The sequence below is a fragment of the Nissabacter archeti genome, assembly GCF_018257325.1.
GTDB lineage: Bacteria > Pseudomonadota > Gammaproteobacteria > Enterobacterales > Enterobacteriaceae > Chimaeribacter > Chimaeribacter arupi.
In genome coordinates this window covers 1-56,460 of sequence record NZ_JAERKB010000019.1, presented here as the reverse complement: position 1 = coordinate 56,460, position 56,460 = coordinate 1, and the positions used below count along the sequence as shown (strand labels likewise).

At 61.6% G+C, this 56,460-nt stretch carries 49 protein-coding genes (1 of these 49 only partly in view); 18 read left to right on the top strand and 31 right to left on the bottom strand.

The window, feature by feature from the left end; translation table 11 throughout:
- The 3 genes in view from JK232_RS21180 to JK232_RS21170 are tightly spaced (at most 9 nt apart) and all read right to left on the bottom strand, a layout consistent with a single transcriptional unit that may run on beyond the window.
- Positions 1-1,265, bottom strand: the 5' portion of a protein-coding gene (locus JK232_RS21180) for an efflux transporter outer membrane subunit (protein WP_101829233.1). Its footprint begins 142 nt before the window's first position; 1,265 of the gene's 1,407 nt are visible here — the first part of the coding sequence; the start codon lies at positions 1,263-1,265; its stop codon lies beyond the left edge, outside the window.
- On the bottom strand, positions 1,258-4,416 hold the full coding sequence (locus JK232_RS21175; RefSeq protein ID WP_101854844.1) for an efflux RND transporter permease subunit: 3,159 nt from the start codon (positions 4,414-4,416) through the stop codon (positions 1,258-1,260). Before JK232_RS21175 ends, JK232_RS21180 begins: the two co-directional genes overlap by 8 nt.
- Before the next feature lie 9 nt (positions 4,417-4,425).
- Positions 4,426-5,571 carry an efflux RND transporter periplasmic adaptor subunit gene (locus JK232_RS21170; protein WP_072929671.1) on the bottom strand — a complete coding sequence of 382 codons (1,146 nt, stop codon included), beginning with the start codon at positions 5,569-5,571 and terminating at the stop codon, positions 4,426-4,428.
- A gap of 832 nt (positions 5,572-6,403) precedes the next feature.
- Between JK232_RS21170 and JK232_RS21165 the strand changes: the two genes are divergently transcribed.
- Positions 6,404-6,835 (top strand): Hcp family type VI secretion system effector, encoded by a 432-nt coding sequence (locus tag JK232_RS21165; RefSeq protein ID WP_101828961.1) that lies wholly within the window; start codon positions 6,404-6,406, stop codon positions 6,833-6,835.
- Between the two features lie 302 nt (positions 6,836-7,137).
- On the opposite strand, the gene JK232_RS21160 is transcribed toward JK232_RS21165, so the two are convergent.
- The 8 genes from JK232_RS21160 to JK232_RS21125 all read right to left on the bottom strand — a co-directional run bounded on the left by JK232_RS21160 (position 7,138) and on the right by JK232_RS21125 (position 14,441).
- Positions 7,138-7,428 carry a hypothetical protein gene (locus JK232_RS21160; protein WP_212589659.1) on the bottom strand — a complete coding sequence of 97 codons (291 nt, stop codon included), beginning with the start codon at positions 7,426-7,428 and terminating at the stop codon, positions 7,138-7,140.
- A complete protein-coding gene (locus JK232_RS21155) occupies positions 7,409-7,924 on the bottom strand; it encodes a DUF2778 domain-containing protein (RefSeq protein WP_212589666.1) in 516 nt (171 codons plus the stop codon). Before JK232_RS21155 ends, JK232_RS21160 begins: the two co-directional genes overlap by 20 nt.
- Before the next feature lie 146 nt (positions 7,925-8,070).
- Complete coding sequence (locus JK232_RS21150; protein ID WP_101833663.1) at positions 8,071-8,526, bottom strand: hypothetical protein; 456 nt, start codon at positions 8,524-8,526, stop codon at positions 8,071-8,073.
- Positions 8,527-9,181: 655 nt separating this feature from the next.
- On the bottom strand, positions 9,182-10,573 hold the full coding sequence (locus JK232_RS21145) for an efflux transporter outer membrane subunit (protein ID WP_101854841.1): 1,392 nt from the start codon (positions 10,571-10,573) through the stop codon (positions 9,182-9,184).
- Positions 10,570-11,676, bottom strand: coding sequence for an HlyD family secretion protein (locus JK232_RS21140; RefSeq protein WP_072933282.1), 1,107 nt, complete (start codon positions 11,674-11,676; stop codon positions 10,570-10,572). Before JK232_RS21140 ends, JK232_RS21145 begins: the two co-directional genes overlap by 4 nt.
- A complete protein-coding gene (locus tag JK232_RS21135) occupies positions 11,673-13,367 on the bottom strand; it encodes an MFS transporter (protein WP_072933280.1) in 1,695 nt (564 codons plus the stop codon). The genes JK232_RS21140 and JK232_RS21135 overlap by 4 nt, the downstream gene beginning before the upstream one ends.
- Entirely contained in the window at positions 13,364-13,816 is a 453-nt protein-coding gene (locus JK232_RS21130) for a MarR family winged helix-turn-helix transcriptional regulator (protein ID WP_072933286.1), read from the bottom strand. Before JK232_RS21130 ends, JK232_RS21135 begins: the two co-directional genes overlap by 4 nt.
- Positions 13,817-13,967: 151 nt before the next feature.
- Entirely contained in the window at positions 13,968-14,441 is a 474-nt protein-coding gene (locus tag JK232_RS21125; RefSeq protein ID WP_072933278.1) for a nuclear transport factor 2 family protein, read from the bottom strand.
- 383 nt (positions 14,442-14,824) lie between these two features.
- Between JK232_RS21125 and JK232_RS21120 the strand changes: the two genes are divergently transcribed.
- Positions 14,825-15,040: a hypothetical protein gene (locus JK232_RS21120; protein ID WP_072933275.1), complete on the top strand. Its 216-nt coding sequence runs from the start codon at positions 14,825-14,827 to the stop codon at positions 15,038-15,040.
- 45 nt (positions 15,041-15,085) lie between these two features.
- Here JK232_RS21120 and JK232_RS21115 read toward each other — a convergent pair whose 3' ends face one another.
- Positions 15,086-15,736 (bottom strand): SDR family oxidoreductase, encoded by a 651-nt coding sequence (locus JK232_RS21115; protein ID WP_072933273.1) that lies wholly within the window; start codon positions 15,734-15,736, stop codon positions 15,086-15,088.
- 145 nt (positions 15,737-15,881) lie between these two features.
- Entirely contained in the window at positions 15,882-16,574 is a 693-nt protein-coding gene (locus JK232_RS21110) for a GntR family transcriptional regulator (RefSeq protein WP_072933271.1), read from the bottom strand.
- A 271-nt stretch (positions 16,575-16,845) separates the two neighbouring features.
- On the opposite strand from JK232_RS21110, the gene JK232_RS21105 reads away from it, so the two are divergent.
- Positions 16,846-17,724 (top strand): helix-turn-helix domain-containing protein, encoded by an 879-nt coding sequence (locus JK232_RS21105; RefSeq protein WP_072933269.1) that lies wholly within the window; start codon positions 16,846-16,848, stop codon positions 17,722-17,724.
- A gap of 62 nt (positions 17,725-17,786) precedes the next feature.
- On the opposite strand, the gene JK232_RS21100 is transcribed toward JK232_RS21105, so the two are convergent.
- Positions 17,787-18,434, bottom strand: a complete 648-nt coding sequence (locus JK232_RS21100; protein WP_072933267.1) for a phosphohydrolase — start codon at positions 18,432-18,434, stop codon at positions 17,787-17,789.
- Between the two features lie 255 nt (positions 18,435-18,689).
- Between JK232_RS21100 and JK232_RS21095 the strand changes: the two genes are divergently transcribed.
- The gene (locus JK232_RS21095) at positions 18,690-19,505 is read left to right on the top strand and encodes a sugar phosphate isomerase/epimerase family protein (RefSeq protein ID WP_072933265.1); all 816 of its coding nucleotides are present in this window, start codon (positions 18,690-18,692) and stop codon (positions 19,503-19,505) included.
- On the opposite strand, the gene JK232_RS21090 is transcribed toward JK232_RS21095, so the two are convergent.
- The 3 genes from JK232_RS21090 to JK232_RS21080 form a co-directional block, all read right to left on the bottom strand.
- Positions 19,502-19,684: a YodC family protein gene (locus tag JK232_RS21090; RefSeq protein WP_072933262.1), complete on the bottom strand. Its 183-nt coding sequence runs from the start codon at positions 19,682-19,684 to the stop codon at positions 19,502-19,504. The genes JK232_RS21095 and JK232_RS21090 overlap by 4 nt on opposite strands.
- A gap of 98 nt (positions 19,685-19,782) precedes the next feature.
- Positions 19,783-20,466: an esterase gene (ypfH, locus tag JK232_RS21085; RefSeq protein WP_072933260.1), complete on the bottom strand. Its 684-nt coding sequence runs from the start codon at positions 20,464-20,466 to the stop codon at positions 19,783-19,785.
- Between the two features lie 80 nt (positions 20,467-20,546).
- Positions 20,547-21,182 carry a helix-turn-helix transcriptional regulator gene (locus tag JK232_RS21080; RefSeq protein ID WP_101828954.1) on the bottom strand — a complete coding sequence of 212 codons (636 nt, stop codon included), beginning with the start codon at positions 21,180-21,182 and terminating at the stop codon, positions 20,547-20,549.
- A 158-nt stretch (positions 21,183-21,340) separates the two neighbouring features.
- Here JK232_RS21080 and JK232_RS21075 point away from each other — a divergent pair, with 158 nt between their 5' ends.
- Positions 21,341-22,774 (top strand): MFS transporter, encoded by a 1,434-nt coding sequence (locus tag JK232_RS21075; RefSeq protein WP_212589658.1) that lies wholly within the window; start codon positions 21,341-21,343, stop codon positions 22,772-22,774.
- Between the two features lie 166 nt (positions 22,775-22,940).
- On the opposite strand, the gene dcp is transcribed toward JK232_RS21075, so the two are convergent.
- From dcp to guaD, 6 genes are all read right to left on the bottom strand, one after another.
- Complete coding sequence (gene dcp / locus JK232_RS21070) at positions 22,941-25,091, bottom strand: peptidyl-dipeptidase Dcp (RefSeq protein ID WP_241521484.1); 2,151 nt, start codon at positions 25,089-25,091, stop codon at positions 22,941-22,943.
- 303 nt (positions 25,092-25,394) lie between these two features.
- The gene (gene xdhC, locus JK232_RS21065) at positions 25,395-26,183 is read right to left on the bottom strand and encodes a xanthine dehydrogenase accessory protein XdhC (RefSeq protein ID WP_101828952.1); all 789 of its coding nucleotides are present in this window, start codon (positions 26,181-26,183) and stop codon (positions 25,395-25,397) included.
- Positions 26,170-28,584, bottom strand: a complete 2,415-nt coding sequence (xdhB, locus tag JK232_RS21060) for a xanthine dehydrogenase molybdopterin binding subunit (protein ID WP_175578967.1) — start codon at positions 28,582-28,584, stop codon at positions 26,170-26,172. Before xdhB ends, xdhC begins: the two co-directional genes overlap by 14 nt.
- On the bottom strand, positions 28,577-30,004 hold the full coding sequence (xdhA, locus tag JK232_RS21055; protein WP_212589657.1) for a xanthine dehydrogenase small subunit: 1,428 nt from the start codon (positions 30,002-30,004) through the stop codon (positions 28,577-28,579). Before xdhA ends, xdhB begins: the two co-directional genes overlap by 8 nt.
- A 190-nt stretch (positions 30,005-30,194) precedes the next feature.
- A complete protein-coding gene (locus JK232_RS21050; RefSeq protein ID WP_072933248.1) occupies positions 30,195-30,830 on the bottom strand; it encodes a TetR/AcrR family transcriptional regulator in 636 nt (211 codons plus the stop codon).
- Positions 30,831-30,935: 105 nt separating this feature from the next.
- Positions 30,936-32,249 (bottom strand): guanine deaminase, encoded by a 1,314-nt coding sequence (gene guaD / locus JK232_RS21045; RefSeq protein ID WP_212589656.1) that lies wholly within the window; start codon positions 32,247-32,249, stop codon positions 30,936-30,938.
- Between the two features lie 567 nt (positions 32,250-32,816).
- Between guaD and JK232_RS21040 the strand changes: the two genes are divergently transcribed.
- Positions 32,817-34,268 carry an MFS transporter gene (locus tag JK232_RS21040; RefSeq protein ID WP_072933242.1) on the top strand — a complete coding sequence of 484 codons (1,452 nt, stop codon included), beginning with the start codon at positions 32,817-32,819 and terminating at the stop codon, positions 34,266-34,268.
- A 105-nt stretch (positions 34,269-34,373) separates the two neighbouring features.
- A complete protein-coding gene (ydfG, locus tag JK232_RS21035; protein ID WP_101854835.1) occupies positions 34,374-35,123 on the top strand; it encodes a bifunctional NADP-dependent 3-hydroxy acid dehydrogenase/3-hydroxypropionate dehydrogenase YdfG in 750 nt (249 codons plus the stop codon).
- Positions 35,124-35,167: 44 nt separating this feature from the next.
- On the opposite strand, the gene JK232_RS21030 is transcribed toward ydfG, so the two are convergent.
- Positions 35,168-35,494 carry a YnfA family protein gene (locus tag JK232_RS21030; protein ID WP_101854834.1) on the bottom strand — a complete coding sequence of 109 codons (327 nt, stop codon included), beginning with the start codon at positions 35,492-35,494 and terminating at the stop codon, positions 35,168-35,170.
- A 152-nt stretch (positions 35,495-35,646) separates the two neighbouring features.
- On the opposite strand from JK232_RS21030, the gene JK232_RS21025 reads away from it, so the two are divergent.
- Together JK232_RS21025 and JK232_RS21020 are read left to right on the top strand one after the other, a co-directional pair.
- Complete coding sequence (locus tag JK232_RS21025) at positions 35,647-36,012, top strand: DUF1283 family protein (protein ID WP_072933225.1); 366 nt, start codon at positions 35,647-35,649, stop codon at positions 36,010-36,012.
- Positions 36,013-36,102: 90 nt separating this feature from the next.
- Entirely contained in the window at positions 36,103-36,411 is a 309-nt protein-coding gene (locus JK232_RS21020; protein ID WP_072933223.1) for a DUF1161 domain-containing protein, read from the top strand.
- A 59-nt stretch (positions 36,412-36,470) separates the two neighbouring features.
- Here the strand turns inward: JK232_RS21020 and JK232_RS21015 are convergent, their stop codons facing one another.
- The 4 genes from JK232_RS21015 to JK232_RS21000 form a co-directional block, all read right to left on the bottom strand.
- The gene (locus JK232_RS21015; protein ID WP_072933221.1) at positions 36,471-37,961 is read right to left on the bottom strand and encodes an MDR family MFS transporter; all 1,491 of its coding nucleotides are present in this window, start codon (positions 37,959-37,961) and stop codon (positions 36,471-36,473) included.
- 117 nt (positions 37,962-38,078) lie between these two features.
- Positions 38,079-38,747 (bottom strand): dethiobiotin synthase, encoded by a 669-nt coding sequence (gene bioD / locus JK232_RS21010; RefSeq protein WP_072933219.1) that lies wholly within the window; start codon positions 38,745-38,747, stop codon positions 38,079-38,081.
- A 171-nt stretch (positions 38,748-38,918) separates the two neighbouring features.
- Positions 38,919-40,136, bottom strand: coding sequence for a sugar metabolism global transcriptional regulator Mlc (mlc, locus tag JK232_RS21005; protein WP_072933217.1), 1,218 nt, complete (start codon positions 40,134-40,136; stop codon positions 38,919-38,921).
- 136 nt (positions 40,137-40,272) lie between these two features.
- Positions 40,273-41,178: a LysR substrate-binding domain-containing protein gene (locus JK232_RS21000; protein WP_072933284.1), complete on the bottom strand. Its 906-nt coding sequence runs from the start codon at positions 41,176-41,178 to the stop codon at positions 40,273-40,275.
- A 130-nt stretch (positions 41,179-41,308) separates the two neighbouring features.
- Between JK232_RS21000 and JK232_RS20995 the strand changes: the two genes are divergently transcribed.
- Together JK232_RS20995 and tus are read left to right on the top strand one after the other, a co-directional pair.
- Positions 41,309-42,640, top strand: coding sequence for an MFS transporter (locus tag JK232_RS20995; RefSeq protein ID WP_072933215.1), 1,332 nt, complete (start codon positions 41,309-41,311; stop codon positions 42,638-42,640).
- A gap of 161 nt (positions 42,641-42,801) precedes the next feature.
- Positions 42,802-43,743: a DNA replication terminus site-binding protein gene (gene tus / locus JK232_RS20990; protein ID WP_072933213.1), complete on the top strand. Its 942-nt coding sequence runs from the start codon at positions 42,802-42,804 to the stop codon at positions 43,741-43,743.
- A gap of 51 nt (positions 43,744-43,794) precedes the next feature.
- Here the strand turns inward: tus and fumC are convergent, their stop codons facing one another.
- Complete coding sequence (gene fumC / locus JK232_RS20985) at positions 43,795-45,192, bottom strand: class II fumarate hydratase (RefSeq protein ID WP_072933210.1); 1,398 nt, start codon at positions 45,190-45,192, stop codon at positions 43,795-43,797.
- A 215-nt stretch (positions 45,193-45,407) separates the two neighbouring features.
- Between fumC and manA the strand changes: the two genes are divergently transcribed.
- Both manA and JK232_RS20975 read left to right on the top strand, forming a co-directional pair.
- Positions 45,408-46,586: a mannose-6-phosphate isomerase gene (gene manA / locus JK232_RS20980; protein WP_072933208.1), complete on the top strand. Its 1,179-nt coding sequence runs from the start codon at positions 45,408-45,410 to the stop codon at positions 46,584-46,586.
- A gap of 142 nt (positions 46,587-46,728) precedes the next feature.
- Entirely contained in the window at positions 46,729-48,309 is a 1,581-nt protein-coding gene (locus tag JK232_RS20975) for a YdgA family protein (protein WP_212589655.1), read from the top strand.
- 66 nt (positions 48,310-48,375) lie between these two features.
- Here JK232_RS20975 and malI read toward each other — a convergent pair whose 3' ends face one another.
- Positions 48,376-49,407: a Mal regulon transcriptional regulator MalI gene (gene malI, locus JK232_RS20970; RefSeq protein ID WP_072933204.1), complete on the bottom strand. Its 1,032-nt coding sequence runs from the start codon at positions 49,405-49,407 to the stop codon at positions 48,376-48,378.
- 215 nt (positions 49,408-49,622) lie between these two features.
- Here malI and malX point away from each other — a divergent pair, with 215 nt between their 5' ends.
- On the top strand, positions 49,623-51,233 hold the full coding sequence (gene malX, locus JK232_RS20965; protein ID WP_101828944.1) for a maltose/glucose-specific PTS transporter subunit IIBC: 1,611 nt from the start codon (positions 49,623-49,625) through the stop codon (positions 51,231-51,233).
- Between the two features lie 53 nt (positions 51,234-51,286).
- Positions 51,287-52,483 (top strand): MalY/PatB family protein, encoded by a 1,197-nt coding sequence (locus tag JK232_RS20960; RefSeq protein ID WP_212589654.1) that lies wholly within the window; start codon positions 51,287-51,289, stop codon positions 52,481-52,483.
- A 46-nt stretch (positions 52,484-52,529) separates the two neighbouring features.
- Here JK232_RS20960 and JK232_RS20955 read toward each other — a convergent pair whose 3' ends face one another.
- On the bottom strand, positions 52,530-53,261 hold the full coding sequence (locus tag JK232_RS20955; protein WP_079205337.1) for a YoaK family protein: 732 nt from the start codon (positions 53,259-53,261) through the stop codon (positions 52,530-52,532).
- Between the two features lie 342 nt (positions 53,262-53,603).
- Between JK232_RS20955 and JK232_RS20950 the strand changes: the two genes are divergently transcribed.
- The 3 genes from JK232_RS20950 to add all read left to right on the top strand — a co-directional run.
- The gene (locus tag JK232_RS20950; protein ID WP_072933195.1) at positions 53,604-54,149 is read left to right on the top strand and encodes a YfaZ family outer membrane protein; all 546 of its coding nucleotides are present in this window, start codon (positions 53,604-53,606) and stop codon (positions 54,147-54,149) included.
- Positions 54,150-54,350: 201 nt separating this feature from the next.
- On the top strand, positions 54,351-55,448 hold the full coding sequence (locus tag JK232_RS20945) for a diguanylate cyclase (RefSeq protein WP_212589653.1): 1,098 nt from the start codon (positions 54,351-54,353) through the stop codon (positions 55,446-55,448).
- Between the two features lie 154 nt (positions 55,449-55,602).
- Positions 55,603-56,460 (top strand): adenosine deaminase (gene add, locus JK232_RS20940; RefSeq protein ID WP_212589652.1); only part of this gene is annotated, 858 nt, incomplete at its 3' end.

Sequence of the window (56,460 nt, the reverse complement as noted above, 5' to 3'; positions counted from 1 at the left end):
TGCTTGTAACGCAACTCTGAGGTGTCGTAGTTGCGCTGGTTGGCGGCGGTGTCCAGCTCGCGCGCTTTCAGCTCATCCTGGTAGGTCGCCTGACCGGCCAGGCCGTCAGAGACTTCCTGGAACCCCTGCTGGATCGCCTTCTCATAGCGGGCGACTTCAATCTTCTTCGACACTTCCGCAATGGTCAGGTTGGCGCGGTTCACGCCGCCGTCAAAGATCGGCAGGTTGATCGACGGCATAAACGACCAGGAGCCGGTGCCGCCGGAGAACAGGTCACCGAGTTTGGCGCTGGTGGTGCCGCCCTGCCCGGTCAGCGTGATGCTCGGGAAGAAGGCCGCGCGCGCCGCGCCGATGTTGGCATTGGCCGCTTTCAGCGCATGTTCCGCTGCAACGATGTCCGGGCGGCGGGTCAGCAGGTCAGACGGCAGCCCGGCCGGGATCGCCGGGAAGTGCCAGTCACGCTTGAGCGTCGCGCCGTCAATCAGCGCCTGCGGTACGGTGGTGCCGGCCAGCAGGTTCAGGGCGTTGATGTCCTGACGCACCTGGCGGCTGTAGCTCGCCACGTCCGCCTGCGCGCTGCGCACGGTGGTTTCGGCCTGCGCCAGATCCTGGGTGGTGGCCACGCCCTGATCGTAACTGGCTTTGGTCAGGTTGTAGGAGTCGGTCTGGCTCGCCACCGTCTGTTGCGCCAGCGCCAGCAGGTCACGGTCCGCACACAGCGACAGGTAACCGGATACCGTCTGCGCCACCAGGCTTATCTGGGTGGCGCGCTGGGTGGCGTCGGTCTGGAGGTAGGTTTCCAGCCCTTCGTCACGCAGGCTGCGCACCCGACCGAACAGGTCCAGCTCGTAGGAAGTCACGCCGAGGTTGGCCTGGTACTGGTGGTAAGTCACCGGGCCGGTGGTGCGGGTGTTGTACAGCCCGCCCGGCAGGTGCGCCCCGGTGCCGCCGGCCCCGAGGGCCACGGTCGGCAGCAGCGCGGCGCGGTCTACATCAAACTGCGCCTGCGCGCTCTCGACGTTCAGTGCCGCCACCCGCAGGTCACGGTTGTTGGTCAGCGTCAGGCTGACCAATTGTTGCAGCGCCGGATCGTTGAAGAAGGTTTTCCAGCCGATGTCCGCGCCGTTGGCCACGCCCTGGGTGGGCAGGTTCCAGTTGGCGGGCACCGGCATCGCCGGCTGTTTATAGTCCGGTGCAAGCGTACACCCGCTCAGGGTGGCGAGGGTCACCAGCGCCATCAGGGAGAGGCGGAGTGGCTTATTCATGGTCTGTTTTCTCAATCGCGTGGCCATTGGCGGTCACAGGTTTAGTCTGGTCTGCGCGGCGGCGGGTAAACAGGCGTACCACCACCACATAGAACATCGGTACAAAGAAGATCGCCAGGAAGGTCGCGGTGATCATCCCGCCCACCACGGCGGTGCCGATGGAGTGCTGGCTGCCTGCCCCCGCGCCGTGCGAGAGAGTCAGCGGCACTACACCGAGGATGAACGCCATCGAGGTCATGATGATCGGGCGGATACGCAGCTTGGCGGCTTCCACCGCGGCCTCGACAATCCCTTTGCCCTCACGCTCATGCAGCTCTTTGGCAAACTCCACAATCAGGATGGCGTTTTTCGCCGCCAGCCCCACCGTGGTCAGCAGCCCCACCTGGAAGAAGACATCATTCTGCAGGCCGCGCATCAGCACTGCCCCAATGGTGCCCAGCACGCCGAGCGGGACCACCAGCAGCACCGAGAACGGGATGCTCCAGCTCTCATACAGCGCCGCCAGGCAGAGGAACACCACCAGCACGGAAATGGCATACAGCGCCGGGGCCTGCGAGCCGGAGATCTGCTCTTCATAGGAGATGCCGTGCCACTGCACGCGGAACCCTTTCGGCAGCTTGGCAGCAATCTCCATCACCGCCTTGGTGGCGTCGCCGGAGCTGTAGCCGCTGGCCGGGGAGCCCATCAGTTCCACGGACGACACGCCGTTGAAACGCTCAAAGCGCGGCGAGCCGAAGCCCCATTTGCCGCTGCCGAAGGCGGAGTACGGCACCATCTGGCCGCTGCTGTTGCGGAAATACCACTTGTTGAGGTCTTCCGGCGTCACGCGCGAGGCGGCACGGCCCTGGATGTACACCTTCTTCACGCGGTCCTGGTACATGAACTGGTTGACGTAGCTGGAGCCCCAGGCAGCGGAGAGCGTGTCGTTGATGTCTTCCAGGCTCAGGCCAAGGGCGCGGGCGCGTTCGTCATCAATCATCAGCTCATACTGCGGCTCGTCATCCATGCCGTTCGGGCGCACTGCCGTCAGGCGTTTGTCTTTCGCGGCCATACCGAGGAACTGGTTACGCGCGGCGATCAGCGCCTCGTGCCCGGCATTGTTGGTGTCCTGCAGGAAGAAGTCGAAGCCGGTGGCGTTACCCAGCTCCATCACCGCCGGCGGCACCAGCGCGTAGATTTTGGCCTCTTTCTGCTGCGAGAAGTGCGCCATGGAACGGCCGGCCAGCGCCTGTACCGTCTGGTCTGCACCGCGTTCGCTCCAGTCTTTCAGCAACACGAAGGCGATACCGACGTTGGTGCCGCGGCCGGAGAAGCTGAAGCCGTTGGCGGTGAACACCGATTTCACCGACGCGCCCTCTTTGTCCAGCAGGTAGCTGCGCATGTTGTCGAGCACCGCCTGGGTACGCTCCGAGGAGGCGTTCGGCGGCAGGGTGACCTGCACCAGCATCACGCCCTGGTCTTCGTCCGGCAGGAAGGAGGTCGGCACGCGGGTGAACAGGAACCCGGTCAGCAGCACGATGCCGAGGTAAATCACCAGGAACAGGTTACGGCGCGAGATCACGCCCTGCACGCTGCGGGTGTAATGCAGGGTGCCCGCGTCAAACATGCGGTTGAACCAGCCGGCAAAACCGGTGTGCGCTTTCTCCTCGTCATACTGCTTGAGGATCGTGGCACAGAGTGCCGGGGTGAAGATCAGCGCCATCAGCACCGAGAGTGCCATCGCAGAAACGATGGTGATCGAGAACTGGCGGTAGATGATGCCGGTTGAGCCGCCGAAGAACGCCATCGGGATCAGCACGGCAGAGAGCACCAGCGCGATGCCGAACAGCGCACCCTGGATCTGCTCCATCGATTTGATGGTGGCGGCTTTCGGGTCGAGTTTCTCCTCGTGCATCACACGTTCGACGTTCTCCACCACCACGATGGCGTCATCCACCAACAGGCCTATCGCCAGCACCATCCCGAACATCGTCAGGGTGTTGATCGAGTAGCCAAAGGCCGCCAGGATGCCGAAGGTGCCGAGCAGCACCACCGGCACCACCAGCGTGGTCACCAGGGTGGCGCGCAGGTTTTGCAGGAACAGCAACATCACGCAGAACACCAGCACGATCGCTTCCAGCAGGGTTTTCACCACTTCCTCGATAGAGGCGCTGACCACCGGCGAGGTGTCATACGGGAACTCGATGCGCACGCCTTCCGGCAGCGAGGATTTCAGGCCATCCAGCGTTTCGCGCACCGCTTTGGCGGTGTCGAGGATGTTGGCGCCGCTCGCCAGACGCAGGGCGATACCGGTAGAGGGCTTGCCGTTCAGGGTCGAGGCGATGCTGTAGTTTTCCGGCCCCAGATCGATGTTGGCCACATCGCTCAGGCGCACCTGTGAACCGTCCGGGTTGACTTTCAGCAACACATCCTTGAACTGCTGGGTGGAGGTGAAGCGGGTCTTGCCGATGATGGTGGCGCTGAGTTTGGTCTGTTTCACCGTCGGCAGGCCGCCGAGCTTACCGGACGACACCTGCACGTTCTGCTGGTTGATCGCGGCGGTCACATCACTCGGGATCAGCTGGTATTTATAGAGCTTGGCCGGGTCGAGCCAGATGCGCATCGCGTATTCGGAGCCCATCATCAGGAAGTCGCCGACGCCCTTGGTACGGGTGATCGGGTCTTCCAGTTTGGTCACCAGCAGGTTGCTGAGGTCGGAGTTGCTCATCGACCCGCTGTCGGCGATCAAGCTGACCACCATCATAAAGTTCGACTGGTACTTCGCGACGCGCATCCCCTGGTTCACCACCTCAGTCGGCAGCTGGGATTCCGCCAGTGACACCTTGTTCTGCACCTGAACCTGGGCGATGTCCGGGTCGGTGCCCTGATCGAAGGTGGCGATAATGGTGGCGCTGCCGTCACTGTTACTTTGTGACTCGATGTAGCGCAGGTTATCCAGCCCGTTGAGCTGCTGTTCAATCACCTGGACCACGGTGTTCTGTACCGTCTGGGCTGATGCGCCCGGATAGGTCACGGTGACCGAGATCGCCGGCGGGGCGATGTTCGGGTACTGGTTGATCGGCAGGTGCATAATAGAGAGCGCACCGGCCAGCATCACGATGATTGCCACAACCCAGGCAAAGATCGGACGCTCGACGAAAAATTTAGACATGCGTTAACCTTACTGTGCGGACGGATCGGTCAGGGAAAGATTCCTGGTGGAATCAGCATCAGCCTGTTTCGCCTGCTCGGTCGCCGTGACTTTGACGCCGCTGCGCACGCTTTGCAGGCCATTGGTGACCACCCGCTCGCCCTCTTTCAGGCCGCTGTTGACCAGCCAAAAGCCGTTGATCATCTCGCCGGTTTCGATGGTGCGTTGCTCGGCGGTGCTGTCTGCTTTCACCACGTAGACATACGGCTTGCCTTTCACGTCATGGCCAATCGCTTCCTGCGGCACCAGGATGCCCTGCTTCTGCACGCCCTGTTGCAGGGTGGCATGCACGAACATCCCCGGCAGCAGCTCGCCGTCCGGGTTCGGGAAGGAGGCGCGCATGGTCACGGAGCCGGTGCCCTGGTCAACCGTGACTTCCGAGAACTCCAGGCGGCCCGGCAGGGAATATTGCGTGCCGTCTTCCAGCGTCAGGGTCGCTTTGGCGGCGTTGGCACCGTCTGAGGCGAGCTGGCCGGTTGCCAGGGCGCGGCGCTGGCGCAGCAGATCCTGCGAGGATTCGCTGACGTCGACATAGATCGGGTCGAGCTGCTGGATGGTGGTCAGGTAAGACGTCTGCCCGTTGGTGACCAGTGCACCTTCGGTGTAGAGCGTGCGCCCGATGTGGCCGCTGATCGGCGCAGTGATGCGGGTGTAGTTCAGGTTAACGCGGGCGGCTTCCAGATCCGCTTCGGCTTCTTTCTGTGCCGCAACGGCATCTTCATACTGCTGGCTGCTCACGGCATGCGCCTCGGCCAGCGGCTTATAGCGCTTCGCCAGGGCCGCGGCATTGCGCAGCGTGGCCTGGGCTTTGTCGTAGGCCGCCTGGTAGGTGGCCGGGTCGATCTGGTAAAGCGGCTGGCCGGCTTTGACCTCACTGCCCTGGGTGAAGTAACGTTTCTGGATAATGCCGCTGACCTGCGGGCGTACTTCTGCGGTACGCACAGCGCTGGTGCGACCCGGCAGGTCACTGGTCAGGCTGACGGGCTGGGCATGCAGCGTCACGACATCAACGGCCGGGGCCTGTGCCTGCGCAGACGCGCCGGCAGAGGAGGAAGCCGATTGGTCGCACGCAGAAAGAAGCATCACAATGCTCATGGAGAGAAGTTTGCGGCGCATAGTATTCACTCTGGTTGAAAAGCGAGAACAGTCGTTCTCAAATAAGAGGGACACTATACGAGAAGCGTTTTCTTAACTCATGTGAGAGTATTGTAAGGAAAAATAGCAAAATAATTCAAAGGACTACATCTTAGCGCAGGCACCGCGCCGCGGGCACCAGCATTTCTCGCACAAATCCGTATTGATCTGCGTCACATTTCGCATAACTCAGAAGAGTCTTTTAAACTTATTCCTATTTCCAGGGAAATATTCTTACCCATAGGTGATTATTGCCTTGGTAAACTCTGACACATTTTGGCGTATCCATTTTGTGCTCTCACAACTCTTCACAATTACTTTTCAATTGGGGTTATCTCAGCGCGGGGGGAACCGGGTATGCTTGTCGGCGAGGAAGAGCAGTTCCTCCTTTGTTGCCGGTTGCAACCAAACCCACTGTCCGATGTGGGTTTTTTTTCGTCTGGGGATCGCCAGACGGGCGATTTTTAACGTTATTGGGATCGAGGTATGTTGCGTTGGCTGTTTTTCTTAGATCGGCGAAGGTTGCGTTGGCATACGCCCGGCGTCTTTCTCCGGCCCCGCTGCCGCCACCGCGCAAGGGGCGCGTAAGCGCCCGCCCCTTGCATCCCCGCGCTTTTAGGTGTCCCGGCAGAATTATTGGCCGCTACCGCGCCTCCCCTCCAGCGTCCTCCGGGCTTTTCGGGCCGCCGCTAATGACAGTCCCTGTCATGGGCGTCTTTCGCGGGCGTCCTGCCCGCTCACCCGGCCCTGCGTCCTCGTCGGCAATAATTTTAATGCCCCCACCACCTCTGCAAAACCGCCAGTATGTAAGGAAATAGGTGATGTTGACGTGCATGGGCGGGAAGGCAGCATTGAGGTGCTTGGGTTCAGCCATGGGCTCAGCATCCCTGCTGACAGCAGCACCGGCAGGATTACCGGAACCCGTAACCACTCCCCCATGAGTCTTGAAAAAGAGTTCGATGCCTCAAGCCCGTACCTGTACAAAGCGGTAGCCACCGGGCAGACGTTGAAATCAGCTGAAATCCGTTGGTACCGGATTAACGACGCCGGGCAGGAAGAGGTCTATTTCATTATGTTCCTGGAGGGAGTCAAAGTGGTTTCAATCCACCCAGGGATGCCAAGCGTTAAGCTTGCGGGAGCGTCGGCTATTAATCATCAGGAATCCATTTCTCTGATGTACGAGCGTATTACCTGGAAATATGTAGACGGTAACGTTCAATATACGGACGATTGGAACCAACGGTAAATAAGAAGCCGGGGATATTCCCCGGCATTTTAAGGAAAACCTTCCTATTCGACATTATATTATTTTTATGATTCTTAACACAACTTGATAAGTGACCGTAGTAATAATAGTCAACTTATCAACAACGTAATTCCTACAAACCCCTCTACATCACTATCCCCAAACATACTGGCAAGATTTACCCAAAAAGTATATTCCTCTTTTATTACTGGGGCAGAAGGCCGAAGAATAAGAAATGTTAATGCGAATATCCCAGCGCTTAGCAATATTCTAAATCCTATTGAAACACGACTTATCGGCATTTAAAGCCGCCTCATAAAGCGCGCCTTATTGGCGCACTTTTCAACCAGCAGCATAATAACCTTGTAACTTAAAGTTGCAGACAATAATGAAAATCCAAAATCAGAGAAAAACCATAAATCATCAAAATTATCCTGACTTGAAAAACCATAAAGCCACTTTGAAAATGCTGATGATGTTTCGTCACTTATAAAAGCGGATGAGTCAATCTGACTTGCAAAACAATAAAAGAGAAGAAATAAGAGTACAGCCTTCCCTGATATTATTAGAATCTTACCGACAAGTGCCGCCATTCGCTATCACCTCTATCCAGCCACGTGCCAGAAGACCTTTCATACCCGGAACCGGCATCGGTGCTGTTTGTAACAATGCATTCCTGATAAGTCTATAATCTGAGTTGTGGACTATCGTTATGCAGCCTTGAGAATTTGTACCTGGGTGTAGCCGGAAATTCCTCCGATTTACATTCTCTACCCACGTATTATCGTCAATAGTCCCATCATCACGATAGAGAGCGAACCATTCAGTATGTTTAAATTCAGCTCCTTTGAATTTCTCATTGTAGAAATCTTTCGCAGCAGTGATCTTTTTAGACAAAAAACCGCCCTCTCCACGGTTCACTATCCAGTATTTACCTACAGGAATAGGCCCATTATCAGGTATCCCTGCACACCCACCGCGATTACGGTATGCTCCATTGCCAGAAAACGCCATAAACGTCCCCACCCCGTAGAGAGTGAGGGGTGAGAAGTCAGCATCATTAATAATAAATTTCCCTTGTAGCGCCATTGAAATTACCTTATCTGAAGCAAAGTAAAACAATGCTATTCCTGATAATTTCAAGGCGCCATTTCATTATACCAGTGTGTTGATCATGATCAATTGCGCATTAACTTTTCGGAAAAGTGAAATAACCGTGGCGTTGTGCTCTTTTATCACCCCTTAAACATATTTGAGAGTTTATTGACGGCATAGGGTGAAAACAGTGTCATGCCCATCACGAAGAACTGGTTAATTTCATCAATGCGTTTTACGTCTTCCGGTAAGTAGAATACGGCGAACAGCATGTAATACCCGGTGCCGAGGTACATGGCTGCCAGAATAATACCGCCGATCAGGGCAATTAACCGGCTGGAGCTGGCGACCATCACCGGTTTACCCGGCGCCGCCGTGACCATCGCCTGGCCTTCCCCCGCCGGCTCACCGGGCGCGGCAGGTGCCGCCGGGGTGCCTTCCAGCTCACTGATCGCTTCACTCATCTTCCAGTTACTGTCTGCCAGGCTCCGCCGGATAACCTTCAGCGTCACCACCAAAAACAGGGTCACAAAGCCAATAATCAGCCAGAAAACCACATCTTTAATCACCAGAAAATCGGTTACATCTTTTTCCATAATGCCTCCCCACTGCCTCCCCGCCCGCAGGAGAAACAGCCCTTACCCCAATACCCGGCACACCGCCGGAGACTCACCGCTTCGCTTCTCACGCACGGTTAAGCAAAAACTAGCAGCCGACAAACGGGATACAAGCCAGACTCCCCTCATTTTTTTAGCCGCGCTAATATAAAAATCCTCAACGAGGACCGTGAGAAAAAATGGGGAAATGTAAGAGATCACTGATTAATGATCCGCCTGCTGGAAACATAAATAGCATTACCGAATAGAGATGCCGACCGATTCAAATTCACCATGCGAACAAAAATCCCCCATCGACCATTTCCTTACATACCCAAGGATTTGCAAGCTGGTGGGGGCGTAAAAATCATTGCCGAGTGGAGGCGGAGGGCCGGGCGAGCACACACGACGTGTGCGAGAGCCGCAGCCACGCCGGGAGCGTGTCTGCGGCGGCCCGAAAAGCCCGGAGGTGGAATGAGGGGACACGCGAGAGCGTGCAATGATTCAGCCAGGGCACCGAAAGTGCGCGGGTGCAGGGCGAGCGCACCGGCGCGCCCTGCTCGGTTGAGGCAAAGTGGCTCAGGAAGGTTGCGATGCGAAACAACCGAAACGTTCCACCACGCGAAACGTTCCATTACATGAGAGCCTGATCCCCTCAGGCATCATTGCCTGCCCCCCTCTCCCATCCACCCCCCATCCCCTGCCACAAATCAATCTGTGCCAGCAGCAGGTTGGTTTTAAGCTGGAGAACCGTCAGCTGGGTGCTGTAGAGCGCCCGCTGCGCGTCCAGCTCCTCCAGATAGGAAGCGTACCCGTTGGTATAGCGGTTGTGCGCAATCCGCAGCGCCTCGCCCAGCGCCTGTTGCTGCTGTTCAGCTTCGGTGAGTTGCTCACCCAGCCGGGTGATGGCGTCGATGCTGTTGTTCACCTGCACGAAGGCGTTACGCACCACGTACTCATACTGGTACAACGCCTGGTTGCGCGCCGCCATTGAGATATCCACCTGCGCATTCAGCGCCTCGCGGTTAATCAGCGGGGCCAGTACGCTGCCGCCCAGTGACCAGAGGCGGAACGGGCTGGAGAGCACCTCCTCCAGCGTGCGCTCCTGCAACGTGCCGCTTGCGGTGAGGTTAAGCGACGGCAACAGGTTGGCGCGTGAGGCGGCAAGCGTGGCATCCGCGGCCACCAGCAACCGCTCGGCCTGCACGATGTCCGGCCGGCGGTTAAGCAGTGTGGACGGCAACCGCGCCGGCAACGGCGGCGCGGTGAGCTGGTCAAGCGACGGGCCGCGCACCACCGGGCCGGGGTTGGCACCCAGCAGCAGCGCCAGCGCGTTCTCCTGCTCGGTTATCTGGTGCTGCAACTGCGGGATCTGCGCACGCGTCGCCCGGTACTCCGACTCCGCCTGCACCCACTCCAGCCGCGAGCTGTAGCCGGTTTCATACTGCCGTTTCGCCAGCGTCAGGGAGTTCTCACGCGAGGTGAGCGTCGCCTCCGTCAGCGCCAGTTGCGCATCCAGCCCGCGCAGGGTCAGGTAGCCGGAGGCCACTGACGCGGCCACCTGCAACATCGCTGCATCCGCCGCCGCCCGCTGCGCCGCCAGGCCGGCGCGCGCGGCCTCGGTGGCACTGCGCTGCCCGCCCCATAAGTCCACGTCATAATTGAATTGCAGCGTGCCTTGATACACCGTGCTGCGCGCCTGCTGGCCGGTCACTGAGGAGAGCGTGCGCTGGCGCACCGCGTTTGCGCCGATGTCCACCGTCGGCAACTGGTCACCGATCGCTGCCCGCACCCGCGCCTGATACTCATCCACACGGGAACGCGCCTGCAAAATATCGGTGTTGTTGCGCAACGCCTGATCCACCAGCCGGTTAAGTTGCGGGTCGCCAAATCCCTGCCACCAGTCATGCCCGCTGGCCGACGACGGCGCCAGCGGCGCGCGCCACTGCGGCGGGATCACAAGCGATGGCGTGGCCGGGTCGACATGGCTGCCGCCACAGGCCGCCAGCAACAGCGCCAGCGGCAACAGCGTCAGTGGTTTCCTCATGGCGCACGCTCCTGCGGCGGCACCGGCTGGGCCGGCTGGTCAGTATGGATGTTCACCACCACCGACATCCCCGGCCGCAGCCGGGCGCGCGCTGCCGCGTCCGCATTGATGTGGATACGCACCGGCAACCGCTGGGCGATCTTCACAAAGTTCCCGGTGGCGTTGTCCGCCACGATGGTGCTGAACTCAGAGCCGGTCGCCGGGGAAATTTTCTCCACCACGCCGTGGTAGACCGCGCCATCCAGTGCGTCCACGCTGAAGGTCACCGGCAGGCCGACGCGCACCTGCGCCATCTGCGTCTCTTTCATGTTCGCCACCACCCAGAGCTGCTGCGGCACCAGCGCCGTCAGGTGCGTCCCGGCGGCCACATAGGCCCCCTGCCGCACGCTCACCTGCCCGAGCTGGCCGTCACGCGGGGCCAGAATGCGGGTGTTGGCCAGGTCGATCTCTGCCAGCTCCACCGCCGCCTTCGCGTTCTCCACATCCGCTTCCAGCGAGGCACGGTTGACAACCACGGTGCGGACATCCTGCTTCGCCATCTCCAGCGCGGCTTTGGTCTGCGCCACATCCGCCTGCGCCTGGGCAGCGGCGGCCCGGCTCGCATCACGTTCACGTACTGACAGCGACCCGTCAGACACCAGATCCTCGACCCGTTTCAGGTCAAGCCGGGCTTTCAGCGCCTGCGCCCCGGCGTTCTGCACCGCCGCCTCACTGCGGGCAATCGCTGCCTCAGCACTGGCGCGCTGCTGGCGGTTGTTCGCCAGCGCCGCCTGTTTCATCGCGTACTGCGCCTGCGCCTGATGCAGCCGCTGCTTATAGATGCGGTCATCAATCGTCATCAGCAGGTCGCCCTTGCGTACCTGATCGTAATCATTCACCCGCACCGAAGTGATGTAGCCGTTAACCTGCGGGCTGATGACCGTGACCTGGCCGCGCACATAGGCATTCTCCGTGGACTGCCGGGTCGGTGAAAACGGCGGCAACTGCCACGCATAGAGCACCACCAGCACGCCGGCCAAGGCAATCAGCAGCGGCACCGCGATGGTGGCAACACGTTTGGCCCGGCTTTTTTTCGGTGCCGGGGCAATAACATCCTGACTCATGAACCCTCCGTTGAACCGGCGGGTTTTGCCGCCGGCGTTGATGCAGACAATGTTGCTTCAGACAAGGCCGCTTGCCGCCGCGCCTGACGGGCGCGCCACTGCTTGCGGGCAAAACGGCTTAACAGCCAGATCAGCGTGCCCGCCGCAATCGAGGCGGTGAGCAGGTAAACGTCGTTATAGGCCAGGGTGTTGGCTTCACGGGTCGCGGCGGCCTGCAACATCACCACCCCTTGTGCGCCGCGCAGGGTGGCGTCGCCCAGGGTGGCGCTCAGCCCGGCGCTGTAAGCGTTGATGCGCTCCATCACCAGCGGGTCAAGGTTGCTGAGGTTATCGGCGATGATGCTGGAGTGGTATTTTTCGCGCCAGATCTGGAAGGTGCCGAGCAGTGCCGAGCCTATCAGCCCGCCCAGGTTCTGGCTCATGCCGAACACCGCCACAAAGCTCACCAGGTTGCGCGGCTCCGCCACCACGCTGCCGATAATCGACAACATCGCCGGGGCAACGAACAGCGCCCCGGCAAAGCCCATCATGAACTGGCTGACCACCATCTGCGGCGCGCGCGTCAGGGTATTGGACTGGGAATCGAGCAGCGCGGAGATGATCATCAGCACCAGCGCCACCACCAGCGGCCACTCCAGTTGCGTGGGTTTGATGGTCAGCGCGCTCACCGTGATCCCGGCGATGACGCCCAGCAGCACCGCCAGTGACAGCGCCGTCATCTGGTCGTTTTGCAGGCCGAGGTATTGCAAAAACCCGATCGGCCCGACGTTCTGCTCCGACAGCACGATGCGCATCAGCACCATGGTCAGCCCCAGGCGCAGCACACTGCCGCTGCTGAGCCAGCGCACATTCAGCAACGGGTTTTTACGCCGGTGCTCCACCAGCACCGCCGCGACAATCAGCGCAATGGCCCCTGCCAGCGCCCAGCCCAGCCAGGGGGTGCTGGTCCACCAGTCATAGCGGCCGAGCGAGATCACCGCGCACAGCAGCCCCATGCCCGGCGCCATCAGGAAAAACGTCACGAAGTCCATCTTTTCAAAGGCGTTATAGCGATCGCCCGGCGGCAGTTTCAGCATCAGCACGCAGCCAAAGCAGAGCAGCGCCAGCCCCAGCTCAAACAGGTAGAGGCCGCGCCACTCGTTCAGCTCCAGCAGCCCGGCGGAGAAGAGCCGCGCCAGCGGGATCGCCAGTTGCGACGCGCTGATGCCGATCGCCAGCGCTTTCAGCCGGTGTTTGGCCGGGAAGGCCTGGATCATGTAGTAGATGCCGAGCGAACTCAGTGCCGCCGCCACCGCACCGTGTGCCGCCCGGACCGCGATGGCGGAACCGAGATCGTTGACGAACAGGTGGAAAAAGGTCACCAGCGCGTAGAGCAGCAGAAACGCCTCGGTGAACAGCCGCAGGCCGAACTGCATACGGAACTTCACCAGCAGCAGGTTGATGGAGATGTTGGTCATCACATACACCGCCGGCAGCCAGGCGACCTCGTTGCTGAACGCGCCGAACACCCCCTGGAGGTTGGTGAGGTTGGCGGTGACCAGTGCGTTGCCGAGGCTGCCGGTTATCGCCACCAGGATCCCGACAAACCCGAACGCCAGCCGTTTCGGCCAGGGGTGCAACGGGGTGGACGGCGAGCCGGGCATCATCGGGCGCTCATGCGGCGCCCACTCACGCACAATGTAGGGTTTCATCGGCTCTGTTCGGCCGCCTGCCGCAGGGTTTCCAGCACCCGCATCGTGACCGCCAGGTCTTCCCCTTCAAGCGAAGCCAGCAGGGTTTCACGCAGCGCATCCGCCTCGCCTTTCACCTGGCGGTACATCGCCTGCCCGGCGTCAGTGACCACCAGCAGCCGTTTGCGGCGGTCTTCCGGCGTCATGACCCGTTCCACCAGCCCCTGGCGCACCAGCTTATCAATCATGCTGACCACGGTGGCACCTTCCAGCCCCAGTGCGGCGGCCAGCTCACTCTGGGTCAGCGGGGCGTCGGCCCCGGCAATGGTCGAGACCGTGACCCAACTGGCCTGGTTCAGCCCCTGCGCCTTTAACCGGCGATCGATCGCCAGCCGCCAGGCACGGGCCGTGAAGTGCAGCAAACGGGAAAACTGGGTGGGGTCAGGCAGGAATGTTAACGCATCAGACATAAAGATAGGCATCACATAGTTAGATATCTAACTAAAAATATCATGAGAAATTCATAACGCAACTATCGATAAGTTAATTTTTATATTTACGGAGTGAATAGATTAATGCGGGACAGGAAACGGGCGCCCCGGCCGGGACGCCCGCAGAACGTTACTCGTCGAGCGCCGGCTTAAACGCCTCGCTCACCTTGTGGCTGCGGCTGTAGTTGGCCAGCCGGCGGGTATCTTCATGGCTGTAATCCGGGTCGATATAGATGTGCATCCGGCTTATCAGGTCACCGTCAAACTCGAACACGGTACAGAACAGGTTGAACTCCTCGTCCCCCACCGGGAAACGGTCACCGTTCTGCATCACGCCTTTGACACCGCCCTCGATCACCATCACATCGCCCTGACAGATATAGCGGAAGTTGTCGATGTCATGTTTAAAGCGCTCGACCTGCCTGACCAGGCGTTTGCCCAGGTTGCCCAGCTCGGTTTTGCCGCGGCTGCTGCCATATTTCGGAAAGAACAACGCGACGTCATCGCTGAACAGATCCAGTAATGTGGCGTCCTGCGCATCAAGTTTCGAGTAGTAGGTCTTGATTACTTCGAACCGCGCATGTTGGCGCTCAGTTTCTGTCATAAATCCCCCTCTGCTGAACAGTGTTGCCACCCGTCCTGCGCTGAATCGTTATGGTATAGACCGCTAAGTGTTACCGGCCGCGGCCCAGGCTCATTAAGATTACTCTTAAAACTCAGAAAACATCCCGTGATCGCGCGCCTTTTCACCGGCGGGGTAAGGCGCAATTCAGGCGCTTTTCCGGCCCTGAAAATATAGACCCTGGGACGATAAAATGATTCAGCTTATCTATTGATTTAAATCAAATTATAAATATTGAAAATAACTGCCGGAAGTTTATGCTGACAATATGCTGCTTTTTCAAGCAACCCCGCGTGCCAATGCGGCAACGGAACGCCGCCACCGCCACGCACATCATCGTACTGAACCCAAAATGGAGGTATGGCATGAGCAGAACCTGCCCGGCGTTACAACAAACCCTTGAAAACCTGTACCACGGCAAAAACCCTGACGCGGAATTGCCGCTGCTGGTGATGGCCTCTGAGGAGGGCGGCAAACTCTATTTTGCCGAAGGCACCAGTAAAATGGAGAAACTGCACTCGATTGATCAGGCGATCAGCAACATGCTGACGTATCGTGAAGCCCTGGAAAAATGTGATTAACCTGTTCCCGGCTGCGGAGGCACGGCCCCCGCAGCCGGTGGCCGGTCAGCCCAGAATGGCCGCCGGCAGCGGCGTGTCACCGCTGCGCACTTCCCACTGTTTGCCGGCCGTGGCGGGTTCCGCCAGCACGGCCGTCACCAGGGCGGCCACATCCGCCCGCGGGATCTCCCCACGCCCGACCTTCTCACCCAGCGTCACCCGGCCGGTGGCCGGATCGTCCGTGAGCGGGCCGGGGCGCAGGATCGTCCACTGTAGCCCACTGCCCCGCAACTCGCGGTCCGCATCCCGTTTCGCTTCCACATACGCGCGCCAGACGGCATCGGTGTCCGGCGGCAGCGGGTCGTCTGCGCCCACCGCTGACACCATCACATAGCGGTTGACCCCGGCCAGTTTCGCTGCGGTGATCAGTTTCACTGCGCCGCCGTAATCCACGGTGCGCTTGCGTTCCGCCGTGGAACCGCCCCCGGCCCCGGCGCTGAATACCACGGCGTCCACGCCTTCCAGCGCGGTGGCCAGCTGTTCCGGCGTCGCCTGCTCCACATCCAGCAGTACCGGTTCCGCCCCCAGCCCGCGCAATACCGGCACCTGCTCAGTCTTGCGCACGATGCCCACGGCCCGGCGGCCCTGCGCCACCAGATTCTGCACAATCAATTGGCCAATTTTGCCGTGTGCGCCCACGATTGCCACACTGTTCATTTGCGCTCCTTGTTTTTGCATGTGCCACTAACCTTAGCATATCGCAGGCAGCCCGCAGGAAAGCCGCAGGATAGCGGCGGCAGATGACAGCGATGTGACAGTCAAAACCCAGGGAGGAATGCCCGGCTTTCGCCGGGATCAAGGCTCAGGTGTCGAGCAGCGCCTGGCGCAGGGTGAGGCCGGGGGTGGCGGTGTCGCTGAGATCCAACTGGCTCTCCAGCACGTTGAGGTGCTGAAGCATCAGGCGGGTGGCGGCCGGCACGTCGCCCTGCGACAGCGCGTCCAGGATCGCCTGATGCTCGCCGGAGGAACAGGCGGGCACATCGTTGCGCTGGTAGAGCGCCACAATCAGCGAGCTGCGCATCATCAGGTTAGCGAGGATCTCCCGCAGCACCTGGTTGCCGCCCACCTCCGCCAGCACCTGGTGGAAGCGGCTCAGCGCCTCCACAATCGCCCGGCGGTCGCCGCTCGCGACGGCAGTGCGCTCGCTCTGCATCTGCGCCGCCAGTCGCGGCTGGTACGGGGCCATCTTCTCCGGGGTGATCGCCTCGATAATCGCCCGCTCAATTGCGCGGCGGGCGATGAAAATCTCCCGCGCTTCCCCGGCGGAGGGCTGCGACACCATCGCGCCGCGGTTGGGGGCAATGGTCACGATACGCTGGAGCGCCAGACGCTGGAGCGCCGCCTGGACATGGTTGCGGTTGGCGTTTAACGCCTCCACGATGTGGGCCTCAATCAGCCGGGTGCCGGGCCGGAGGCGATGCTGTGCAATGGCTTGCGCCAAAATATCCACAATGCGCGTGACTTCGCGCTGTTTGGTGGTGGCAGTTCTGTTCATCTCTTTTTTTATCCTGTCGAGGTCTGCCTGTCTGCAAATGCGCCGCAGAAACTCCGGCATTATCCTTGCGGCTTGTTAGCGGGTCAAACGCCGTACGGTGCAGTGACCCGTCTGCCATCAAGGCGTTGCGCAACCCGGATTATTTATTTAACGGTCATTAAAGTAATAATTGACAGCGTCCGGCAGAATCAATAAATTGGCAGCCGACACCGATCGTTGGTTAATGAACCCTCGCGGATCCTGTACCAATAATGAAGAGTATCCTCCCCTTATGACGGAATATAATAAAGATCGCGCCTTGATTGACGAGCTGATCCAGTGGATTGAAGAGCACCTCGACACTGCGCCCCGCATCGAGACGGTGTCCCAGAAGTCCGGTTACTCAAAATGGCACCTGCAACGTAAATTCACCGCGCTGACCGGCATGAACATCGCCACCTATATGCGCAACCGCCGTCTCTCCAAAGCGGCGATTGCGCTGAAAACCAGTGACGATTCGATAATAGACATCGCCACCCATTACAGTTTTGATTCGCAGCAGACCTTTACCCGTACCTTCAAAAAACGGTTTGGGATCACGCCGCACCAGTACCGCATCTCGGATGACTGGCACGTTGACCTGCTGACGCCGCATTTCCGCTTTGAGGAGCCGTTCAAGCTCAATATTGAGTGCATCAATGTGCCTTCGCTGCAACTGAAACGCCTGCGTGATGACGTCACACTGTTTGACCGCCGCAGCGCGCCGGAGAGCAAATCCCACTTCCTGGCGATGCGCGACCAGCTGATGTGTGACGCCTTCCGCCGCGCCCCGGTGCGCAGCAGCCCGATTTTCAGCATCATGAGCGGTAAAAATGAGGCGCAGGAAGGCAAGTCGGTGCGCTATACCCTGGCGGAGAGCGCCAGCGGCAGCACCCATGACACCCAGCGGGTGATTGTCGACGGCGGTTGTTTTATGTCGATCAAGTTCTCCGGCACCATGATGGAAACCCATCAGCTCACCAGTTTCCTGTTCGACAATGTGTTACCGGAGTTGCGCAAGAAGGTGGGTGCCAGCCATGAGATTGAACAGATCCAGCTTGACCCGGCGGCACACAACGGCAAATGGGGGCAATCCCAGGTGGATTACCACTATATGCTGTCGTTGAACTGACATGCTGCCGTTGAACTGATCAGGCCCGGCCCGCTGCCTTGCAGGCCGGGGTCAGGGCTGCGTCATGCCGCCCCGCGCAACTCCGCGCACAAGGTTTCCATATATCCCTGTAAAAACCGCGTCCGTTTCTCGGCAATCACCCTGCCCGCCTGCGTCTGCATGGTGGCCGGCAGCCGCAACAGCTTCTGCTGGAAATGGTCGAGGGTAAAACGGCGGTCATCCAGCTCGCGGCGCTCCGCCAGCGGGTCGTCCGGGTCCACCAGGTCACGCCCCAGCGCGCCGGAGACATAAAACACCCGCGCCAGCCCAATCGCCCCCAGCGTATCCAGCCGGTCGGCATCCTGCACAATTTTCGCTTCCAGCGTCTGCGGCGGGATGTTGGCGCTGAAACTGTGGGTGCGCACCGCGTGGGCCACGGCGTCATACAATTCATGTGGGAAATCGGGGAAGTCGTTTTGCAGCAGGCTCAATGTCTCTTGCGCCGCCATGGTTGAGGCGAGGTGGCGCTGTGGGTGGTTCTTCGGCAAGTTAACAAAATCGTGGAAATAACAGGCTGCGAGCACCACCAGGCGGTTCGCCTCCAGCCCCTGCATGAGTAATTGCGCGTTCTGCCATACGCGATGTAAGTGATTGATGTCGTGTGCTTTATCTGCCTCAGGTCGGGAGGCCATATAGTTCTGGAACCGGATTTCCCATTCACTTATCACCATCGTTTACTCCTTGCGGCCCGGAAAGCGGCCAATGTTGCAGAATAATTCATTGTGAAATCAAGGGTTAGCGGAGGCCTTATTCGCTGGCATCATACCCTGTACTGCGTTACAACAGTTTTACACGTTGCAGAGAAAGCGTGTTTTTTATGACACCTCTTGTTTACATAAAGATTTCATATTTCCCGGGCAGATCACAGCAAAATAGATTTTGCCCGTATTCAACAGTGTAGCTGCAAAATACCAGGGAGTGAGAAGATGCAACTTGCCACCGTGAGTTGGCCGCTGGGCGTCAACAATGTGGATACGATGATGGCGCAGGCCGCCGCCCTCCGGCTGACGGGCGTGCAGTATTGCGGCGACCCGCGCCAGTGCCCGGCCGACCGGGTAAAACGGGCCGCCGCCGCGCATAACATTCGGATAATCGCCATCGACCCGCTGGACTGCGCCCCGCCACACCCTGCACAGGCCACGGCGGAGCGGGCTGTCGCCTTTTACCGCACGCTGGTGGACTATGCGCGCGACACCGGCTGCGGCGTGCTGACCTTGCAAGGGCTGTCGCAGTGGACCAAGCAGGCGAATACGAAACAAGAGGCGTACGCGCAACTGGTGGCGTGCGTGCGGGATGTGGCCGCGTATGCCCATGAACAGGGCGTCAGCCTGCTGTATGAAGTCTGCAACCATTATGAGGTGCCGCTGATTCACACCGCGCGCGAGGGGTTGGATCTGCTGGACGAGGTAGGCAGCGAGGCGATTCGCCTGATCCTCGACAGTTTCCATATGAACATCAATGAACCCTCACCGGTGCAGGCGATTCTGGCGGCCGGTGACCGGCTGGGCATCTACCATATTTCTGATTCGAACCGTGCCGGGATCGGCAGCGGCAACATCGATTTCCTGGCCCAGTACCGGGCGCTGAAACAGATCGGTTTTTCCGGTGATGTGGCGATTGAACTGGTGCTGCCGCACCTGACGCCGATGACGCCGCCGCAGACCGAAGCTGACCGGCGGCGGCTGGATGCGGAGATCCGCCGCAGCGCCGCCGTGTGGCAGGCGCTGGCTATTGAGGCTTAACAGACGCCGAAATCACCGTCCTCATGGTAGGGGGAGAGCTCCTGCGCACTGAAAGCGCGGGTTTTCTCCTCACCGACGGTGCCCCAGGTGCACTCTACGCTGTCGCCGTCCACGCTTTTGACCGTCATTTTCTGGCCGCCGCTTTTGGGTTGGACGATGTCCCCGGTTTTAAACTCCATGTTGTTCTCCTTATGTTGCATTGCACATGATCAGGCTGCCTGGCCGGCAGCCGTGGTGTTCGTTTTCATTCGCCTGCCGGCATCCCCGCCGCCGGCGCTTAAAATTTGGTGCTCAGCGCCTCACGCCATAACCGCTGCGGCACATAGCTCTGCAACAGATCAATGGCGCACGCCAGCAGCTCGGCGTCCAGTTCATGCCCGGCTTCCCAGGCGATATCCAGCGTGGCATCGGCGTCGATCTCTTTAAGCCGCGCAAACGCCGCCTGCGCATGGCGCACGTCAATCACCGGGTCAGTGCCGCCATGCAGCAGGTGCAGCGTTGTCGCCGGGGCGGCATGTTGTGGCAAAGTGGCAAACCGGCCGGAGAACGCCACGACCCGCCCGGCGAGCGCGTGGTCACGGGCGCTGGCCTCCAGCGCCATAATCGCCCCCTGGTCCAGGCCGATCAGCGCCGTCTGTGCGCCGGTGACCCCCAGCCGTTGCTGGGCCTGCCGGACGGCAGTCATCAGCGGCGGCAAGGCCTCGGCGACCCGCGCCGCCAGATCCTCCTCGCGCATCCCGCGGCCGGAAAACCACTGGCGGCTTTCCGGGTCGGCGTCATCGGCATCAAACGGTTGCGGCGCTTCCGGCACCACAATGGCTGCCGCCGGCCAGTACTGGCGCAGGGTAATCACCAGCGCGCCCAGATCGTCCGGCTGGCCGCCGGCCCCGTGCAACAGCACCATCAGCTGTTGCGGCGCGCCGCTGTGTGCCTCGTCCGGCAGGAATTCCTGTAGATGCATACCCGCTCCTCTGTGTGGCCCCGCCCGCCGCCGGAACGCGACAGGCAGGCTCTTTCCAAAGGATAGACCATCATACCGGGTTAAACGGCGGCGGCCCCCGGCGTAATACGGTAGGCACAGCGGCGCGCCCCGTCGAGAATGTGCTCACTGCGTTCTACCCCGGCCTGCAACACCTCACGGAACACGGCCAGCTCGCTGCGGCAGAAGCCCTGGCAACTGGCCGCCGCGGCGCAAATCGGGCAGTGGTTCTCCACCAGCAGGTAGCTGCCATCTTCCTGGGGGTGGTATTCGGCCATGTACCCTTCCCGGCTGCGCAAGGCCGTCAGCCGTGCCAGCCGGGCGTCCAGCGTCTCTGCCCCCGCCATCGCCTGCCGGTAGTTTTCACGGGTTTCCGCCTCCCGCACGGTCATCAGCGTCTCCAGGGCCGCTTCGCCCAGCGAACCGCGCACCATGCGCAGCAGATGCACCGTCAGTTCGGCATGGGTGTCAGGAAAGCGCGCATGGCCGGCCGCCGTAAGTTGCCAGCGCTGGACAGGACGCCCCACCCCGCTCGCGGTGGCCTGTGCCGCCAGCAGCCCCTCTTTTGCCAGTTTGACGCACTGCTGGCGCGCCGCCTCGCCGCTGGTGCCCAGCAGGTGGCCGAGATCAGAAGCCTGCAACGGCCCACGGGTTTTCAGCAGCATCATCAGCCGGTCAGCCACCGGCTGGCGCGGCATGGCATCGGCTGCCCGGCTATTTTCCACCTTTTCGCTTGACTTATTCCCCACCGCCGCTCACCTTTATTCCAAGAAATTTCTTGTTTAATTTAGCGCAGTGCCGGCCGCGCTTCAATCTGTTGTTCTCTGACAGGCTAAAAACAACTCAGGAGTGATCGATGGAACGTCATGGACATTCTGGCTGGGGTGCGCTGTTCGCCCCCGGCCAGCGCGGCAGTGCACTGGTGCTTTCCGGCGGGGTGGCGCTTCACGCCACCAATAATCTGCTGACCACCACCATTTTGCCTTCAGTGGTGCAGGAGATCGGCGGGCTGGCGCTGTATGCCTGGAGCACCACCCTGTTTGTGGTCACCGCACTGCTCGGCGCGGCGCTCTCTACCCGGCTGCTGCGCTGGGCAGGCCCACGCCCGGCCTATGCGGTGGCGGCGCTGTTTTTCAGCCTCGGCAGCCTGGCCTGCGCGCTGGCCCCGACCATGCCGCTGCTGCTGGTGGGGCGCACGGTGCAGGGGCTGGGCGGCGGGTTCCTGTTTGCGCTCTCCTACGCCATGGTGCACCTGATGTTTCCCCCGGCGCTGTGGACGCGGGCAATGGCGTTGATCTCAGCCATGTGGGGCATTGCCACCCTGGTTGGCCCGGCGATTGGCGGGATATTCGCCAACTGGCACGCCTGGCGCTGGGCATTCGGCCTGATGTTGCCGTTAACGCTGCTGTTTATCCTCGGCGCGCAGTGGGTGCTGCCGCGCGGCAATGCGCACCGCCAGCCGCCGGAGCCGCTGGCTTGGCGGCAACTCGCGCTGCTGGTACTTTCGGTGCTGGTGGTGGCGGTGACCGGCCTCTCCTCCGATGGGCGCGTCCATCTCGCCGGGGTGGCGCTGGTGGCGGTGATGCTGTGGGTGCTAAGCCGGATCGAGGCCCGCTCGGCGGTGCGGTTGTTGCCGGTGGGGGCGCTGCAACTCTCCTCCCCGCTGGGCGGGCTTTACCTGGCCGTGGCGCTGCTGATGGTCGGCATGGGGTTTGATATCTACCTGCCCTACCTGTTGCAGGTGCTGCATGGGCAGTCGCCGCTGCTGGCCGGTTACTTATTTGCGGTGATGTCGGTGGGCTGGACGCTGGGCGAACTGTGCAGCGCCGGGCTGGGCACCCGTGGGGCGCGGCGGGCGATGCTGGCCGGGCCGTTGCTGATGACGTTCGGGATTGTGTTGCTGCTGATCTGGTTACCGGCACCTTCTGCCGGGGGCATGGCGGTGCTGCTGTGGCTGTCAGCCGGGCTGCTGGCGACAGGCTATGGCGTGGGCGTCGGCTGGCCGCACCTGCTGGCAGGCATTTTGCTGCATGCCCAGGCCGGGGACAAAGACCGCGCCGGGTCATCCATTACGCTGGTGCAGTCCTTTACCGCCGCGATGGGGGCGGCATTAGCCGGTATGGTCGCCAATGCCGCCGGGATTAACGCGCCGGGCGGCGAAACCGGGGCATCAGAGGCCGCGTTCTGGCTCTGCCTGGTGTTTATCCCGGTGCCGCTGCTGGCGCTGATTGGCATCCGGCAGGCCACCGCCGTAAACGCCGCGGAGCCGGTGGTACGGGATACGGCGTAAGGCGCCCGTGCCACTATGTGACACCTTCGCCTTAAACCATGGCCTTAAACCACACCTTCAAACCACGTTCTCAAAACCACGACCTCAACACTACGACCTCAACACTACGACCTCAAAACCCGGCCCCGCGTCCTGCGGGGCCGGGGTACCGGCTACTGCGGTTTTGCTATTTACTGATCGGCTTGGCTGCCGGGGCTGGGGCCGCTGCCGGGGCGGGTGCCTCCTCTTCCGGTGTCAGGCCGCGCTCTTTCAGCATCGGGCCAATTTCCGGGTCCTGGCCGCGCCAGTCGCGGTAGAGCTGCTCCAGATCCTCACTGTTGCCGCGTGACAGGATCATGTCGCGGAAGCGCTGGCCGTTTTTCGCCGTCAGCCCGCCCTGCGCTTTGATGCCCTCGAAGGCGTCATCCGCCAGCATCTGCGTCCAGAGGTAGGCGTAATACCCGGCGGCATAGCCGTTCCCCCAGATGTGCTGGAAGTAGCTGGAGCGATAGCGCGGCGGCACATAGCTGATGTCCAGCCCGTCCTGTTTCAGTGCGGCGGCCTCAAAGGCGTCGGCATCCTGCACCGGCTGATCAGCGGTCAGCGCGTGCCAGTGCATGTCCAGCAACGCCGCGGCCAGCAGCTCGGTCATCTCATAGCCTTTGTTGAATTTCGAGGCTTTTTCGATCTTGTCGCGCAGCTCCTGCGGCATCGGCTTTTTGGTCTGGTAATGGCGGGCAAAACGGGCAAAGACTTTTGGGTCATCCGCCCAGTGCTCATTGAACTGGGAAGGGAACTCCACAAAGTCACGCGCGGTGTTGGTGCCGGAGAGCGACGGGTATTGCTGGTCAGCAAACATGCCGTGCAGTGCATGGCCGAACTCATGGAACAGGGTGATCACCTCATCCCAGGTGAGCAGTGCCGGTTGCCCTTCGGCCGGTTTGGCAAAGTTGGCGACGTTGTAAATCACCGGCCGGGTGCCGAGCAGTTTCGACTGGTCAACGAAGTTGCTCATCCACGCGCCGCCGCTTTTGTTGTCACGCTTAAAGTAGTCGGTGTAGAACAGCGCCAGCGATTTGCCCTTTTTATCAAACACCTCGTACACCTTCACATCCGGGTGGTACACCGGCAGATCCGGGCGCGCTTTGAATGTCAGGCCGTAGAGCAATTGGGCGGCGTAGAACACACCGTTTTGCAGCACATTGTTCAGCTCAAAGTAGGGTTTGATCTGCGTGTCATCCAGGTCATAGCGGGCTTTGCGCACCTGCTCGGCGTAGTGCTGCCAGTCCCACGCCTCCAGTTTGAAATTGCCGTTCTGGCTGTCGATCAGCGCCTGAATATCCTGCGCCTCGCGCTTCACCCGCTCGGTGGCGGCCGGAACGATGTCATGCATAAATTTCAGCGCCGCCTCCGGGGTTTTCGCCATCTGGTCCTGGAGTTTCCAGGCGGCATAGGTCGGGAAGCCCAGCAATTTGGCCTGCTGGCTGCGCACCTGCGCCAGCCGGGCAATCATCAGCCGGGTATCGTTGGCGTCGCCCTTTTCCGCCCGGTTCCAGGACGCCTCAAACAGCGCCTGCCGGGTGGCCCGGTTTTCCAGGCTTTGCAGGGCCGGTTGCTGGGTGGTGTTCTGCAACACGATAACCCACTGGTTTTCCAGGTTGCGCTCTTTGGCCGCCGCGGCCGCGGCCGCCATCTCCGCCTCGCTCAGCCCGGCCAGCTGTGCCTGATCCGTCACTGTCAGCGCCCCGGCTTTGGTGGCCGCCAGTAACCGCTGGGTAAAGCGGGTGCTGAGGGTGGCCGCCTCCTGGTTAAGCTGTTTCAGCGCGGTTTTGTCGGCGTCAGAGAGTCTGGCCCCGGCCAGCACGAAATCCTGCCAGGTGACCTCCAGCAGGCGGCGATCCTCCGGGTTCAGCGCCAGGCTGTCGCGCTGCTGGTAGAGGGTGTCGATGCGCTTAAACAGCGCGCTGTTGAGCTGGATGGCATCCCCCAGCGCCGCCAGTTTCGGGGCGATCTCCTCATCGAGTTTTTGCAGGTTATCGCTGGTATTGGCGGAGGTCATGGCCCCAAACACGTTATTGACCCGCGTCAGCAGGCTGCCGGTGCGCTCCAGCGCCACCAGCGTGTTCTCAAAGGTCGGGGCGTCCGGGTTGGCGGCGATCTTCTCCACTTCCTCCTGCTTCTGGCGGATGCCCTCCAGCAGCGCCGGGCGGTAATCGCTCTCTTTGATTTTATCAAAGGCCGGGGCCTGCATACTCAGCGGGCTGACGGAGAAAAACGGGTTCTCCAGGCGTTGCAGTACCGCCGTGGGTGACGATGGGCTTTGCTGTTCACTCGGCATGGCCGTCTCCTGTGCTGTGGTGGGGGCCGCCCCGGCCGGCAGGACACTGCCTCCCCAGGCCACGGTCAGCGCCAGCAACAGCGGCGACAGGCGTAAGGCGGGAAACGGGGAACGGCTGGAATAGAACGATAGCGTGTGACGGCGTGCGCCGTTGCGTGCAATAGAAGTGACCATAAGCGGAAAGACGCCTCCCTGTGAGCCGGTTGCGCCCTCGCCGCCGGCTAAGCTGCTGATAAATGACCTCATGAGCATAGGTGGCATTGCCTGCTTCAGCAAAATGCTGTCATGCTTTTTTGCGAAATGTTACGCAAGATTTTTCCGGTCAGCCTGATAACAGGCGATTATTTCACCGGCAATCGCCACGGCAATCTCTGCCGGTAACTTGCCGGTGACATCCGGCAGCCCGATCGGGCAGCGCATCCGTTGCAAACCGGCGTCGCTGATGCCTTTGCCGCTGAGGCGGTAATCGAAGCGTTTGCGTTTGGTGGCCGACCCAATCAGCCCGAAGTAGCGGAAATCGTCCCGGCGCAGGATCTGTTCACTGAGCGCCAGATCGAGCGGGTGATCGTGCGTCAGCACCACGAAATAGCTGCCCGGCGGCAGTGTGGCCACCACCTCTTCCGGCTCCTCCGCCACCTGCTGCACCACCCCCGGCGGCAGCACGGCCGGGAACTCCGCCGCGCGGCTGTCGACCCAATGGATGCGGCACGGCAGGGTCGCCAGCAGGGTCACCAGCGCCCGGCCGACATGCCCGGCCCCGAACACCGCAATCAGCGGCTGCCGCTGCACCAGCGGCTCAAACAGCAGCGTGGCGCTGCCGCCGCAGCACTGCCCAAGCCTGGCTGCCAGCGGGAAACGCTCAAGCCGGGTGGCCGGCGCGGCGCTGTGCAACAGCGTCCGGGCCTGCGCCAGCGCCTGAAACTCCAGGTTGCCGCCGCCGATGGTGTGGTAACAGCGGTCAGCCGTGACCACCATTTTGCTGCCGCTGTCACGCGGGGTGGAGCCGTGGTGCTCCACTACCGTCACCAGCACGCAGGATTCGCCGCGCTGTTGCAGGTCATTCAGGGTCGTCAGCCACTCATCGTGTCGCATAGGCCTGCTCCTGCCCGGTTTCCGGCACGGGGGTCACAACCTCACGGTCAGCCTGCCGCTGCATCGCCATCACCGCCATCAACACCCGTTCCGGCGTTGCCGGGGCGTCAAGCCGGGGTGAGTGCCGGTAATGGCCGAGTGCCGCGACCGCATCCTTAAGCGCACACCACACGGCGATGCCCAGCATAAACGGCGGCTCGCCCACGGCTTTCGAGTGGAACACGGTGTCCTCCGGGTTTTTGCGGTTCTCCAGCAGTTTGACCCGCAGATCCGGCGGCACGTCGCCTATCGCCGGGATTTTATAACTGGCCGCGCTGTTGGTGAGCAGCCGCCCGCGCGCATCCCAGACCAGCTCCTCGCAGGTGAGCCAGCCCATGCCCTGCACAAAACCGCCCTCCACCTGGCCGATGTCGATCGCCGGGTTCAGCGAGGCACCGACGTCATGCAGGATGTCAGTGCGCAACAGCCGGTACTCGCCGGTCAGGGTGTCGATGACCACTTCCGCGCAGGCCGCGCCGTAGCTGTAGTAATAGAACGGGTGGCCGGCGGCGTTGTCGCGGTCGTAGAAGATTTTCGGCGTGCGGTAGTAGCCGGTGGCAGAGAGCGACACCTGGTTAAAGTGCGCCTGCCGCGCCACCTCGGCAAAGCTGTAGTAGCGATCTTTCACCCGCACCACGCCGTTGCGGAAAACAATCTCGTCCGCCTGCGCCTGATGGGTTGCCATCAGCATGGCGATCAGCCGCTGTTTGATGGTCTCTGCCGCATTCTGCGCCGCCTTGCCGTTGAGATCGGTGCCGGACGAGGCGGCTGTCGGTGAGGTGTTCGGTACTTTGCCGGTGTCGGTGGCGGTGATCTGGATGGTGTCGATGTCCACCTGGAACACCTCGGCCACCACCTGCGCGACTTTGGTGTTCAGCCCCTGGCCCATCTCGGTGCCGCCGTGGTTCAGCTGGATGCTGCCGTCGGTGTAGACCAGCACCAGCGCCCCGCCCTGGTTGAGGAAGCTGGCGGTAAAGGAGATGCCGAATTTTACCGGCGTCAGCGCCAGCCCGCGCTTCAGTACCGGGCTGGCGGCATTGAACGCGGCGATCTCTGCCCGCCGGGCGGCATAGTCCGCACTCTGCGCCAGCTCGTCGGTGATCTCATGCAGCAGGTTCTGTTCCACGGTCTGGTAATAGGGTGTGACGTCACGCCCCGGCCCGCCGTAATAGTTGGCGCGGCGCACCGCCAACGGGTCGTGGCCGGTTTCGCGCGCGATATGGTCGAGGATGTTTTCAATCGCCATCATGCCCTGCGGGCCGCCGAAGCCGCGGTAGGCGGTGTTGGACGCGAGGTGGGTTTTGCAGCGGTGGCCGGTGATGGTGACGTCGCCGAGGTAGTAGGCGTTATCGGCGTGGAACATTGCCCGGTCAACGATGGAGCCGGAGAGGTCCAGCGAGTAGCCGCAGTTGGCCGCCAGGTCAATCTCAATGCCATGGATCACGCCGTGGTCGTCAAACCCGACGTCATAGCGCACGTAGAACGGGTGGCGCTTGCCGGTCATCATCATGTCGTCCTGGCGGGAGAGGCGCATTTTGGCCGGACGGCCGGTGAGCCGCGCCGCCAGGGCCGCATGGCAGGCCGCGGCGGCGGCCTGCGTCTCTTTACCGCCAAACCCGCCGCCCATCCGGCGCATGTCGATCACCACTTTGTGCATCGGCACCCCGAGCACCGATCCCACCAGTTTCTGCACTTCCGTGGGGTTCTGGGTGGAGCTGTAGACCAGCATACTGCCGTCTTCGCCGGGCATCACGGAGGCGATCTGCGTCTCCAGGTAGAAGTGCTCCTGCCCGCCGATATGCAGCTCGCCCTGGATGCGGCGCGGGGCAGCGGCCAGTGCGGCGGCGGAATTCCCGCGCCGGTGGTGGTGGCTCGCCTCAACCAGATGCCCGGCCTGCAACGCCGTTTTCACATCAAAAATCGCCGGCAGTTCGCGGTACTCAATGATTGCGGCCTGGGCAGCACGGCGCGCGGTGAGCGGGTCATCCGCGGCCACCACCAGCACCACCTGACCGAGGTACTCGACTTTGCCGTCCGCATAGAGCGGGTCGCCCACCGTCAGCGGCGCAATGTCATTGTCGCCCGGCACATCCTGCGCGGTGAAGACCCGCACCACACCGGGAAAGGCGTAACAGGGCGCAACGTCAATCCGCAGGATCTCCGCGTGCGCCACCTCACTCAGGCGCGGCACCAGATGGAGCTGGTTGGGAAACTCTAACCGGTCATCAATATAGACCGCTTCGCCGGTGACATGCTTTTCGGCGCTCTCATGTTTCCGGCTGCGGCCTGCGCCGCTCGTCAGCCCGGCACGGAACCGGGCTTCCATCTCTTGTTGGCTCATCACCGGGATCGCTTTAGACATAGTCAGTCACCTTGATCGGCTGGTGCGGGGTGGAGAGTTCGAAATAGGCGCGGCGCAGCAGGTTCTGCGCCACCAACAGGCGGTAGGCGCTGCCGGCGCGGAAATCACTGATGGGGGTGAAATCGTCGGCCAGCGCCCGGCAGGCCAGTTCCAGCGTGGAGAGTTGCCACGGCTGGCCCACCAGCGCCTGTTCCGTATGCCGCGCCCGCGCCGGGATCGCCGCCATGCCGCCGTAGGCCAGCCGGGCGGCCTGCACCACACCGTGCCGGATGTCGAGGCTGAAGGCAGCGCAGACCGCCGAGATGTCGTCTTCCTGGCGCTTCGACACTTTGTAGATTTTCAGTGACGTTGTCACATGCGGGATCAGGATACGTGCGATAAATTCGCCGGGTTGCAGCGCCGTCTGGCGGTAGCTCAGGAAGAAGTCATCCAGCGGCAGGGTGCGCGTCTCTGCACCGCGCCGCAGTTCCAGCGAGGCATTCAGCGCCAGCAGCGCCGGGGCGGCGTCCCCGATGGGCGAGGCGTTCGCCAGGCTGCCGCCGAGCGTGCCCTGATTGCGGATCTGCTGTGAGGCAAAGCGCGTCATCAGGTCGGCAAACGCCGGGATCTGTTCCCGCAATACCGGCAGGCAATCCGTGAGCGGCACGGCGGCCCCGATTGATACGTGGTGCGGATGCTGTTCAATAGTGCGCAGTTCCGGCACCTGATTGAGTGCAATCAATAATGGGAAATGTTGGCTGCGCTGGGTGATCGCCAGCGCCAGATCGGTGCCGCCTGCCACCAGCTGCGCGTGCGGCTCGGCCAGAAAGGCCTCAGCCAGTGCGGCCAGCGAGTCCGGCATCAGGCAACGCTGGCCGTTATCACTGAGTTGCCGCAGCCCCGCCGGTGCCAGGGCATTGAGCCGCGCCAGCGTCTGTGCCTCGGCCTGATCGAACTGGTCGTCTTTGGTGCCTTGCGCTGCCAGGTGGTCAGCTGCGGCCACAATCGGCCGGTAGCCGGTGCAGCGGCAGAGATTCCCGGCCAGCGCCTGTTCGGTACTGCCCTGCCCGTGCTGTTTTTGTAACGCGAACAGTGACATCACAAAGCCCGGCGTGCAGAACCCGCATTGCGAGGCGTGGCAATCTACCATCGCCTGCTGCACCGGGTGCAACTGGTCGCGCTGTTTGAGATCTTCCACGGTGATCAGCTGTTTGCCGTCAAGCGCGCTGACCAGCGTGATGCAGGCGTTCACGGTGCGGTAGCGCAACCGGTCGCCGGCCGGTTCGGCCAGCACCACGGTACAGGCCCCGCAGTCGCCGGAGGCGCACCCCTCTTTGGTGCCGCAACGCTGCTGGTGGCGGCGCAGCCAGGTCAGCACGGTGGTGTTCGGGTCGAGCCGGCTTTCACGGTGCAGGCGTTGGTTAAGCAGAAATTGGATCATAACGTTACCCTGTGGCGCTGGGGTGCCGCCTGCGCGGCACCGGCTTAATAAGATGACAGGGCTGTACAGGTGAGTGTCTGTACAAGCGACCTTTCTGTACCCTGACTTTCCTGTACAGATGATTTGTACAACCGGTCAGATATTGTCAGTTAATTAAGCAATTTCAGTGCCAGGTAAACATTTTGTTAATTTATGCCGGGGGCGATGGCAGGCAGCCGCGCAGCACCAGATCGGTCACTTCGCGGATAATGTGTTCCTGGGTGGCCGGGGAATCCTGCGGGTCGCGGTACATATTTTTCACCTGCACCGCGAAGTCGGCGTAGTACTGGGTGATCGCCCAGATGTGCATAATAAACAGGCGCGCATCCAGCGGGCGGATCAGACCCTGCGTAATCCATTCATTAATAAGCATTTCTTTCTGGCGGATATTCTCCGTCGCCGGCGGCCAGTACTTCTCCAGATAGTGGCCGCCGCTCAGCACCTCACTGGTGAAGATGCGTGACAGCGCCGGTTGGGTAAACGAGAAGTGCAACTTGTTGCGGATATAGCGGCTGAGCACCGCGGACGGCTCCGTCAGCGCCGGGTCAAACCGCATAATGTCGTCCCATAGCGTCAATACGCGCTGCAACAGCTCCTCATACAGCTCCTCTTTACCGGCAATGTAATAATGTAACTGGGTTTTTTTCATCCCGGCACGCTGGGCAATCGCTTGCGTGGTGGCCCCGGAAAAGCCCTTCTCGCTGAATTCGCTGATGGCCGCACTGCGGATCACATCAAGCATCCGTTCACGGGCGATGCGCCCGCGCCCATTGGTTTCACTGTTCATGGTGGTGCGTGGTCCCTGCTGGTTGCCTCATTCTGGGGCGTGCGCCCGGCGTAGAGGCAGTGTAGCGGGGAATGCGGTCAGGCGCACCCCCGCCGCGGGCGCGGTTTACCCGGCGCGGTAGACCGGCTCGCCGTTGACCCAGGTGGCGTGGATGTTGCGGTCATCCCCCAGTGTCATCAGCACGAAAAGTTTCTCCGCCAGCGTCGTGCTGTTGGCGGCACGCAGTTGTTGCAGCGCGGTGGCGTTGCCGTCCAGCACCACGAAATCCGCCTCTTTGCCGGGGTCGAAATTGCCGATCTTGTCGTCGAGGTGCAGGGCGCGCGCGCCGCCCAGGGTGGCGTGGTAGAACGCCTCAAAGGCTGACAGGCGGTACTGTTGCAACTGCCCCACTTTGTACGCTTCGCCCAGCGTGGAGAGGATGCTGAAGGTAGTCCCCGCGCCGATGTCACTGCCGATGCCGACCCGCACCTGCTGTTCCCACGCTTTTTGCAGGCGGAACAGCCCGCTGCCGAGGAACAGGTTAGAGGTGGGGCAAAAGGCGATGGCGGAATCACTGGCGGCCATACAGGCCCATTCGTCGTCACACAAATGCAGGCAGTGGGCGAACACGCTTTTTTTGCCGGTCAGGCCGTAATCATGGTAAACGCCGAGATAGTGGGCGTGATCCGGGTAGAGCGCCCTGACCCACGCCACTTCGTCGCTGTTTTCGCTGAGGTGGGTATGCACCCAGGTATCAGGGAATTCGTCCCGCAGGCGGCGCACCGCCTCGAGCAGCGCCGGGGAAGAGGTCGGCGCAAAGCGCGGCGTCAGCGCATAACCGAGGCGGCCGCGGTTGTGCCAGCGGCGGATCAGGTCGCGCGTTTGCGCGTAGCTGGTTTCCGCCTCTTCCAGCAGGGCTTCCGGCGCGTTGCGGTCCATCATCACTTTCCCGGCGATAAGCCGCATCTGCAACGCTTCCGCCGCGGTAAACAGCGCCTCCACCGACTGCGGGTGGACGGTGCCGAACACCAGCGCGGTGGTGGTGCCGTTGGCCAGCAACTGCCGGAGGAAGAACTGTGACATCTCCGCCGCGTGCCCGGCGCACTCGTATTGCGCCTCGGTCGGGAAGGTGTAATTTTTCAGCCAGCTCAGCAGCTGCTCACCATAGGCCCCGACCATTTCCGTCTGCGGGTAGTGGATATGGGTATCAATAAAACCGGGCACGATCAGTTTGCCGCGGTAATCCTCAACCGGTATGCCCTCCGGCAACTGCGCCTGTGGTGCCATCCGGTCACCGTGCCAGACAATCCGGCCGCCGTTAAGCAGCAGCACGCCATCTTCCACATACCGCACCCGGTCGGTTATCTCATCCGGGTCACTGACGCTGCCGGTGAGGTCAAAAAAGTTGCCGCGAATGGCGCGGGTGACTGTCTGGTTCATGATTCTGCCCTTATCAGAAGACGCTTCGTATTATCAGTATGGTTCATCAGCGTTCAGCAAGGGGTATGCCAGGGCAGAAATTTTTTCTCTAAGTGTTTGTAACACAGTGTTTTATTTTTAACACACCGGCCACTCACCCTGGCCACAACGGTTTTTTTTGCTGCGGGGCGCAGGTGCAAAATCAGGCAAACGGTTGCCCGCGTAACGCAACCGTTTGCTGCGCGGCCGCCCTTTTCCGGCCTGCGCGGTGCCTGCACCCCGTTTGTGCATCACCGGCAGAAAAAAGCCGCCGGGCAGGATTTTTTTCACCGCAAGATAAGTCGCCAGTTTTTGCTGTGACAGCGACGTGCAAAGGCATCTCTTGCTGGCCGCCTTTCTTCCGGGAAAATAATGCTCTGCCCGGTGCAGCCTCAGGCGCACCGGGCGGCCGGTACACCGGTTGACGGTCAAGCGGGATCGGTTATGCTCAACACTCTTCTGCCCTTCCCCTCATTAAAAAGGCGGTGCCATGTCCGGATCTGGTTTCTCTGTTGGCAGCAGCACGATGGACACTCCCAGGAGGCCGCAATGAAGCGCACCACCACGGACGGCCCGGCCCTGCCGCTGCTGGTGGCCGGGGCCTTTTTTATGGAAAACCTCGACGCCACGGTGATTGTGACGGCACTGCCGCAGATGGCGCGCGCCTTTGGTGTGGAAGCGGTAGACCTGAACATCGGCGTGTCTGCCTATATCCTGACGTTGACGGTGTTTATCCCGGCCAGCGGCTGGATCGCCAACCGCTTCGGTGCACGCCGGGTGTTCACCGCCGCGCTGCTGCTGTTTACCCTCTCTTCCCTGTTCTGCGCCCTGAGCGTCAACCTGATGACGTTTACCGCCGCCCGGATGTTACAGGGCTTTGCCGGGGCGCTGATGGTGCCGGTCGGCCGGTTGGTGGTGCTGCACAACACGCCGAAATCGGGGCTGATCAAAGCGATCGCCACCATTACCTGGCCGGGGCTGGTGGCACCGATCCTCGGCCCGGCAGTGGGCGGATTCGTCACCACTTATGCGTCGTGGCACTGGATTTTCCTGCTTAACCTGCCGCTGGGGCTGGTCGCCATCTGGTTCAGCCTGCGGCTTATCCCCGCCCAGCCGGGCGACCAGACGGTACCGTTTGATATCACCGGGTTTATGCTCACCGGGCTTGCCTGCTTTGGCCTGATGTTCGGCCTCGATCTGTTTAACGGCGTGGCGGAGCGCCCCTGGCTGCCGCCGCTGTGCATTATCATCAGCCTGCTGCTGGGCGCGCTGGCGATCTGGCACGCGCGGCGCACCCCTTACCCGGTGCTGGACCTCTGGGCGCTGCGGCTGAAAAGTTACGCCGTCACGGTATTCGGCGGCAGCCTGTTCCGCATCGCCATCGGCGCGGTGCCGTTTTTGCTGCCGCTGCTGTTCCAGCTCGGCTTCGGCATGAACGCCTTCCATGCCGGGCTACTGGTGCTGGCGGTGTTTGCCGGGAACCTGGTGATGAAACCCTTTACCTCGGCGATCCTTTACCGCTTCCCGTTCCGCACCACGCTGTGGGTGAACGGCGTGCTGAACGCACTGACCATTTTCGCCTGCGCGCTGATCACCCCGGCCACGCCGGTGGCGCTGATTGCCGCGCTGCTGTTCGTCAGCGGGCTGACGCGGTCGATGCAGTTTACCGCGCTCAATACGCTGGCCTTCTCCGAGGTGCCGCAACCGCGCATGGGCGGGGCCAACACGCTGTTTAATATGTCGCAACAGCTTGGCGGCGGGCTGGGCATTGCGCTCGGTGCGCTGGCGCTGCGCGCCGGGGAGTGGCTGACGCCGGGCAGCGAAGCCGGGCCGCCGCTGGCCGCCTTCCACTTCGCCTTTATCATGATGGGGCTGCTGGCCCTGCTGGCGGTGGCGGACACCTTTACGCTCGGCCACACTGCCGGGGACAACGTGCGGCAGAAAACCTTGCAGGAGGCGGCCGGGGGGCGGCGCAAAACCCCGGCGGACTCTGCCAAGTAAGCATTATCCGGCCGCAGAGCCGGGGCTCTGCTACCCTGAAAGACGCAGACAACCGATAAGACACATCATTCACTGAAGACCATTAACCCATTAAGGAACAATGACATGATTATTTTGGTTACCGGTGCCACAGCCGGTTTTGGCGAAGCCATTACCCGCCGTTTCATCAATGAGGGACATAAAGTGATTGCCACCGGCCGCCGCCAGGAACGGCTGGACGCGCTGAAAGAGACGCTGGGGGATCAGGTGTATGTGGCGCAGCTGGATGTGCGCAACCGGGCGGAGATTGAGGCGATGCTGGCGGCGCTGCCCGCCGGATGGCGCGAGATTGATGTGCTGGTCAACAACGCCGGGCTGGCACTGGGGCTGGAGCCGGCGCACAAAGCCAGCAGCGATGACTGGGAAACCATGATCGACACCAACACCAAAGGGCTGGTGTTTATGACCCGCGCCGTGCTGCCGGGTATGGTGGAGCGCAACCGCGGGCATGTGGTCAATATGGGGTCAATCGCCGGGAGCTGGCCGTATCAGGGCGGCAACGTGTACGGGGCCACCAAGGCGTTTGTGAAACAGTTCAGCCTGAACCTGCGCGCCGACCTGGCCGGGACACAGGTGCGCGTCACGGACATCGAGCCGGGGCTGGTGGGCGGCACCGAGTTTTCCAATGTCCGCTTCAAGGGCGATGATGACAAAGCCAGCCAGACCTATGACAACGCCAACCCGCTGATGCCTGACGACATCGCCGAGTCGGTGTTCTGGGCCTGTACCCTGCCGCCGCACGTCAACATTAACCGGCTGGAGATCATGCCGGTCAGCCAGTCCTTTGCCGGGCTGAAGGTGCACCGCGACGCGTGATGCCGCCTGCGGGGCGCCGCTGCCCCGCGTTTTTCCTGCCCGGTTCAGCCATTGCGCCAGCCGGAGACAATGATCAGCATCCCTGCCAGCGCCACCAGCGCCCCCACCCAGTCCGTGCTGCTCAGGCGCACGCCGTCCACCAGCCGCAACCACACCAGTGCGGTAAACACATACACCCCGCCATACGCCGCATAGACACGGCCGCTGGCTGCCGGGTGCAGCGTCAACAGCCAGACAAACAGCATCAGGCTCAGGGCGGCCGGTAACAACAGCCAGGCCCCGCCCCCTTTTTTCAGCCACAGCCAGGGCAGAAAACAGCCGGTGATCTCCGCCAGCGCGGTGAGGAAAAACAGCAGGGTCGTTTTTATCATGGGGCTCCTTCAATGCCGGGTAAACCGGGCGCGCGCCCGGCTGGTGGCCGCGCCCTGAGGTGTTATAATTAAGGATCACCGCAACCGGTAAACCGGGCTGCGGCGCCAGCGCAGGCGGTGGCCTGCGGCGGATAACCTATAAGGATGAGATGATGAATACAATGTTTATGCCCCGGCTGCTGCGCAGGATTGCGCCCGTTGCCCTGGTCGCGCTCTGTGCGGCCTGGCAGGTTCCGGCCTCAGCCGCAACCAATTGCGCCAGCGGCACCTGTATCTTCAACGGCAACGGTGATAACGCCCTCTCCAATGAAGAGGCGCGCCAGAACAAAGAGCAGTGGGATGATACCCGGATGCTGCGCAAAAAGGTCAACAGCCGCGCCGAGAAAGAGTTTGATAAGTTTGACACCGCGATTGACATGAAAGAGGACTGTGAAAAAAGCATGAATCTGAATGCCTATTGGGAAGCCAACACCGAGCGTTGTCTGGATCGCCGCACTGGCCGTCAGATTAATCCTTAAAAACATTGACTTAAGTTAAATTTCCTACGGAGAGGAAATTTGGCTGCTATCTTTACTGCCTGATGACTTTATTTAATTAAGGACTGAATGATGAAGAAATCTTTACTGTTTGCAGCCGCGGTACTGGCGGTCGCCCCGCTGGCGGCGCAGGCCTCCTGTGAAAGCGTGAAAGCGGATATCAGCCAGAAAATCATTAACAACGGCGTGCCCGAATCCGGCTTTACCCTGGATATTGTCCCGAACGATCAGGCTGACCAGTCCGGCGGCCAGGTTGTCGGCCATTGTGAAAACGACACACAGAAGATTGTGTACAGCAAAACCGGTGACGGCAGCAGCGATGTGGAAGCGACCGCCAGCCCACAGACCGGCACCAGCCAGGACGCCGCCCCGGCACACTGATCCCGTGGCCGCGCCGTCCGTTCTGTCAGGGCACCTTCGGGTGCCCTGATTTTTTTGCCTCAGGGGCGGCTGCCCTGCGCTTCCGGCTCAGCCGGGCGCTGGCTGGGCGGCATCAGCCAGACGGCAATCAGCGTCAGCACCGCCATCACGGCCGCCGCCACAAACACCCAATGCAGCGAGACAGCGACCTGATCGGTGATCCACTGGAGGCGATCGCTGCTGAGTGCCTGGCGTTGCGGGCCATCCATCAGCTGTTGCACCGGGTCATCGACACCCGGCAAACGCTGTTGCAGGTTGAGGTTCAGCGTGCCGCCCAGAATGGCCGTGCCGAACGCCGACCCAATCAGCCGCGAAAACATCGTCGAGGCGGTGGCGATGCCGCGCATCGAGGCTTCTGCGGCATTCTGCACCGACACCAGGTAGGTGGTGTTGCTCAGCCCCATCCCCGCGCCGACGGTAAAGGCGGCCAGCCGCGCCCACCAGAGTGTTTGCCCCGGCTGCACCAGCAGCAGGATCAGGCTGCCTGCAATCAGCAGCAGCGCGCCGCACAGTGCGGTAAAGCGGTATGAGGTTACCAGCATCAGGCGGCCGCTCAGGGTGCTGGCCAGCGGCCAGCCCACCGACACCAGCGCCAGCGTGGTGCCCGCCTCCAGCGGCGTGCCGCCCATCACGCCCTGCACAAAGGTCGGCAAAAAGGCGCTGATGCCCATCAGCACCGCGCCCATCACCAGCCCGCCGACGTTGCCCGCCACAATCACGCGGCTCTGCCACAGCGCCAGCGGAAACAGCGGCTCCGGCGTACGCCGCTCCTGCCGCACCAGCATCACCCCGCCCACCAGCGCCACCGCCAGCAGCGGCACCATCGCCATGCCGAGCGCGTCGGCTTGTAACAGCGCCAGCAGCAACGCCGAGACAGAGAGGGTCAGCCAGGCCGTCCCTGCCAGGTCAAGCGGGTGCCGCTGCCCCTTTTCCGCCTCCGGCAGGTAGCGCGCCAGCATCACCATCGCCACGATACCGATCGGCACGTTGATCCAGAACACCAGCGCCCAGCTGAAATGCCCGACGATAAACGCCCCCAGCAGGGGGCCGATCACCGCTGAGACGCCCCAGACGCTCGACAGGTAACCCTGCACTTTGGAGCGCTCTACCGGCGAGTAGATATGGGCGATGATGGTGGACGCGATCGGCATAATGGCCCCGCCGCCCAGCCCCTGCAAGGCGCGGAACAGGATCAGCCACAGCATCGACGGTGCCATGCCGCACAGCACCGACCCGAGCAGGAAAATCAGGGTGCCGATAAAGAACATCCGCCGGCAGCCGTAGAGGTCCGCCAGCCGCCCGTAAATCGGCACGCTGATGGCCTGCGTCAGCAGGTAGACGGCAAACACCCAGCCAAGCAGGGAAAAACCGCCCAGCTCGCCGATGATGGTCGGCATGGCGGTCGCGACAATGGTGACTTCAATCGCCGCCATAAACATCGCCAGCATACAGGCGGCCAGTATCCGGCCGCGATGCGGGATCGGGTGCGGGGAATTTTCGTGCTGTTTCATTCAACCTTCGCAATTCGCTGATTTTATTCTCCCTGTGAGTATATCAGCCCGCCGCCATACCGGGCGGGCCACAGGGGATTTTTGCGAGGGGTGCCGAAAAGCAGCAAAAAGCGGGGGTCAGAGTGCCAGCGGGCGGAGGTCAAGGAACTGCCCCAGATCGCGCGTTTCCGCCCGCGGCAGGTACGGAATTTCACCCAGCAGCGGCGCAGGCAGCTTGCGGCTGAGCAGATCAATGGTCTGGGCGTAGTGCGCCAGGCAAGGGTTGATGCGGTTTGCCACCCAGCCCAGCAGCGGCAGCCCGTCGTTGAGCACCGCCTGCGCCGTCAGCAGCGCATGGTTCATCCCGCCCTGCTTGATGCCGACCACCAGGATCACCGGCAGTTGCTGCGCGATCACCCAGTCGGCATAGCTGTGCTGCTCATCCAGCAGCGTCCGCCAGCCGCCGCAGCCCTCGACCACCACGCACCCGGCGCGCGCCTTCAGCGTGGCCAGCCCGTCCGACATACGGCTAAACAGCGTGCTGTCAGCCGGGGCGGCGTAAGGCTCATCCTCCGCCAGCGACAGCACATTCAGGGCCTCATACGGCAGGCTTACCGCCGATGAGGCCTGCAACGTCAGCACATCTTTGCTGCGCCAGCCTTCTGCCGTCTCCGTGCACGCCGTGGCAATCGGTTTATACCCCACCGCCTCGGCCCCCTGCGCAGCCAGCGCCTGTAACAGGGCGCGTGAAACGATGGTTTTACCGACATCCGTATCGGTGCCGGTGACAAATACCTGTGTCAACATGGTGGGTCTGCTCCGAAAATCGTGTTGAATCAAAAAATTACCGCAGGCAATACTGCGGTGCTCACGTTATCGGGTCAGTCTAGGGGATGAGGGGCAGGCGCTATCTTGAGATAGCGCAAGGTTTTGTTTGGTGAACATCCATAACTACGGCGAATATGATCTGACCCCGGATTACCCCTGCAACAGCTTGACCAGCAGCGAGCCGTTATAGAGCGCATCCTTGATCAGCGCTGCGCCCGGCATGGTGCCGTGGTTGTGGAAACGGGTCGCTTCCAGTTGCAGCGCCTCACTGTAGCTGGGCAACGATTGCCGGCGGATGCAGGCCATCATCGCCGGGTGGAGGATAGAGGCCGCGCGGTTCAGCGGGGAGCCGACCAGGATTTTATCGGGGTTGAACAGGTTGACCATAATCGCCACGATGCGGCCGACATTGTTGCCGACATCCAGGATCAGGTCCCGCGCCAGCGGGTCGCCGGCCAGCGCCGCATCGCACAGCGCGTCCACCGTCAGCGGCACGCCGTGCAGTTGCGAGCTCATGGAGCCTTTCAGCCGCTGCTGCGCCAGCGCCAGCAAACTGTCGATCCCGGCCACCGTTTCCAGGCAGCCGTGGTTGCCGCAGTAACAGCGCTTGCCGTAAGGGTCGACCTGCACATGGCCGATCTCGGCGACGCTGCGGCTGCCGCTGTGCAGCACCCGGCCGCCGGTGATGATCCCGGCACCGACATGGTGGTCGATGACCACCTGAATCACATTCTGCGAACCGAATGACGCGCCGTACAGCGCTTCGGCCATCGTCCAGGCACCGATATCATGCTGGAGGAACACCGGCACCCCGGTGCGTTGCGCCAGCGCCGGGCCGAGCGGCATCTCATCAACCGGGTAGTAAGGCATACGGTGGACGATCCCGGCCTGGGCATCAATCATGCCCGGCAGGGTGATGGCGATGGCCGTCAGGCGCTCAAGCTGCTGCTGGTGGCGGATGAAAAACTGGTCGATGGCCGCCAGCAGACGATCGAGCAGCGGCTCGTCAGCGTCGGCGGGCAGCGGGAGTTGCTCCTCCACCACCAGCCGGCTGCTGAGATCGCGCAGGGCCAGGGTCAGGTTGCCGGGGCCGATGCGGCCGGAGAGGTAGTGCCAGGCGTCGGTGTCCAGCACCAGCCCTACCGCCGGGCGGCCGCGGCTGCCGACATCCTGGAATTCGGTTTCCTGCACCAGGTGGGCTTCCAGCAATTCACGGACGATTTTGGTGATGCTGGCCGGCGCAAGCTGCGCCAGTTTGGAAAGCTCAATGCGCGAAACCGGCCCGCATTGGTCGATCAGTCGATACACAGCCCCTGCATTGGTTTGTTTGATTTGGTCTATATGCCCAGGCTGCCCATCGACAATCACGTACCTGCTCCTGCTATTTTTCGCGCCTCAAAATAAATCATATTCGACATCCCAATCCATTGGGAGCACAGGCACAACTATTTGATTCGTTATGTGATTTAACGCACAAATTCACCCTGAAATGCGTAAGGGCAGATCACGCCAGCCCGCGATCTTCCAGCAGCAAATCAAGCAGGGCCTGCGCCGGGGCGGCCAGGGGGCGGTGGCGGTGGCTGACCAGCCACACCTGCGTGGCGAAGTGCGGGTCCTCCAGCGGCACGTAACGCACGCCGCTGATGCGCAGCCGCATAAACGAGGCGGGCAGAATCGAGACACCCAACCCCGAGGAGACCAGCCCGATAATGGTCATCGCCTCCCCCACTTCCTGGGTGATATAGGGGCGGATGCCCGCCGCGGCCAGCAGGTCAAGGATCTCGTCATACAGCGCGGTGCCCACCAGCCGGGAGAAGAACACGAACGGCTGGTCGGCCAGCGCCTGTACCGGCAAATGCGACGGATTACCGGCCGCCAGCGGGTGATCCTCCGGCAGCACCGCCACCAGCGGCTCGCGCAGCATCAGCTGGTAGTGCAGCGCCTCGGGCAGCACGGTGTTACGCATCACCCCCAGGTCCAGCTTGCCCTCCAGCAGCGGGCCAATCTGCTGTTTGGTGTTCAGCTCTTCCATCTGGATATGCACATGCGGGTGGAGCTGGCGGAAGCGGCGCAGGCTGCGTGAAATGCTGCCGATAAACGGCGACGAGGAGGTAAAGCCGATGGTCAGTTCGCCGACTTCACCGCGGTGGATGCGCGCCGCCTGCTCGGCCGCGTCATTGACCTGCGCCAGGATCTGGTAGGCATGGCGCAAAAACTGTTCGCCCGCCTGCGTCAGGCTGACGCTGCGGTTGGTGCGGGTCAGCAGGCGGGCGTTAATCTGCTGCTCCAGCGTCTGGATTTGCAGGCTCAGCGGCGGCTGGGAAATGTTGAGCCGTTCCGCCGCCCGGCCAAAGTGCAGCTCCTCTGCCACTGCGATGAAATACCGCAAATGGCGCAGTTCAATGTTCATCATATTTTAAAAGTATCAATTGTGATTATTAATATATTAGACAGAAAAATGTGACCTGCCTATGCTTTCATCACACCAAATTTCTGATGATTTCATTCCCATTTTTGTTTCACCCACATAAGGATTGACCGTGAACAGCCCCCAACGCTCCGTGAACGCCCCTTCTACGAGCGACGCAGCCAATGACAGTGACGCTGCCCACCAACACCCACTGCCGACTGACGCCCGCCGTACCCTGATTATTCCCGCTGCGCCGCGCGCCGCCACCCCGTTTATCAAACGCGGCACGCCACAGTTTATCCGCGTGACGCTGGCGCTGTTTTCCGCCGGGCTGGCGACCTTCGCCCTGCTCTACTGCGTGCAGCCGATTTTGCCGATCCTGTCGCAGGATTTCGGCATCTCGCCCGCCAGCAGCAGCCTCTCGCTTTCGGCATCCACCGGGATGCTGGCGATTGGGTTGCTGTTTACCGGGCCGCTCTCTGATGCGGTAGGACGCAAGCAGGTGATGGGGGTGGCGCTGCTGCTGGCGGCGGTCTGTACGCTGCTCTGTTCGGTAATGACCAGCTGGAACGGCATCCTGCTGATGCGGGCGCTGGTCGGGCTGGCGCTGAGCGGCGTGGCGGCGGTCGCGATGACCTACCTCAGTGAGGAGATCCACCCAAGCGTTGTGGCGTTCTCGATGGGGCTGTATATCAGCGGTAACTCCATCGGCGGCATGAGCGGCCGCCTGGTGTCGGGGGTGTTGTCCGATTTCTTCTCCTGGCGGGTGGCCGTCGGCGTGGTGGGCGTATTTGCCCTGGCAGCGGCGCTGATGTTCTGGCGCATTCTGCCGCCGTCGAAACATTTCCGCCCCGCTTCCCTGCGCCCGCGCAACCTGTTGATCAACTTCCGCCTGCATTTCCGTGATGCCGGGCTGCCGCTGCTGTTTGTGGAAGGCTTTGTGATCATGGGCAGTTTCGTGACGCTGTTTAACTATATCGGTTACCGGCTGCTGGCCCAGCCTTACCATCTCAGCCAGGCGATTGTCGGCGTGCTGTCCGTGGTGTACCTGATGGGCACCTACAGCTCGCCGAAAGCCGGGCTGCTCTCCACCCGCTATGGGCCCGGCCCGGTACTGATGGGGGCCATCGGCATGATGCTGGCCGGGATCCTGCTGACCGGGCTGTCGCCGGTGCCGGTGATCCTGCTCGGGATGATGCTGGTCACCGGCGGCTTTTTCGCCGCGCACTCGGTCGCCAGCGCCTGGATCGGCCGCCGCGCCCGCCGCGCCAAAGGCCAGGCCTCCTCCCTTTACCTCTTCTGCTATTACGCCGGGTCGAGCGTGGCCGGCACCGGCGGCGGCTTCTTCTGGCACAGCTTTGGCTGGCTGGGGGTGGTGGGCTACATCAGCGTGATGCTGCTTGTCGGCCTGGCCGTAGCACTGCGCCTGAAATCCCTGCCGGAAAAACGCGCCCTTGCCTGACCCTGACCGGGTGCCGCGTGCACCCGGCTTTGCCCTTTTTTCCTTCTTTCCCCCTCTGTGATGCCCTGTTTTCCCTGTTAAGCGCATAAAACGGCGAAGTTAAGGTAGCCAGCCTGTTTTATATGCAGTATAAAGTGTGTTGTAACTAATTGGAGGGGTGAATGAGTAACTATGAGCTGATTGGCCGCATGAATGAGTGTTTTCATGAGCTGGAACTGGCACTGGATGACCTTACCCACCTGCTGGGCAAATTACCGTTACAGGATGCACGGGTGTTTGTGCTGCCGGAAATCGAGAAAGGCAAAGAGAATGACCCGGCAGACCAGATTGCCGTCACCCCGCTGATGGGCATTGAGGCGCACCAGCGGGCGTTGCAGCATTTCCGCCGGTTGTTCATCCATGACAATGCTGAAAATATCAGCAGCAAGGCGGCGGTCAGGCTGCCGGGGGTGCTCTGCTACGTGGTGACGCCGGACGAGCAACAGGCGGTGCAGTTGCTGATTGAGGAAGTGAACAAACTGAAGGCGGAGCTGGAACACATCGTGACGGTGGAATCCGGCCTGGAGCGCGAGCAGCGTTTTGACTTTGTGCACACCCACCTGCGCGGGCTGATTACCCTGAACGCCTACCGCACCATCACCTGCCTGCTGGAGCCGGGTTCCGTGCGCTTTGGCTGGGCGAACAAGCACATCATCAAAAACGTGACGCGGGAAGAGATTGTCGAACAGCTTAACCGCAGCCTCAAAGCCGGGCGTGCCGTGGCACCTTATACCCGTGAGCAGTGGGCCGAGCACATCACGCGTGAAATCAATGACGTGATGCGGCTGCCGGAAAATGCGGCGCTGAAGATCCGCCGCCCGGTGAAAGTGCAGCCGATTGCCCGCGCCTGGTACCCGGCGCAGCAGAAGCAGGTGCAGCACCCCTGCCCGATGCCGCTGATTGTGCTGTGCGGCCGCGTCGGTTCGCACGTCAAGGCCCCCAAACTTGGCGCCCTGCCCGACTACGACGCCGCCAACATCAAGCACAAATACCGCCCGGCGGCGCAGCCGCTGCACCTGTTGATCCCGCGTTTGCACCTTTACACCGACCACCTGGTCAACTGACAGGCGTAAAAAAGCCGGCAATCGCCGGCTTTTTGCTTTCCGGGGGACGGCTTACAGCTTCATGCTGCCGACCATCTCTTCCGGGCGCACCCACTCGTCAAACTGTTCTTCCGTCAGGTAGCCCAGTTTCAGCGCGGAGGCTTTCAGCGTCAGCCCCTCTTTGTGCGCCTTTTTGGCGATCTCGGCCGCTTTGTCATAGCCGATGTGGGTGTTCAGGGCGGTGACCAGCATCAGCGACTCATTGAGCAGCTGGGTGATGCGGTCACGGTTTGGCTCAATGCCCACCGCGCAGTGCTCATTGAAGCCGCGCATCCCGTCTGCCAGCAGGCGGATCGATTGCAGGAAGTTATGGATCACCATCGGGCGGAACACGTTCAGCTCGAAGTTACCGGACGCACCGCCGATGTTGACGGCCACGTCGTTGCCCATGACCTGCGCGCACAGCATGGTCATCGCTTCGCACTGGGTTGGGTTGACTTTGCCCGGCATGATGGAGCTGCCCGGCTCATTTTCCGGGATGGAGATTTCGCCGATGCCGCAACGCGGGCCGGAGGAGAGCCAGCGCACATCGTTGGCGATCTTCATCAGCGAGGCCGCCAGCCCTTTCAGCGCGCCGTGGCCGTGCACCAGTGCGTCACAGGTTGCCAGCGCCTCGAACTTGTTCGGCGCGGTGACAAACGGCTGGCCGGTGAGGTCAGCCAGCGCTTTCGCCACACGTTCGGCGTATTCCGGGTGGGTGTTCAGGCCGGTGCCGACCGCGGTGCCGCCCAGTGCCAGCTCGCACAGGTGCGGGATGGAGGCTTCAATATGCTTCAGGTTGTGGGCCAGCATCGCCACCCAGCCGGAAATCTCCTGGCCCAGGGTCAGCGGCGTGGCGTCCTGCAGGTGGGTACGGCCGATTTTGACGATGTCTTTGAACGCGTCGGCTTTGTCAGAGAGCGTTTGTTGCAGGGTTTTCAGCTCCGGCAGCAGGGTTTCACGCACGGCGATCACCGCCGCGACGTGCATCGCCGTCGGGAAGACGTCGTTGGAACTCTGGCTCTTGTTGACGTCATCGTTCGGGTGCACCCGGCGGCCGTCACCGCGCTCACCGCCCAGCAGCTCGCTGGCGCGGTTGGCCAGCACTTCATTCATGTTCATGTTGGTCTGGGTGCCGGAACCGGTCTGCCAGACTGACAGCGGGAACTCATTGCTGTGCTTGTCAGCCAGCACTTCGTCTGCGGCTTGCAGGATCGCGTTGCCGCGCTCAGCCGGCAACAGGCCCAAATCCATATTGACGCTGGCGGCGGCGCGTTTGGTCTGCGCCAGGGCGTGGATCAGCGCAGTGGGCATTTTTTCCGAGGAAATGCGGAAATGCTCTAATGAACGCTGGGTTTGCGCGCCCCACAACTGTTCTGCAGGAACTTCAATCGGCCCCATTGAGTCTTTTTCAATGCGAGTGGCTGCCATTACTTTCTCCTTAGATACATAGCACATAAATGAATGTGCCGCGGACGTTCCCATCAGTCCCACGGCACAGCCTAGTATAGTGACACAGAAAAGCAGCGCATTATGCGACGCAGTTTGATTTATTAGATTTTCCTTATTGATAATCACCTGTACTCACTGTTTACTAAACAGAATTTTCAAAATCCCCCTATTTTCTTCATGAGCAGGATAGCCACATGCAAAAGATGCACAACGCGGTTCAGAACTATGCCTGGGGCAGCCCGGATGCGCTGACCCGCCTGTATGGTATTGCCAACCCGCAGGGCAAGCCGATGGCCGAACTCTGGATGGGCGCGCACCCTAAAAGCAGCTCCCAGGTCACGGATGCGCAGGGCAACCGCCGTGCGCTGCGCGACGTGATCGGGGATGACCCGGCCACCTGGCTCGGCCGCGCGGTAGCCGATCGCTTCGGCGAACTGCCGTTCCTGTTCAAGGTGCTGTGCGCTGACCAGCCGCTGTCGATTCAGGTACACCCGAGCAAAGCCGCGGCGGAAGTCGGGTTTGCCAAAGAGAACGAGGCCGGGATCCCGCTGGATGCCGCCGAGCGCAACTACAAAGACGCCAACCACAAGCCGGAGCTGGTGTTTGCCCTGACGCCGTTCCAGGCGCTGAACGGTTTCCGTGAGCTGAGCGACATCATCTCCCTGCTGCAACCGGTGGCCGGTGCGCACCCGGACATCGCCGCGTTCCTGCAACACCCGGACGCCGATCACCTGGCGACGCTGTTCGCCGGGCTGCTGAGCATGGAAGGCGAAACCAAATCCCTGGCGCTGGGCGTGCTGAAAGCCGCCCTGAACAGCCAGCAGGGTGAAACCTGGGATGCCATCCGCAGCATCGCCACTTTCTACCCGGATGACAGCGGCCTGTTCTCGCCGCTGCTGCTGAATGTCATCACCCTCCAGCCGGGCGAAGGGATGTTCCTGTATGCCGAAACCCCGCACGCCTACCTGAACGGCGTGGCGCTGGAAGTGATGGCCAACTCCGACAACGTGCTGCGCGCCGGGCTGACGCCGAAATATATCGACATCCCGGAACTGATGGCGAACCTGAAGTTTGAGCCGAAACCCGCCGCCACCCTGCTGACTCAGCCGGCGCAGCGCGGCAGCGAGCTGAATTTCCCGATCCCGGTCGAGGATTTCGCCTTCTCGCTGCATGACCTCTCTGCCGAACCGCAAACGCTGGCCCAACAGAGCGCGGCAATCGTGTTCTGCGTGGAAGGCGAAACCGTGCTGGAGAAAAACGGCGAGCAGGTCGTGCTGAAGCCGGGCGAATCCTGCTTTATCGGCGCATTTGAATCCCCGGTGAACGTGAGCGGCATCGGCCGTATTGCGCGGGTGTTCAACCAGCTGGGTTGATTCCCCCCGACGCCGCGCCCCATTTCTTGCTAAACTGGGGCCGGCCAGTTAACGAAAAACGCCTGCGGGCGTTTTTTTTTGCCGGCAGCGCGTGGACATTTTGCACGGACCTTTTCCGTGCCCAAAAAAGGATGAGCGGATTATGAAAAAATCGTTAGTTGCCGTGAGTGTGATTGTGGTGCTGGGCGCTGCCTGGACCGGCGCGGCCTGGTACACCGGCAAACAGTTCGAACAGCGCATCGGCGACATCGTGGCGCAGGCGAACAGCCAGATCGCCTCGCAGTTCCCACAGGCGGGCGTACGGCTGGTGTACCAGGATTACCAGCGCCACCTGTTCAGCAGCCGCGCGCGCTTTGTGCTCCAGCCGGACCCGGCGGCACAAGGGGAGAAAGCCCTGAAACCGGGCGAGGAAGTGGCGTTTAATGAATCCATCGACCACGGCCCGTTCCCGCTGGCGCAGCTGAAGAAATTCAACCTGATCCCGGCGATGGCCTCCGTGCACAGCGAGCTGGCCAACACCGCCGCCGTCAAGGGGCTGTTTGAGATGACCAAGGGCGTCTCCCCGGCCACCGCCGAGACGCGCATCGCCTACAGTGGTGATACCGAATCCGCCATTACCCTGGTGCCGATCGACTACCAGAACAATGCCACCCGCCTGCAATTCTCCGGTGCGACGGTGAATGCCGATGTCTCCCGCGACGGTGACCGCATCAAAGCTGACGCCAGCAGCGACAGCATTGCCCTGACCTCGCGCAACCAGTTCGGCCAGCTGGAGAAAATTACCCTCTCCGGCGTGAACGCCGCCGGCAATACCCACAAAGGCACGGCCCAGATTGGCCTGGGCGAACAGCACCTGACCGCCAGACAGGTTATCTTCAATGTGGAAGGCAAAGATGCCGCCACGCTGGAGGATGTCCGCCTCAACAGCAACTTCGGCGAGCAGAACAACGCGATTAACGGCCAACTGGACTACAGCCTCGGTGCGCTGAAAGTCCAGGGGGCGGATCTCGGTTCCGGCAAGCTGACGGTGAAACTGGACAAGCTCGACAGCGCCGCGCTCAAGCAGTTCTCCGACAACTATAACCAGCAGGCGATGCAGCTGATGCAGCAGGGCGAACAGCTTGACCCTGAGGTGTACCAGGCCCAGGCGGCCGCGCTGTTCAGCCAGAACCTGCCGTTGCTGCTGAAAGGCAGCCCGAGCATCAGCGTCAGCCCGCTGAGCTGGAAAAACAGCGCCGGTGAAAGCACCTTCACGCTGAACCTGAACTTCAGCGACCCGGCAGCGGGCCAGCCTGCCGCCCAGACGCAGGATCAGCTGATTGCCCAACTGGTACGTAACCTGGATGCCACCCTGACCATCCCGATGCCGATGGCGACCCAGATGGCGACCCAGATCGGTAAAATGCAGGGATACAGTGAAGAGGAAGCGGGGAAGCTGGCGAAACAGCAGGTGCAGGGCCTGGCGGCGATGGGCCAGATGTTCAAACTGACCACCGTGAAAGATGACACCATCACCACCCGCTTCCACTTTGCCGATAACATCGTTGACCTGAACGGCCAGAAGATGACGCTGCAACAGTTTGCCGGCCTGTTCGGCATCTTTGGCGGCCCGGCTGACGTGGCCCCGGCCCCGCAGGCCGCCCCGGCCGTGCCGCCGTCACCGCTGGCACCTGTCCCGGCCCCGGCTCCGGCTCCGGCTCCGGCTCCGGCTCCGGCACAATAAGCCACACAGCCTGCTGACCAACCGGCCCCTGGGCCGGTTTTTTTATGCGCGCGTTTTATGCCCCGGTTATCCCGGTGCGCGGGCGATAAGCACAGGGGCGACCACCCACTGTTGCGGCGTGGCGTCAGGGTTGTCAATCCGCTGGAGCAGCCTTTCCGCCGCGCTGCGCCCCACCTCGCGCCCGGCGGCAGAGACGCGCGTCAGCGGCAGTTCCGCCAGCGCGTCATCTGCGTCCTCGCCAAAACCGGCCAGCGCCACCTGCGGCGAATACAGCCCCTCCAGCGCCTGCCCGCCGACGTTGCGCCCGGCATTCAGCACGCCGAAATAGGCGCCGAGGGTCACTGCCGCGTCATGGCAGACCAGTGCGGTGATCTGCGGGTAACGGCGTAACAGCGCCTCCACTTTCGCCGCCATGCCGTGCCGGTGTACCCCACTCTCCACCATCCACTCCGGGCGGAACGGCAACCCGTACTGCAACAGGGTGGCGCAGAAACCGCCCAGCCGCTCAGCGCGCGTCAGGGAGTGCCCGGCCCCGCCGATGTAGGCGATCTGCTTATGCCCTTCGGCGACCAGGTGCCCGGTCGCCAGCCGCGCCGCCAGCTGGTTATCCGGCCGCACCAGATCCATCCCCTCCAGCGCATTGGCGCGCGCCGCACACACCAGCGGCACCCCGGCCGCCGCGGCGCGTTGGCGCACATCCGGCCCGTGCAACAGGTTTCCGGCCAGCACGATGCCGTCCACGCCCTGTTTCAGCAGGCTCTCTGCCGCCCGCAAACTGCCCAGCCCCTCGCGGCCGCTCTGGGTCAGGAACAGTACCCGCGCCTGCGCCTCCAGCACCTCACTCAACCCGGCCGTGACCTCGGCATAAAACGGGTCGCAGACGTCACGCACAATCAGCCCAATCACGCCGGAGCGGCCGCCGCGCAGCGTCACCGCCTGCCGGTTCGGCACATAGCCCAACGCCTGGATCGCCTGCTGCACCCTGGCGGCGGTCTGTGGGGAGATGCGCCCCTTGCCGCTGACCACCAGCGACACGGTGGTGACAGACACCCCGGCGTGGTCAGCCACATCGTTGATGGTGATCTTTTTTGGCGTCATAGGCCTTTACCTGTCAGCAACTCACGAAAAATTAAAACGAAAGCGGGCATTGTACCCCGGCAGCCCACGTTTTGCCGTGCCGATACACAGCACTGAGCAACTGTGATCCGCCCCGCAGACCACAATGGTAAAACGTTTTATCTTATTTTACCCGATTTAACACGGCATTTTATCCAGTTTACTTCCCGTTTACCTGACGTTTGCAAGGAGCATCTATGTCTGTGCCCACCCGGCCCAAAATCACCCTCTGGGAGTTTTTCCAGAGCCTCGGCAAAACCTTTATGCTGCCGGTTGCCCTGCTCTCTTTTTGCGGCATCCTGCTTGGCATCGGCAGTTCACTCAGCAGCCGTGATGTCATCACCCTGTTACCGGCGCTCGGCCACCCGCTGTTCCAGTTGCTGTTTACCTGGATGAGCAAAGTCGGTTCCTTTGCCTTCAGCTTCCTGCCGGTGATGTTTGCCATCGCCATTCCGCTCGGCATGGCGCGGGACAATAAAGGCGTGGCGGCATTCTCTGGTTTTGTCGGCTTTGCGGTACTGAACCTCGCCACCAACTTCTACCTCACCGCCAACGGTGTGCTGCCGACCAGCGACCCGCAAGTGCTGAAAGCCAACAACATCCAGATGATCCTGGGGATCCCCTCCATCGACACCGGGATCCTCGGCGCGGTGATTGTCGGGGTGCTGGTGTACCTGCTGCATTCGCGCTTCCATACCATCCGCCTGCCGGATGCCCTGGCGTTTTTCGGCGGCACGCGTTTTGTGCCGATCATTACCACCGTGGTGCTGGGCATCGCCGGGCTGCTGGTGCCGCTGGTCTGGCCGTGGTTTGCCGCCGGGATCAGCGCGCTGGGGCGGATGATCAGCGGGGCCGGGATGTTCGGGCCGATGATTTTCGGCAGCGGCGAGCGGCTGTTGCTGCCGTTTGGCCTGCACCACATTCTGGTGGCGCTGATCCGCTTCACCGAGGCGGGCGGTACACTGGAGGTCTGCGGCCAGCCGGTGAGCGGCGCGCTGACCATCTTCCAGGCGCAACTCTCCTGCCCGGAGACGCACGGCTTTGCCAACAGCGCCACCCGCTTCCTGTCACAGGGTAAGATGCCGGCGTTCCTTGGCGGCCTGCCGGGTGCCGCACTGGCGATGTACCACTGCGCCCGCCCCGGTAACCGGCATAAGGTGAAAGGGTTGCTGATCTCCGGTGTGGTTGCCTGCGTGATTGGCGGCACCACAGAGCCGATTGAGTTCCTGTTCCTGTTTGTGGCCCCGGTGCTCTACCTGATCCACGCGCTGCTGACCGGGCTGGGCTTTACCATGATGGCGCTGCTGGGCGTCACCATCGGCAACACTGACGGCAACCTGATCGACTTCGTGGTGTTCGGCATCCTGCACGGCACCGCCACCAAATGGTATTGGGTGCCGGTGGTGGCTGCGGTGTGGTTCGCCGTCTACTACGGGCTGTTCCGTTTTGCCATTCTGCGCTTCAACCTCAACACCCCCGGCCGCGAGCCGGACAGCAGCGAAAGCGTCAGTGTTGCCCCAGCCACCAGCGGCAGCAAATCGGGCTACAACACCCCGGCGATCCTGGCGGCCCTGGGCGGCGCGGGCAACATTATCTCGCTGGATAACTGCATCACCCGGTTACGCCTGTCGGTCAACGAGATGGCGGCGGTGGATGACGCGGCGCTGAAAGCGTTGCGGGCGATTGGTGTGGTGCACCTGAATGAGCATAACGTGCAGGTGGTGATTGGCCCGCAGGTGCAATCGGTCAAAGATGAGCTGGACGCGCTGATCGCCGTTGAGCGGCAGGCCCCATTAGTGACAGCGTAACGTCATGGGGCGGCCTGACCGCCCCGCTGACGCCAAGAACAAAGGAAAGGGATATGGTTGATTTTTCTACCCCGGTTGACCGGCACGGCACCTGGTGCACGCAGTGGGACTTTGTTGCCGACCGCTTCGGCCGGGCAGACCTGCTGCCGTTTACCATCTCAGACATGGATTTCCCCACCGCACCCTGTGTGCTGGCCGCCCTGCAACAGCGGCTGGCACACGGCGTGCTGGGCTACAGCCGCTGGCAGCATGAGGATTTCCTCGGCGCACTGCGCCACTGGTATCAGTCGCGCTTTGACACCCCTGTCGATACCCGGATGGCGGTGTACGGCCCGTCAGTTATCTATATGGTGGCCGAACTTATCCGGCTCTGGTCAGCGCCCGGTGAGGGCGTGGTGATCCACACCCCTGCCTATGATGCCTTTTACAAGGCGATTGAAGGCAACCAACGGCAGGTACTGGCCTGCCCGCTCACTCGTGACAACGTCACCTGGCGAGCCGATATGGCCCACCTGGAGGCGCTGCTGGCGCGGCCGGAATGCAAAATCCTGCTGCTGTGCAGCCCGCATAACCCGACCGGCAAAGTCTGGCAGGCGGACGAATTGCAGCAGATGGCACGGCTGTGTGAACGCCACGGCGTGCGGGTGATCAGCGATGAAATCCATATGGATATGGTCTGGGGCGACAACCGCCACCTGCCCTGGCCACAGGTGGCGCGCACGCCGTGGGCACTGCTGACCTCCGCCTCGAAATCCTTCAATATCCCGGCGCTGACCGGTGCCTATGGCTTTATCAGTGACAACGTCACGCGTGAGGCTTACCTGGCGCACCTGAAAGGGCGTGACGGCCTCTCCTCCCCTGCGGTGCTGGCGCTGGTGGCACACATTGCCGCTTACCGGGAGGGTGCACCGTGGCTGGATGACCTGCGCCGCTATCTGGCGGGGAACCTGCGGCACCTGGCAGCGCGGCTCAACAGCGCGTTCCCACAGCTTAACTGGCAGCCGCCGCAGGCCACCTACCTCGCCTGGCTCGATCTGCGGCCGCTGGCGCTGGATGACCAGCGGCTCCAGCAGGTACTGATTGAGCAGGAGCGCGTCGCGATCATGGCGGGCACCACCTATGGCGCAGAGGGTGCCGGTTTCCTGCGGCTGAATGTGGGCTGCCCGCGCAGCAAGCTGGACGCCGGAATCACGGCCCTGATTAACGCCCTCACCACTTTGCTCCCCCCGCCTGACACGGCCGGGCGATAAAAAAGCCGCCTGCGGGCGGCTTTTTGTTAAGGGTATCCCCCAAGGATCAATAGAGGCTCTTGCGTGCGGTGCGCAGGGTATCCACCAGCGACAACAATGCCACCCCCACCAGGAAAATCCCCAGCATGGTCATTGCATTAAAGCCGAACTCCTTGAACAGCAACAGGCCGGCGATACAGCCTGAGAGGAAGGAGAACACGGTGGTCAGGTGCGTGTTCAGCTGTTTCTTGTGTGGGCGGCGGTCGTCCGGCGCGGCACGGGTTATCAGTGAGGAGACAAAGGAGCCGAGCGCGATACCAGCGTCCGTCAGGGTGCCGGTGATGTGGGTTGAGCGTACCCGGCCATTGGAGATCTGCGTGGAGGTGGAGTTGTGGATGCCCATCAGGAAGCCCAGCAACACCAGGATCTCGCGGTTATTGTGCGGCGAGTAGCGCATCGCCTCAAACACCGACGTCAGGGTCAGCGCCACCCCTTCCGCCAGAATCACAAAGCAGTAAATGGTGCGTATTTTATTGCGCAAACCGGCGTCCACCACAAAACGGGCGCTGGCCGACCCAATCACAAAGGCGGTAATCAGCACCGCCAGAAACACCAAATCGTTAAGGTCAGAACTCGACACTTCACTGGAAATCTGTGAGGCGTTGCCGGTCATGTGGGAGGGAAAAAAACCAAACGCCCCCAACGCCATCGCGTTCAATATGCCTGCCGTGGTGGCCAGCACCAGCGCCAGATAACGATCTTCCGTATGCGATCTCACCCGTTTCTTTTTTATCAGCACATTACCACCCGTTATCTCATGTTTTGGACAAGGCATCCTGCAAACGGCGATGCTCCCTACAGCATATAACCTGGCAGCGGGTCTGTGAGGCGGCGAGCAAAAATTGATCTAGATCAATTTGTTACATTTACTTTCATTTATCAAGTTGTCGCAGTTTTTTATCGAGAAATGTAAAGATGCCCGCCCGGCCCGGTGCGTACGCGCGATCATCAGGCGGATTAACGGCAACATTTCCTTTAATGAAACATATTATTACGTAAATGTTACTGAATAACGTTGTCTGTCCTGCCCCGGCTGTTTACCCTTTCCGCCGTTATTTATTGTCCTTAAGGGAGTGGAAGTATGTTTAAGCAACTTGTTACCGGGAGTGTGGTCAGCCTGGTGCTGATGAGCGGTGCTGCGCAGGCCATCGAAGGCAGCGTGGATGTGGGTGAACACAACACCAACCTGAATGTGGGCCTGGGCACTACCTCCCCCGGCCTGTTCCTGAAAGGTAACTGGCTGCGCAGCGATCACGACGGCAGCACCACCGGCGTGGCGCTGGGCTACAACATTGATGCCGGCCCGCTGCGTGTGGCCCCGACGGCCAAAGCCCTGTTCACCCACCCGGAAGACGGTAAAGACGGCTTCGGCGTGGCCGTGGGTGCCGGTGCACAATACAGCTTCAACAACATGTGGGGCCTGTATGGCGAGTACTACTACGCGCCGGAAGCGTTCTCCGACCATCTGGACAACTATCAGGAAGCCTCCGGCGGCCTGAGCTTCACGCCGATCTCCCTGCTGAACCTGCGTGTGGGTTACCAGTACGTTGAGCTGGACAACAAGGGCGGCCGCAAGGACAACGTCCTGGTTGACGGCCCTTACGTTGGCGCCTCCCTGCGTTTCTGACCGGTTTTTTCCGGCCATCACCGGGCGGCCACGGCGGCCCGGTTTCCTGCTTTCCCGCATAACATGCTTTCCTGCCTGATAAAAGCCGGAAAAGCGCCACAGGCATCGCGTTGTTCCTATAAGAAAATTCGCAAAATATGATCTGGTTTCTGTTAAAAAACCGGTAAACTGCCTGTTACCTTCCTGCTACGTTGTCCCCCCATGAACTATTACTCCCCTGACGACAGTCACCTGACGTTACGTGCTCTCCGGTTTGTGCGCCGGATGTTTATCATGCGTCAGTTGGGTACCTTCTTATGCTTTATCCCGATCCTGTCGGTGCTGCTGGCGATAAAAAGCCATCAGGATTTCTGTATCCTGTTGGGGGTGAATGCTTTTGTCTGGCCCGTGGTGGCTTACCGGCTGGCGCGCGCAGCCCCGGACCCGATAGGCCGGGAGCGCCGCCATTTGACCCTGGACGCCGCTTTCGGCGGGGTGTGGGTGGCGCTGATGGGCTTAAGCCCCGTCCCTTCGCTGATTATCATGGCGATCCTGGCGGCTGACCGCTACTCGGCGGGCGGCTGGCCGCAGCTGAAACCGGCGCTGGCGGCCTTTTTCGCGGCGTTCCTGCTGGTCTGGACGGCCGCCGGGATGCCGCTGCACCTTACGTTCAGCACGCTGACCGTGTGGCTGACCCTGCCGCTGGCCACCTGCTATATCCTGGCGCTCAGCGCGGTGTCATACCACCTGACCCTGAGCCTGCGCAGCAAAAACCGCGAGCTGGAGCGGATCGCCCTGATGGACCCCGGTTTGCAAATCCCTAACCGCCGGTTGTTTGAACGGCGGCTGGAGAGTGAGCTGTTGCGCACCCGGCGCGGTGAGAGCGCCGCCTACCTGATGATCCTGGATGTTGACCGCTTCAAGCAGGTCAACGATACCTTCGGCCATGAAACCGGGGATTTCCTGCTGGCGGAGATCTCCGCGCTGCTGCGCAAAGAGGTCGGGCTGGAGGATATCCCTGCCCGTTTCGGCGGCGATGAGCTGGGGGTGATTGTGCGCAACGCCGATGATACGCGCATCCTGATGCTGGCAGAGAGGTTGCGGGAGAAAATCGCCCGTATCCGCTTGCCCGCGTCCGCCACGTTCCACTGTTCGGTGAGCATCGGCATTGCCCCGGCCGGTGACGCCGCGTCGATCCATGAATGGTTGCGCAACGCAGACCACGCGCTCTACCACGTCAAACGCAGTGGCCGTAACGGTGTTTTTCTGGCGGAAGGTATACCGGTTAACATCACAGAAACGGCGTCATTGGTGAAATAACCGCCAGAACAGGTTGCAGAGAAATGCGATGCAGCACGCAATAATGTGATTATCGTCACTTTCTACTGCAACCTGATGGAAATTTTCATCCATTTGTTTTTATACTGATATGCACTTTTACCTATCACGGTTTACTGACCTAAGAGTGCACATCATGATTGATCCCCGCCTGCCCCTGACTGATATCCACCGCCACCTTGACGGCAACATCCGTGCACAAACCATCCTGGAACTGGGCCGCCAGTTCAACCACCCCCTGCCGGCCAATGAGCTGGAGGCGCTGCGCCCGCATGTGCAGGTCATGAAAAATGAACCGGATCTGGTGAGTTTCCTGCAAAAGCTGGATCTGGGCGTGGCGGTGCTCGGCTCGCTGGACGCGTGCCGCCGCATCGCCTATGAAAACGTGGAAGACGCCGCCAGGGCCGGCATCCACTACGCCGAGCTGCGTTTCTCACCGGGTTACATGGCGCTGACCCACAACCTGCCGGTCGAGGGTGTGGTCGAGGCGGTGATTGACGGCGTGCGAGCCGGCAGCCGTGATGCCGGCACTGACGTGCGGCTGATCGGCATCATGAGCCGCACCTTTGGCGAAGAGGCCTGCCTGCGTGAACTGGACGGCCTGCTGGCCAACCGCGACGGCATCACCGCGCTGGATCTGGCCGGGGATGAGCTCGGTTTCCCCGGCAGCCTGTTCCTCAGCCACTTCACCCGCGCGCGTGACGCCGGGCTGCGCATCACCGTGCACGCCGGGGAAGCCGCCGGGCCGGACAGCATCTGGCAGGCGATCCGTGAACTGGGCGCAGAGCGCATCGGCCACGGCGTGAAAGCGGTGGAAGACCCGGCGCTGATGGATTTCCTCGCGGCACATCAGATCGGCATCGAATCCTGCCTGACCTCCAACATCCAGACCAGCACCGTCTCCTCGCTGGCCGCACACCCGCTGGCCCCGTTGCTGAAAGAGACGGATCTGCGTGACGCCTTCACCCACCCGGCGTTCGATCAGGGCGGCTAT

Excerpts from the sequence above, each read along its gene's own strand:
- JK232_RS21175 (WP_101854844.1), bottom strand. The coding sequence starts at position 4,416 with ATGTCTAAATTTTTCGTCGAGCGTCCGATCTTTGCCTGGGTTGTGGCA.
- JK232_RS21170 (WP_072929671.1), bottom strand. The coding sequence starts at position 5,571 with ATGCGCCGCAAACTTCTCTCCATGAGCATTGTGATGCTTCTTTCTGCG.
- JK232_RS21160 (WP_212589659.1), bottom strand. The coding sequence starts at position 7,428 with ATGGCGGCACTTGTCGGTAAGATTCTAATAATATCAGGGAAGGCTGTA.
- JK232_RS21155 (WP_212589666.1), bottom strand. The coding sequence starts at position 7,924 with ATGGCGCTACAAGGGAAATTTATTATTAATGATGCTGACTTCTCACCC.
- JK232_RS21150 (WP_101833663.1), bottom strand. The coding sequence starts at position 8,526 with ATGGAAAAAGATGTAACCGATTTTCTGGTGATTAAAGATGTGGTTTTC.
- JK232_RS21145 (WP_101854841.1), bottom strand. The coding sequence starts at position 10,573 with ATGAGGAAACCACTGACGCTGTTGCCGCTGGCGCTGTTGCTGGCGGCC.
- JK232_RS21140 (WP_072933282.1), bottom strand. The coding sequence starts at position 11,676 with ATGAGTCAGGATGTTATTGCCCCGGCACCGAAAAAAAGCCGGGCCAAA.
- JK232_RS21135 (WP_072933280.1), bottom strand. The coding sequence starts at position 13,367 with ATGAAACCCTACATTGTGCGTGAGTGGGCGCCGCATGAGCGCCCGATG.
- JK232_RS21130 (WP_072933286.1), bottom strand. The coding sequence starts at position 13,816 with ATGTCTGATGCGTTAACATTCCTGCCTGACCCCACCCAGTTTTCCCGT.
- JK232_RS21125 (WP_072933278.1), bottom strand. The coding sequence starts at position 14,441 with ATGACAGAAACTGAGCGCCAACATGCGCGGTTCGAAGTAATCAAGACC.
- JK232_RS21120 (WP_072933275.1), top strand. The coding sequence starts at position 14,825 with ATGAGCAGAACCTGCCCGGCGTTACAACAAACCCTTGAAAACCTGTAC.
- JK232_RS21115 (WP_072933273.1), bottom strand. The coding sequence starts at position 15,736 with ATGAACAGTGTGGCAATCGTGGGCGCACACGGCAAAATTGGCCAATTG.
- JK232_RS21110 (WP_072933271.1), bottom strand. The coding sequence starts at position 16,574 with ATGAACAGAACTGCCACCACCAAACAGCGCGAAGTCACGCGCATTGTG.
- JK232_RS21105 (WP_072933269.1), top strand. The coding sequence starts at position 16,846 with ATGACGGAATATAATAAAGATCGCGCCTTGATTGACGAGCTGATCCAG.
- JK232_RS21100 (WP_072933267.1), bottom strand. The coding sequence starts at position 18,434 with ATGGTGATAAGTGAATGGGAAATCCGGTTCCAGAACTATATGGCCTCC.
- JK232_RS21095 (WP_072933265.1), top strand. The coding sequence starts at position 18,690 with ATGCAACTTGCCACCGTGAGTTGGCCGCTGGGCGTCAACAATGTGGAT.
- JK232_RS21090 (WP_072933262.1), bottom strand. The coding sequence starts at position 19,684 with ATGGAGTTTAAAACCGGGGACATCGTCCAACCCAAAAGCGGCGGCCAG.
- ypfH (WP_072933260.1), bottom strand. The coding sequence starts at position 20,466 with ATGCATCTACAGGAATTCCTGCCGGACGAGGCACACAGCGGCGCGCCG.
- JK232_RS21080 (WP_101828954.1), bottom strand. The coding sequence starts at position 21,182 with ATGCCGCGCCAGCCGGTGGCTGACCGGCTGATGATGCTGCTGAAAACC.
- JK232_RS21075 (WP_212589658.1), top strand. The coding sequence starts at position 21,341 with ATGGAACGTCATGGACATTCTGGCTGGGGTGCGCTGTTCGCCCCCGGC.
- dcp (WP_241521484.1), bottom strand. The coding sequence starts at position 25,091 with ATGCCGAGTGAACAGCAAAGCCCATCGTCACCCACGGCGGTACTGCAA.
- xdhC (WP_101828952.1), bottom strand. The coding sequence starts at position 26,183 with ATGCGACACGATGAGTGGCTGACGACCCTGAATGACCTGCAACAGCGC.
- xdhB (WP_175578967.1), bottom strand. The coding sequence starts at position 28,584 with ATGTCTAAAGCGATCCCGGTGATGAGCCAACAAGAGATGGAAGCCCGG.
- xdhA (WP_212589657.1), bottom strand. The coding sequence starts at position 30,004 with ATGATCCAATTTCTGCTTAACCAACGCCTGCACCGTGAAAGCCGGCTC.
- JK232_RS21050 (WP_072933248.1), bottom strand. The coding sequence starts at position 30,830 with ATGAACAGTGAAACCAATGGGCGCGGGCGCATCGCCCGTGAACGGATG.
- guaD (WP_212589656.1), bottom strand. The coding sequence starts at position 32,249 with ATGAACCAGACAGTCACCCGCGCCATTCGCGGCAACTTTTTTGACCTC.
- JK232_RS21040 (WP_072933242.1), top strand. The coding sequence starts at position 32,817 with ATGAAGCGCACCACCACGGACGGCCCGGCCCTGCCGCTGCTGGTGGCC.
- ydfG (WP_101854835.1), top strand. The coding sequence starts at position 34,374 with ATGATTATTTTGGTTACCGGTGCCACAGCCGGTTTTGGCGAAGCCATT.
- JK232_RS21030 (WP_101854834.1), bottom strand. The coding sequence starts at position 35,494 with ATGATAAAAACGACCCTGCTGTTTTTCCTCACCGCGCTGGCGGAGATC.
- JK232_RS21025 (WP_072933225.1), top strand. The coding sequence starts at position 35,647 with ATGAATACAATGTTTATGCCCCGGCTGCTGCGCAGGATTGCGCCCGTT.
- JK232_RS21020 (WP_072933223.1), top strand. The coding sequence starts at position 36,103 with ATGAAGAAATCTTTACTGTTTGCAGCCGCGGTACTGGCGGTCGCCCCG.
- JK232_RS21015 (WP_072933221.1), bottom strand. The coding sequence starts at position 37,961 with ATGAAACAGCACGAAAATTCCCCGCACCCGATCCCGCATCGCGGCCGG.
- bioD (WP_072933219.1), bottom strand. The coding sequence starts at position 38,747 with ATGTTGACACAGGTATTTGTCACCGGCACCGATACGGATGTCGGTAAA.
- JK232_RS21000 (WP_072933284.1), bottom strand. The coding sequence starts at position 41,178 with ATGAACATTGAACTGCGCCATTTGCGGTATTTCATCGCAGTGGCAGAG.
- tus (WP_072933213.1), top strand. The coding sequence starts at position 42,802 with ATGAGTAACTATGAGCTGATTGGCCGCATGAATGAGTGTTTTCATGAG.
- fumC (WP_072933210.1), bottom strand. The coding sequence starts at position 45,192 with ATGGCAGCCACTCGCATTGAAAAAGACTCAATGGGGCCGATTGAAGTT.
- manA (WP_072933208.1), top strand. The coding sequence starts at position 45,408 with ATGCAAAAGATGCACAACGCGGTTCAGAACTATGCCTGGGGCAGCCCG.
- JK232_RS20975 (WP_212589655.1), top strand. The coding sequence starts at position 46,729 with ATGAAAAAATCGTTAGTTGCCGTGAGTGTGATTGTGGTGCTGGGCGCT.
- malI (WP_072933204.1), bottom strand. The coding sequence starts at position 49,407 with ATGACGCCAAAAAAGATCACCATCAACGATGTGGCTGACCACGCCGGG.
- malX (WP_101828944.1), top strand. The coding sequence starts at position 49,623 with ATGTCTGTGCCCACCCGGCCCAAAATCACCCTCTGGGAGTTTTTCCAG.
- JK232_RS20960 (WP_212589654.1), top strand. The coding sequence starts at position 51,287 with ATGGTTGATTTTTCTACCCCGGTTGACCGGCACGGCACCTGGTGCACG.
- JK232_RS20950 (WP_072933195.1), top strand. The coding sequence starts at position 53,604 with ATGTTTAAGCAACTTGTTACCGGGAGTGTGGTCAGCCTGGTGCTGATG.
- JK232_RS20945 (WP_212589653.1), top strand. The coding sequence starts at position 54,351 with ATGAACTATTACTCCCCTGACGACAGTCACCTGACGTTACGTGCTCTC.